Origin of the sequence: Herbaspirillum huttiense (assembly GCF_047300815.1) — a bacterium.
GTDB lineage: Bacteria > Pseudomonadota > Gammaproteobacteria > Burkholderiales > Burkholderiaceae_D > Herbaspirillum > Herbaspirillum huttiense_A.
In genome coordinates this window covers 5,228,880-5,283,857 of sequence record NZ_CP178608.1, presented here as the reverse complement: position 1 = coordinate 5,283,857, position 54,978 = coordinate 5,228,880, and the positions used below count along the sequence as shown (strand labels likewise).

General features: G+C 64.5%; 55 protein-coding genes (2 of these 55 running past the window's edge). 23 read left to right on the top strand and 32 right to left on the bottom strand.

What is annotated here, in order from left to right; all coding sequences use genetic code 11:
• The 4 genes from mrdA to ACLRDN_RS24235 all read right to left on the bottom strand — a co-directional run.
• On the bottom strand, positions 1-438 hold the 5' portion of the coding sequence (gene mrdA / locus ACLRDN_RS24250; RefSeq protein WP_413458357.1) for a penicillin-binding protein 2. The gene continues 1,536 nt to the left of window position 1, outside the view; the window shows 438 of its 1,974 coding nt (coding positions 1-438); the start codon lies at positions 436-438; the stop codon falls past the left edge of the window.
• Between the two features lie 19 nt (positions 439-457).
• A complete protein-coding gene (mreD, locus tag ACLRDN_RS24245; RefSeq protein ID WP_034340686.1) occupies positions 458-967 on the bottom strand; it encodes a rod shape-determining protein MreD in 510 nt (169 codons plus the stop codon).
• Positions 964-2,052, bottom strand: a complete 1,089-nt coding sequence (mreC, locus tag ACLRDN_RS24240) for a rod shape-determining protein MreC (protein ID WP_413458356.1) — start codon at positions 2,050-2,052, stop codon at positions 964-966. Before mreC ends, mreD begins: the two co-directional genes overlap by 4 nt.
• 327 nt (positions 2,053-2,379) lie before the next feature.
• A complete protein-coding gene (locus ACLRDN_RS24235) occupies positions 2,380-3,423 on the bottom strand; it encodes a rod shape-determining protein (protein WP_006465688.1) in 1,044 nt (347 codons plus the stop codon).
• 359 nt (positions 3,424-3,782) lie between these two features.
• On the opposite strand from ACLRDN_RS24235, the gene gatC reads away from it, so the two are divergent.
• The 3 genes from gatC to gatB all read left to right on the top strand — a co-directional run bounded on the left by gatC (position 3,783) and on the right by gatB (position 7,131).
• Positions 3,783-4,085 (top strand): Asp-tRNA(Asn)/Glu-tRNA(Gln) amidotransferase subunit GatC, encoded by a 303-nt coding sequence (gatC, locus tag ACLRDN_RS24230; protein ID WP_134223901.1) that lies wholly within the window; start codon positions 3,783-3,785, stop codon positions 4,083-4,085.
• A 73-nt stretch (positions 4,086-4,158) separates the two neighbouring features.
• A complete protein-coding gene (gatA, locus tag ACLRDN_RS24225) occupies positions 4,159-5,625 on the top strand; it encodes an Asp-tRNA(Asn)/Glu-tRNA(Gln) amidotransferase subunit GatA (protein WP_034340678.1) in 1,467 nt (488 codons plus the stop codon).
• Positions 5,626-5,670: 45 nt separating this feature from the next.
• On the top strand, positions 5,671-7,131 hold the full coding sequence (gatB, locus tag ACLRDN_RS24220; protein WP_413458355.1) for an Asp-tRNA(Asn)/Glu-tRNA(Gln) amidotransferase subunit GatB: 1,461 nt from the start codon (positions 5,671-5,673) through the stop codon (positions 7,129-7,131).
• A gap of 71 nt (positions 7,132-7,202) precedes the next feature.
• Here the strand turns inward: gatB and ACLRDN_RS24215 are convergent, their stop codons facing one another.
• On the bottom strand, positions 7,203-8,126 hold the full coding sequence (locus tag ACLRDN_RS24215; protein WP_413458354.1) for a cupin-like domain-containing protein: 924 nt from the start codon (positions 8,124-8,126) through the stop codon (positions 7,203-7,205).
• 155 nt (positions 8,127-8,281) lie between these two features.
• On the opposite strand from ACLRDN_RS24215, the gene ACLRDN_RS24210 reads away from it, so the two are divergent.
• Entirely contained in the window at positions 8,282-9,172 is an 891-nt protein-coding gene (locus tag ACLRDN_RS24210; protein ID WP_413458353.1) for a TauD/TfdA dioxygenase family protein, read from the top strand.
• A 4-nt stretch (positions 9,173-9,176) separates the two neighbouring features.
• On the opposite strand, the gene ACLRDN_RS24205 is transcribed toward ACLRDN_RS24210, so the two are convergent.
• The 11 genes from ACLRDN_RS24205 to ACLRDN_RS24155 all read right to left on the bottom strand — a co-directional run bounded on the left by ACLRDN_RS24205 (position 9,177) and on the right by ACLRDN_RS24155 (position 21,892).
• Entirely contained in the window at positions 9,177-10,751 is a 1,575-nt protein-coding gene (locus tag ACLRDN_RS24205; RefSeq protein ID WP_413458352.1) for a methyl-accepting chemotaxis protein, read from the bottom strand.
• Between the two features lie 219 nt (positions 10,752-10,970).
• A complete protein-coding gene (locus tag ACLRDN_RS24200; RefSeq protein ID WP_413458351.1) occupies positions 10,971-12,464 on the bottom strand; it encodes a M81 family metallopeptidase in 1,494 nt (497 codons plus the stop codon).
• 37 nt (positions 12,465-12,501) lie between these two features.
• Positions 12,502-13,761, bottom strand: a complete 1,260-nt coding sequence (locus ACLRDN_RS24195) for a Zn-dependent hydrolase (protein ID WP_413458350.1) — start codon at positions 13,759-13,761, stop codon at positions 12,502-12,504.
• 35 nt (positions 13,762-13,796) lie between these two features.
• Positions 13,797-14,501 (bottom strand): ABC transporter ATP-binding protein, encoded by a 705-nt coding sequence (locus ACLRDN_RS24190; RefSeq protein ID WP_252696726.1) that lies wholly within the window; start codon positions 14,499-14,501, stop codon positions 13,797-13,799.
• On the bottom strand, positions 14,498-15,265 hold the full coding sequence (locus ACLRDN_RS24185; protein WP_286865211.1) for an ABC transporter ATP-binding protein: 768 nt from the start codon (positions 15,263-15,265) through the stop codon (positions 14,498-14,500). Before ACLRDN_RS24185 ends, ACLRDN_RS24190 begins: the two co-directional genes overlap by 4 nt.
• Complete coding sequence (locus ACLRDN_RS24180; protein WP_413458349.1) at positions 15,262-16,260, bottom strand: branched-chain amino acid ABC transporter permease; 999 nt, start codon at positions 16,258-16,260, stop codon at positions 15,262-15,264. Before ACLRDN_RS24180 ends, ACLRDN_RS24185 begins: the two co-directional genes overlap by 4 nt.
• 52 nt (positions 16,261-16,312) lie before the next feature.
• Positions 16,313-17,179: a branched-chain amino acid ABC transporter permease gene (locus tag ACLRDN_RS24175; RefSeq protein ID WP_034340650.1), complete on the bottom strand. Its 867-nt coding sequence runs from the start codon at positions 17,177-17,179 to the stop codon at positions 16,313-16,315.
• A gap of 80 nt (positions 17,180-17,259) precedes the next feature.
• A complete protein-coding gene (locus tag ACLRDN_RS24170) occupies positions 17,260-18,453 on the bottom strand; it encodes an ABC transporter substrate-binding protein (RefSeq protein ID WP_413458348.1) in 1,194 nt (397 codons plus the stop codon).
• A 392-nt stretch (positions 18,454-18,845) separates the two neighbouring features.
• Positions 18,846-19,037, bottom strand: a complete 192-nt coding sequence (locus tag ACLRDN_RS24165; protein ID WP_413458347.1) for a hypothetical protein — start codon at positions 19,035-19,037, stop codon at positions 18,846-18,848.
• Complete coding sequence (locus tag ACLRDN_RS24160) at positions 19,034-20,527, bottom strand: CoA-acylating methylmalonate-semialdehyde dehydrogenase (protein WP_121041228.1); 1,494 nt, start codon at positions 20,525-20,527, stop codon at positions 19,034-19,036. The genes ACLRDN_RS24165 and ACLRDN_RS24160 overlap by 4 nt, the downstream gene beginning before the upstream one ends.
• Positions 20,528-20,563: 36 nt before the next feature.
• Positions 20,564-21,892 carry an aspartate aminotransferase family protein gene (locus ACLRDN_RS24155; protein WP_413458346.1) on the bottom strand — a complete coding sequence of 443 codons (1,329 nt, stop codon included), beginning with the start codon at positions 21,890-21,892 and terminating at the stop codon, positions 20,564-20,566.
• 336 nt (positions 21,893-22,228) lie between these two features.
• On the opposite strand from ACLRDN_RS24155, the gene ACLRDN_RS24150 reads away from it, so the two are divergent.
• The gene (locus tag ACLRDN_RS24150; protein WP_413458345.1) at positions 22,229-23,647 is read left to right on the top strand and encodes a PLP-dependent aminotransferase family protein; all 1,419 of its coding nucleotides are present in this window, start codon (positions 22,229-22,231) and stop codon (positions 23,645-23,647) included.
• A 6-nt stretch (positions 23,648-23,653) separates the two neighbouring features.
• Here ACLRDN_RS24150 and ACLRDN_RS24145 read toward each other — a convergent pair whose 3' ends face one another.
• Positions 23,654-24,586 carry a DMT family transporter gene (locus tag ACLRDN_RS24145; RefSeq protein WP_413458344.1) on the bottom strand — a complete coding sequence of 311 codons (933 nt, stop codon included), beginning with the start codon at positions 24,584-24,586 and terminating at the stop codon, positions 23,654-23,656.
• Positions 24,587-24,679: 93 nt separating this feature from the next.
• On the opposite strand from ACLRDN_RS24145, the gene ACLRDN_RS24140 reads away from it, so the two are divergent.
• From ACLRDN_RS24140 to ACLRDN_RS24130, 3 genes are all read left to right on the top strand, one after another.
• Entirely contained in the window at positions 24,680-25,600 is a 921-nt protein-coding gene (locus ACLRDN_RS24140; protein ID WP_413458343.1) for a LysR family transcriptional regulator, read from the top strand.
• Between the two features lie 118 nt (positions 25,601-25,718).
• The gene (locus ACLRDN_RS24135; RefSeq protein WP_413458342.1) at positions 25,719-25,967 is read left to right on the top strand and encodes a hypothetical protein; all 249 of its coding nucleotides are present in this window, start codon (positions 25,719-25,721) and stop codon (positions 25,965-25,967) included.
• A gap of 18 nt (positions 25,968-25,985) precedes the next feature.
• Positions 25,986-26,627 (top strand): HAD family hydrolase, encoded by a 642-nt coding sequence (locus ACLRDN_RS24130; RefSeq protein WP_413458341.1) that lies wholly within the window; start codon positions 25,986-25,988, stop codon positions 26,625-26,627.
• 7 nt (positions 26,628-26,634) lie between these two features.
• Here ACLRDN_RS24130 and ACLRDN_RS24125 read toward each other — a convergent pair whose 3' ends face one another.
• The 3 genes from ACLRDN_RS24125 to ACLRDN_RS24115 all read right to left on the bottom strand — a co-directional run bounded on the left by ACLRDN_RS24125 (position 26,635) and on the right by ACLRDN_RS24115 (position 29,014).
• A complete protein-coding gene (locus ACLRDN_RS24125; protein ID WP_413458340.1) occupies positions 26,635-27,366 on the bottom strand; it encodes a DsbA family protein in 732 nt (243 codons plus the stop codon).
• A gap of 76 nt (positions 27,367-27,442) precedes the next feature.
• A complete protein-coding gene (locus tag ACLRDN_RS24120) occupies positions 27,443-28,054 on the bottom strand; it encodes an NAD(P)-dependent oxidoreductase (RefSeq protein ID WP_413458339.1) in 612 nt (203 codons plus the stop codon).
• 63 nt (positions 28,055-28,117) lie between these two features.
• Positions 28,118-29,014 carry an MBL fold metallo-hydrolase gene (locus ACLRDN_RS24115; RefSeq protein ID WP_413458338.1) on the bottom strand — a complete coding sequence of 299 codons (897 nt, stop codon included), beginning with the start codon at positions 29,012-29,014 and terminating at the stop codon, positions 28,118-28,120.
• A 125-nt stretch (positions 29,015-29,139) separates the two neighbouring features.
• Here ACLRDN_RS24115 and ACLRDN_RS24110 point away from each other — a divergent pair, with 125 nt between their 5' ends.
• Positions 29,140-30,084, top strand: a complete 945-nt coding sequence (locus tag ACLRDN_RS24110; protein WP_413458337.1) for a LysR family transcriptional regulator — start codon at positions 29,140-29,142, stop codon at positions 30,082-30,084.
• Between the two features lie 10 nt (positions 30,085-30,094).
• Here ACLRDN_RS24110 and ACLRDN_RS24105 read toward each other — a convergent pair whose 3' ends face one another.
• Entirely contained in the window at positions 30,095-30,655 is a 561-nt protein-coding gene (locus ACLRDN_RS24105; protein ID WP_034340603.1) for a PAS and helix-turn-helix domain-containing protein, read from the bottom strand.
• 269 nt (positions 30,656-30,924) lie between these two features.
• Here ACLRDN_RS24105 and ACLRDN_RS24100 point away from each other — a divergent pair, with 269 nt between their 5' ends.
• From ACLRDN_RS24100 to ACLRDN_RS24090, 3 genes are read left to right on the top strand one after another with little or no spacing between them, the layout of a single operon-like run.
• Positions 30,925-31,620, top strand: a complete 696-nt coding sequence (locus ACLRDN_RS24100) for a CoA transferase subunit A (RefSeq protein ID WP_013236556.1) — start codon at positions 30,925-30,927, stop codon at positions 31,618-31,620.
• Between the two features lie 13 nt (positions 31,621-31,633).
• A complete protein-coding gene (locus ACLRDN_RS24095) occupies positions 31,634-32,284 on the top strand; it encodes a 3-oxoacid CoA-transferase subunit B (RefSeq protein ID WP_034340601.1) in 651 nt (216 codons plus the stop codon).
• Positions 32,285-32,340: 56 nt separating this feature from the next.
• Positions 32,341-33,141 (top strand): hypothetical protein, encoded by an 801-nt coding sequence (locus tag ACLRDN_RS24090; RefSeq protein ID WP_413458336.1) that lies wholly within the window; start codon positions 32,341-32,343, stop codon positions 33,139-33,141.
• On the opposite strand, the gene ACLRDN_RS24085 is transcribed toward ACLRDN_RS24090, so the two are convergent.
• Complete coding sequence (locus ACLRDN_RS24085; protein WP_413458335.1) at positions 33,136-34,281, bottom strand: helix-turn-helix domain-containing protein; 1,146 nt, start codon at positions 34,279-34,281, stop codon at positions 33,136-33,138. The two genes, ACLRDN_RS24090 and ACLRDN_RS24085, sit on opposite strands and share 6 nt — an antisense overlap.
• Positions 34,282-34,398: 117 nt before the next feature.
• Positions 34,399-35,943 carry a diguanylate cyclase gene (locus ACLRDN_RS24080; protein ID WP_413460442.1) on the bottom strand — a complete coding sequence of 515 codons (1,545 nt, stop codon included), beginning with the start codon at positions 35,941-35,943 and terminating at the stop codon, positions 34,399-34,401.
• 99 nt (positions 35,944-36,042) lie between these two features.
• On the opposite strand from ACLRDN_RS24080, the gene ACLRDN_RS24075 reads away from it, so the two are divergent.
• Together ACLRDN_RS24075 and ACLRDN_RS24070 are read left to right on the top strand one after the other, a co-directional pair.
• Positions 36,043-37,500, top strand: coding sequence for a sensor histidine kinase (locus ACLRDN_RS24075; protein WP_413458334.1), 1,458 nt, complete (start codon positions 36,043-36,045; stop codon positions 37,498-37,500).
• A complete protein-coding gene (locus ACLRDN_RS24070; RefSeq protein ID WP_413458333.1) occupies positions 37,485-38,828 on the top strand; it encodes a sigma-54-dependent transcriptional regulator in 1,344 nt (447 codons plus the stop codon). Before ACLRDN_RS24075 ends, ACLRDN_RS24070 begins: the two co-directional genes overlap by 16 nt.
• A 22-nt stretch (positions 38,829-38,850) precedes the next feature.
• On the opposite strand, the gene ACLRDN_RS24065 is transcribed toward ACLRDN_RS24070, so the two are convergent.
• From ACLRDN_RS24065 to ACLRDN_RS24045, 5 genes are all read right to left on the bottom strand, one after another.
• Entirely contained in the window at positions 38,851-40,662 is a 1,812-nt protein-coding gene (locus ACLRDN_RS24065; RefSeq protein WP_413458332.1) for an EAL domain-containing protein, read from the bottom strand.
• On the bottom strand, positions 40,655-42,370 hold the full coding sequence (locus ACLRDN_RS24060; protein WP_413458331.1) for a methyl-accepting chemotaxis protein: 1,716 nt from the start codon (positions 42,368-42,370) through the stop codon (positions 40,655-40,657). The genes ACLRDN_RS24065 and ACLRDN_RS24060 overlap by 8 nt, the downstream gene beginning before the upstream one ends.
• A gap of 219 nt (positions 42,371-42,589) precedes the next feature.
• Positions 42,590-43,816, bottom strand: a complete 1,227-nt coding sequence (locus ACLRDN_RS24055) for an MFS transporter (RefSeq protein WP_413458330.1) — start codon at positions 43,814-43,816, stop codon at positions 42,590-42,592.
• Positions 43,817-43,869: 53 nt separating this feature from the next.
• The gene (locus ACLRDN_RS24050; RefSeq protein WP_413458329.1) at positions 43,870-44,628 is read right to left on the bottom strand and encodes an SDR family oxidoreductase; all 759 of its coding nucleotides are present in this window, start codon (positions 44,626-44,628) and stop codon (positions 43,870-43,872) included.
• A 116-nt stretch (positions 44,629-44,744) separates the two neighbouring features.
• Positions 44,745-45,575 (bottom strand): SDR family NAD(P)-dependent oxidoreductase, encoded by an 831-nt coding sequence (locus ACLRDN_RS24045; protein WP_413458328.1) that lies wholly within the window; start codon positions 45,573-45,575, stop codon positions 44,745-44,747.
• A 109-nt stretch (positions 45,576-45,684) separates the two neighbouring features.
• On the opposite strand from ACLRDN_RS24045, the gene ACLRDN_RS24040 reads away from it, so the two are divergent.
• The gene (locus ACLRDN_RS24040; protein ID WP_413458327.1) at positions 45,685-46,626 is read left to right on the top strand and encodes a GlxA family transcriptional regulator; all 942 of its coding nucleotides are present in this window, start codon (positions 45,685-45,687) and stop codon (positions 46,624-46,626) included.
• A gap of 17 nt (positions 46,627-46,643) precedes the next feature.
• Here the strand turns inward: ACLRDN_RS24040 and ACLRDN_RS24035 are convergent, their stop codons facing one another.
• Together ACLRDN_RS24035 and speG are read right to left on the bottom strand one after the other, a co-directional pair.
• Positions 46,644-46,976, bottom strand: coding sequence for a DMT family transporter (locus tag ACLRDN_RS24035; protein ID WP_121041199.1), 333 nt, complete (start codon positions 46,974-46,976; stop codon positions 46,644-46,646).
• A gap of 59 nt (positions 46,977-47,035) precedes the next feature.
• A complete protein-coding gene (gene speG, locus ACLRDN_RS24030) occupies positions 47,036-47,626 on the bottom strand; it encodes a spermidine N1-acetyltransferase (RefSeq protein ID WP_413458326.1) in 591 nt (196 codons plus the stop codon).
• Positions 47,627-47,715: 89 nt separating this feature from the next.
• Here speG and ACLRDN_RS24025 point away from each other — a divergent pair, with 89 nt between their 5' ends.
• The 4 genes from ACLRDN_RS24025 to ACLRDN_RS24010 all read left to right on the top strand — a co-directional run bounded on the left by ACLRDN_RS24025 (position 47,716) and on the right by ACLRDN_RS24010 (position 51,168).
• Entirely contained in the window at positions 47,716-48,615 is a 900-nt protein-coding gene (locus ACLRDN_RS24025; RefSeq protein ID WP_413458325.1) for a LysR family transcriptional regulator, read from the top strand.
• Between the two features lie 159 nt (positions 48,616-48,774).
• Positions 48,775-49,506 (top strand): hypothetical protein, encoded by a 732-nt coding sequence (locus tag ACLRDN_RS24020; RefSeq protein WP_413458324.1) that lies wholly within the window; start codon positions 48,775-48,777, stop codon positions 49,504-49,506.
• A gap of 79 nt (positions 49,507-49,585) precedes the next feature.
• Complete coding sequence (locus ACLRDN_RS24015; RefSeq protein ID WP_034335429.1) at positions 49,586-49,933, top strand: DMT family protein; 348 nt, start codon at positions 49,586-49,588, stop codon at positions 49,931-49,933.
• The gene (locus ACLRDN_RS24010; RefSeq protein WP_413458323.1) at positions 49,930-51,168 is read left to right on the top strand and encodes an MFS transporter; all 1,239 of its coding nucleotides are present in this window, start codon (positions 49,930-49,932) and stop codon (positions 51,166-51,168) included. Before ACLRDN_RS24015 ends, ACLRDN_RS24010 begins: the two co-directional genes overlap by 4 nt.
• Here ACLRDN_RS24010 and ACLRDN_RS24005 read toward each other — a convergent pair.
• The gene (locus ACLRDN_RS24005; protein WP_413458322.1) at positions 51,165-51,908 is read right to left on the bottom strand and encodes a helix-turn-helix domain-containing protein; all 744 of its coding nucleotides are present in this window, start codon (positions 51,906-51,908) and stop codon (positions 51,165-51,167) included. The two genes, ACLRDN_RS24010 and ACLRDN_RS24005, sit on opposite strands and share 4 nt — an antisense overlap.
• Positions 51,909-52,115: 207 nt before the next feature.
• Between ACLRDN_RS24005 and ACLRDN_RS24000 the strand changes: the two genes are divergently transcribed.
• The 3 genes from ACLRDN_RS24000 to ACLRDN_RS23990 are packed head-to-tail and all read left to right on the top strand — an operon-like array spanning position 52,116 to position 53,749.
• Positions 52,116-52,526: a hypothetical protein gene (locus ACLRDN_RS24000; protein ID WP_413458321.1), complete on the top strand. Its 411-nt coding sequence runs from the start codon at positions 52,116-52,118 to the stop codon at positions 52,524-52,526.
• A gap of 21 nt (positions 52,527-52,547) precedes the next feature.
• Positions 52,548-53,339 carry a DUF2145 domain-containing protein gene (locus ACLRDN_RS23995; protein WP_413458320.1) on the top strand — a complete coding sequence of 264 codons (792 nt, stop codon included), beginning with the start codon at positions 52,548-52,550 and terminating at the stop codon, positions 53,337-53,339.
• 32 nt (positions 53,340-53,371) lie between these two features.
• A complete protein-coding gene (locus ACLRDN_RS23990; RefSeq protein WP_413458319.1) occupies positions 53,372-53,749 on the top strand; it encodes a c-type cytochrome in 378 nt (125 codons plus the stop codon).
• Between the two features lie 35 nt (positions 53,750-53,784).
• Here ACLRDN_RS23990 and ACLRDN_RS23985 read toward each other — a convergent pair whose 3' ends face one another.
• Positions 53,785-54,534 carry an SDR family NAD(P)-dependent oxidoreductase gene (locus ACLRDN_RS23985; RefSeq protein ID WP_413458318.1) on the bottom strand — a complete coding sequence of 250 codons (750 nt, stop codon included), beginning with the start codon at positions 54,532-54,534 and terminating at the stop codon, positions 53,785-53,787.
• A gap of 306 nt (positions 54,535-54,840) precedes the next feature.
• On the opposite strand from ACLRDN_RS23985, the gene ACLRDN_RS23980 reads away from it, so the two are divergent.
• Positions 54,841-54,978: the start of a MarR family winged helix-turn-helix transcriptional regulator gene (locus ACLRDN_RS23980; RefSeq protein ID WP_413458317.1), read on the top strand. The gene runs 291 nt beyond the window's last position; the window shows 138 of its 429 coding nt (coding positions 1-138); it begins with the start codon at positions 54,841-54,843; its stop codon lies off the right edge, out of view.

Genomic DNA, 54,978 nt, shown 5'->3' with positions numbered 1-54,978 from the left:
CGCGGTGAACTTGGCCACTTCCTCATCGGTGAGGCGGGTACGGATGGGTACGCTTTCGAAGTTCTTGGATTCTTCCTGCAGGCGGCGGAAGCGGCGGCGGTCGCGCTGCTGGATTTCCACGATGGTGCCAAGCTCATCGATGAGGTCATCGATGTTGGTCTTGATCTTGGAGGGCGTGATTTCCAGCGTGTAGGCCGAATAGTTGCGCGCCAGCACTACGCCGTTGCGGTCCAGGATCAGGCCGCGGTTGGGCACGATGGGCACCACCGAGATGCGGTTTTCCTCGGCCTGGGCGGCGTAGGCGTCGTGGCGCACCACTTGCAGCCACAAAAAACGGGCCAGCAGCAGGCTGAAGCACACCAGTACCAGGACGCTCGCGGCCAGCAGGCGCATCCGGAACAGCCTCAGCTCATGCGCGGTATTCTTGAATTCGGTCATGCTGCTTGCACCTGGCCCCTCAGATGGGGCGGTTCTCGTCGCGGTCCACCGCGCGGCGCTGCGGGGCCAGCAGCAGGACGCTCACCACCGGCCACAGCAGGGCCGAGACCAGGCTCTCGCTGAAATAGAACCAGTCCGGCGACTTGCCCGTCACCAGCAGCTGGATCACCAGTTGCACCGCCTGTGCCAGCAGCATCAGCGGCAGCACGTGCAGCGCCTGGGTGCGCAGCGGGAACCACAGCACGCGGCGGTGGATCATGATGGCGAAGTACGACAGCAGGGTGTAGGCCAGCGCGTTCTCGCCCAGGAGCGTGGCTTCGTTCACATCCATCAGCAGGCCCATCATGAAGGCCACGCTGATGCCGACCTTGCGCGGCTGGTGGATGTTCCAGAACACCAGCGCCAGCGCCACGAAATCGGGCACGCCGACCATCTGCCCCCAGGGCATCAGGTTCAGCACGAACGCCACGATGAGGCTGAAGGCGATGAACAGCGGGCTGGCCGGCAGGAGGATGTATTGATTGTTCATCGTGCGGATTCCTTGGCGGCCGGTTTGGCGGTGGCTGCTGCTGCAGCCGGCGCGGCCGGGGTAGCCGAAGCGGCCGCTGCCGCAGGCTTGGCCGGCGGTGTCACGTTGGCGGCGCCCTTGCGGTCTTCGGCGGGCTTGTCTTTGGGCGTGGCGTTGGCATCCTCGGCGCTGTTGTCGCGGGTGCTGTCACGCAGGCGGCGCTTGAAGAGCTTGGCCGATTTTTCATCGATCACGTCCGGCTCCGGACGCGGCGCCAGGTTCGGTTCCACCAGCAGGATCAGCAGCTGGCGATGGCGGTCGATGCCGGCCAGCGGACGGCACACGATGCGGGCGAAGGAGTCCGCCGAACGGGTTTCCACCAGCGCCACGCTGGCCACCGACAAGCCCGGCGGATAAACACCGTCGATGCCCGAGGTCACCAGCACGTCACCCTTCTGGATATCGGCGTTGGCCGGCATGAAGCGCAGGTCCAGCGCGCCGGTCTGGCCGCGGCCGTAGGCCACGCTGCGCAGGCCGTTGCGCAGTACCTGCACCGGAATGGCCTGGTCCTTGTCGGTCAGCAGCGTCACTTCGGAGGAGAACGGGAATACCCGCGTCACCTGGCCCACGATGCCGACCTCGTCGATCACCGGCTGGCCGGCCGTGACGCCCTGCTGCGAGCCGCGATTGAGGATGATCTTGCGGGTGAAGGGATCGCGCGCATCGTAGAGGATCTCGCCGACGATGGACTTGACCGGCACCTTCTGCTGCATGTCCAGGAGCTTGCGCAGCTGCACGTTCTCGGCCGCCAGCAGGCGTTCCTGCTGCATCAGCTGGGCGTTGACGATCTGCTGCTGGCGCAGCTCGCGGTTTTCCTTCTGCAGCGAGGCCAGCGAAGAGAAGTATTCGGACGAATTGGTGAAGGCGTCGCGCGGCACCATGGCCACCGTCTGGAACGGATAGAGGGCCGTGCCCAGCGCCTGGCGCAGCGTGCCCAGCACGTGCATGCGGGCGTCGACCACCAGCATCACGACCGAGATCAATGCAAAGACGGTCACGCGCACCCGGGCCGAAGCGCCCTGCTTGAAGAGTGGTGGGATTTCCATGGCGTCAGGCCGACTGCAGGGTCACATCAGGTGACCGGCTGCAGGCGGATAACTCACTTCCTGCGTCGAAAACGGTAACAAAAAGGGGAGCCGAGGCGCTCTGGCGACCCCGCACCCGCCGACACTGCATCGAATGCGCACGCGGGGTGCGCATCCTGTGGCTGGTAGGTGTGAACGGCGTCATATCGAACGGTTCGGTTCCCCACTCATCCGGCAGTACATCGCCGCCGGTTCATGCTTTGCTGCCCGGGCCTGCTGTCCGGCAGGCCCATGTACGTTGATGCTGCTGTACTTTCTGCTGTGGCTGTTCTGCGACTTCCGGCCGGCTTATTCGGCCGAGAAGATCGAACCCAGCTTGTCCATGCGGTCCAGCGCCATGCCGGAGCCACGCACCACGCAGGTCAGCGGATCTTCGGCCACGATCACCGGCAGGCCCGTTTCTTCCATCAGCAGGCGGTCCAGGTCGCGCAGCAGGGCGCCGCCACCGGTGAGCATCATGCCCTTTTCGGCGATGTCGGCACCCAGTTCCGGCGGGGTCTGTTCCAGCGCGTTCTTGACGGCCGAGACAATGTTGTTCAGCGGATCGGTCAGGGCTTCCAGGATTTCATTGCTGGAGATGGTGAAGGAACGCGGGATGCCTTCGGACAGGTTGCGGCCCTTGACTTCCATTTCCTTGACTTCCGAGCCGGGGAAGGCCGAGCCGATTTCCTTCTTGATCGCTTCGGCGGTCTGTTCGCCGATGAGCATGCCGTAGTTGCGGCGGATGTAGTTGACGATGGCTTCGTCGAACTTGTCGCCGCCCACGCGTACCGAACCCTTGTAGACCATGCCGCCCAGCGAGATGATGCCCACTTCGGTGGTGCCGCCGCCGATGTCGACCACCATCGAGCCGGTGGCGTCGGAAACCGGCAGGCCCGAGCCGATGGCGGCGGCCATCGGTTCCTCGATCAGGTAGACCTGGGATGCGCCCGCGCCCAGTGCGGATTCGCGGATGGCGCGGCGTTCCACCTGGGTCGAACCGCAGGGGACGCAAATGATGATGCGCGGCGAGGGGCGGAACAGCTTGGAGTCATGCACCATGCGGATGAATTGCTTCAACATCTGCTCGGTGACGGTGAAATCGGCGATCACGCCGTCCTTCATCGGGCGGATCGCCTCAATGTTGCCGGGCACCTTGCCCAGCATCTGCTTTGCTTCCTTGCCGACCGCCTGGATGGTCTTCTTGCCGTTGGGGCCGCCTTGCTGGCGGATCGCCACCACCGACGGCTCGTCCAGCACGATGCCATGGCCGCGCGCGTAAATCAGCGTGTTCGCGGTGCCGAGGTCGATCGCCAGATCGTTGGAGAAGTAACTGCGGAGAAATCCAAACATGAGTTGTCCTGATGCGCCCGCGAGGGGGCGCCTAGCTTTTTGATAGGGGGAGGTGTCCGTTCATGCTGCGGCGACGCGAAAATCAGGCGCCTGCAAGGCATTAATCCGACATTCTACCTTATAATTCTCGAGAAACCAGCAAGCCGGTTTGCCAAAAACGTCCGCTTTACGGGAGCTTCCGGCCGCCATCTGGCGCGGGTTTGCCGTTTTTCAAGCGATTCACGCCATGACCCGGTCGACCCGCCGCGCAAGCGAACTTGCCAAGGGCGCCAAGGCTGCAGAAAACGCCTTGCGGCCACAGCGGCTACGGGTCTTCCAATTTCAACATCACGCGGCGCGCCCGGCGCGTCCTTTCGACCATGTCTCTAGCCCTTTCCGACGTCAAACGCATCGCCAACCTGTCCCGACTGGAGCTCACCGAGGCCCAGGCCGGCGCCACCCTGGACAAGCTCAATGGCATCTTTGCCCTGGTGGAGCAGATGAAGGCCATCGATACTTCCGGCGTGGAACCGCTGTCGCACCCCATCGCCGCCATCGAACCCGCGCTGGCACTGCGCCTGCGCGAAGATGCCGTGACCGAATCCAATCGCCGCGAGGACTACCAGCAACCGGCCCCGGCCACCCAGGATGGCCTGTATCTGGTGCCCAAGGTCATCGAATGAACCCGGCGCTTCGCGCCAGCCACCGTCCGCTTCCGGCCCAGCCGGCCCGCAAGACCGCAGCGTAACCGACTCCATGCACAAGCTCACCCTCAAAGAACTGTCCGCGCAACTGCAAGCGCGCAAGATTTCCGCCACTGAACTGGCGACCCTGTTCCTGGACCGCATCGCGGCCAGCGACCTCAATGCCTTCCTGCATGTGGACCGCGACCTCACCCTGGCGCAGGCCAAGGCCGCCGATGTGCGCCTGGCAGGCAATGATGCCGGTCCTTTGACCGGCGTGCCCATTGCACATAAGGACATCTTCGTCACCCGCAACTGGCGCACCACAGCGGGTTCGCGCATGTTGCAGGATTATGTGAGCCCCTTCGATGCCACCGTGGTGGAGCAGTTCAACGCGGCCGGTACCGTCACCCTGGGCAAGCTCAACTGTGACGAATTCGCCATGGGCTCCAGCAACGAGAACTCGTTCTACGGTGCGGTCAAGAACCCCTGGGACAAGACCGCCATCCCCGGCGGCTCCTCCGGCGGCTCGGCCGCTGCCGTGGCCGCGCGCCTGGCACCGGCCGCTACCGCCACCGACACCGGCGGCTCGATCCGCCAGCCGGCCTCGCTGTGCGGCGTGACCGGCATCAAGCCGACCTATGGCAGCGTGTCGCGCTACGGCATGATCGCCTTCGCCTCCTCGCTGGACCAGGGCGGCCCGATCGCCAAGACGGCCGAAGACTGTGGCCTGCTGTTGAACGCCATGACCGGCTTCGATGAACGCGATTCCACCAGCCTGCAACGTCCCAAGGAAGATTTCACCCGCTCGCTGAACCAGAGCCTGCAAGGCCTGCGCATCGGCGTGCCCAAGGAATTCTTCGGTGCCGGCCTGGCCGCTGACGTGGAAGCGGCCGTGCGCGCTGCCCTGGCCGAGTTCGAGAAGCTCGGTGCGACCCTGGTCGAGATCTCGCTGCCCAAGACCGAGCTGTCGATCCCCGTGTATTACGTGATCGCCCCGGCCGAAGCCTCGTCGAACCTGTCGCGCTTCGATGGCGTGCGCTACGGCCACCGTGCGGCGGACTACAAGGACCTGGCCGACATGTACAAGAAGTCGCGCGCCGAAGGCTTTGGCGACGAGGTCAAGCGCCGCATCCTGGTGGGTTCCTACGTGCTCTCGCACGGCTACTACGACGCCTACTACCTGCAGGCCCAGAAGATCCGCCGCCTGATCGCCGAGGACTTCCAGCGTGCCCTGGCCGGTGAGAACCGCCAGTGCGACGTCATCATGGGCCCGGTCTCGCCCACCGTCGCCTGGGACCTGGGTGACAAGACCGACGACCCGGTCGCCAACTACCTGGCCGACATCTTCACGCTCTCCACCAGCCTGGCCGGTTTGCCGGGCATGTCCATTCCTTGCGGATTCGGACAGGGCGAGAAGAACGGCAAGCGTCCGGTCGGCCTGCAGATCATCGGCAATTATTTCGACGAGGCGCGCCTCTTGAACGTGGCGCACCAGTTCCAGCAGGCCACCGACTGGCACCTGCGCGAACCGGCCTGATCGCGGGCTCTCGTCACCAACAACAGCATTCGCAAGGACAACATCATGCAGTGGGAAGTCGTCATCGGCCTCGAAACGCACACGCAGCTTTCGACCCAATCCAAGATCTTCAGCGGCAGCTCGACCCGCTTCGGCGCCGAGCCCAACACCCAGGCCAGCCCGGTGGACCTGGCCTTGCCGGGCGTGCTGCCGGTCCTGAACAAGGGCGCGGTGGAACGTGCGATCCAGTTCGGCCTGGCCATCGGTGCCACCATCGCACCGCGCTCGGTGTTCGCGCGCAAGAATTACTTCTATCCTGACCTGCCCAAGGGCTACCAGATCAGCCAGTTCGAGATCCCCGTGGTGCAAGGCGGCACCATGTCCTTCGCCGTGGAAAAGGACGGCAAGACCGAGATCAAGACCATCAACCTGACCCGTGCCCACCTCGAAGAAGACGCCGGCAAGTCCCTGCACGAGGACTACCAGGGCATGACCGGCATCGACCTCAACCGCGCCGGTACGCCCTTGCTGGAAATCGTCACCGAACCCGAGATGCGCAGCGCCGCCGAAGCCGTCGGCTATGCCAAGGCCCTGCATTCGCTGGTGGTGTGGCTGGGCATCTGCGACGGCAACATGCAGGAAGGTTCCTTCCGCTGCGACGCCAACGTCTCGGTGCGGCCGGTCGGCCAGGAGAAATTCGGCACCCGTTGCGAGATCAAGAACCTGAACTCCTTCCGCTTCCTGGAAGAGGCCATCAACTACGAAGTGCGCCGCCAGATCGAGCTGATCGAGGACGGTGGCACCGTGGTCCAGGAAACCCGCCTCTACGATCCGGACAAGAAGGAAACCCGTTCCATGCGCAGCAAGGAAGACGCGCAAGATTACCGTTACTTCCCCGACCCCGACCTGCCGCCGCTGGCCATCTCGCAGGAGTGGATCGAGCGCGTCAAGGCCACCATGCCCGAGCTGCCTGGCGCGATGCGCGAGCGTTTCGTGGCCGAGTATGCGCTGCCGGAATACGATGCCATGGTGCTCACGCAATCCAAGGGCATGGCCTCCTACTTCGAAGCCGTGGTGGCTGCAGCGGGCAAGGACCAGGCCAAGCCGGCCGCCAACTGGCTCATGGGTGACGTGGCCTCCACGCTCAACCGCGAAGACACCGACATCGCCGATGCGCCCGTGAAGGCCGCGCAGCTGGCGCTGCTGTTGAAGCGCATCGGCGATGGCACCATCTCCAACAAGATCGCCAAGGAAGTCTTTGCGGGCATGTGGGAAGCCAGGTCCGACAAGGATTCGCTGGCCGATGACATCATCGAAGCCAAGGGCCTGAAGCAGATCTCGGACAGCGGTGCGCTGGAAGCCATCGTGGACCAGGTGCTGGCCGCCAATGAAAAGTCGGTGGCGGAATTCCGCGCCGGCAAGGAACAGGCCATCAACGCCCTGATCGGCCAGGCCATGAAGGCCACGCGCGGCAAGGCCAACCCGGCGCAATTGACGGAACTGCTGCGCAAGAAGCTGGCGGGCTGATACAAGGCCCTTACCTGATAAAGCAGCAACGCAATGAACCCTGCGTCCCGCAACGGACGCGGGGTTTTTTCTTATGCAGCCAATACCAATGGCCGCCCCCGCGCCCAGCGATTGCTCGACAGCGAGAAGGTCAATGAGCTGACCTGGTGATACCACCCGGCCGGGATGTAAAGCATCTCTCCCGGCTGCACTTCGCAGCACACCAGTGCCGCCTGGCGCGCCAGCGGAAAGCGCTCCAGGTCCGGATGATCCGGGTCGAAGGGGGACCCGAACAGGATGGCGTTGGCCTCCTTCGGATAGAGATACTGGTCATGATGGGGCGGGGCCAGCCAGACGCGCTTGCTGCCCCATACCTGCGCGAAGACATTGTCGTCATAGTCGCAATGCAGCGGCGTGATGCAACCGGCAGGCCCGATCCAGAAACGCGGCGGTCCCATCTTCTCGAAGAAGTTGGGCCAGTGGCACAGGCGATTCAATTCCCGCAATTCCAGATTGCCCAGATAGGGCGGCAGCCCGCTCTCATCGGCCAGCGCCTGTTCCAGGTAATCGACCAGCGTCATGTCCTGCATGGCGCGGTCCGGCGCGAAGGCGGTGTTGATGTAGTCGCCCACGCGGGCCCGCACCGGCAGCTGGCCGAAGTGTTCCCGCAGTGCTTGCACCGACATCGCCGAGAGCGGCCAGCGGCCGGCCATGCCCGTCATGATGAAGGGCAATCCCGCCCGTGCCCGCTCACGGAAGGCCGCGGTCTTCTGCGGCCCGATGCGCGCGATCTCATGCACCACAGGCAACACCGCACTGGCCGCACGGATGGCTTCACGCATCTCGGCTACCGAACTCACGCCACGCACCTGAGCATCGCGCTGGTCGCGCGCCGCCTTGCGTGCAGCGGCTTCCTCCGCGCTCAGGCCGCTGACGTCGGGGCGTGGCGGCAGGGACCGTGCCGCAGGATGGGCGGTTCCGGGGTGAAGTGAAGGAGAAGGCTCGGACGGTTTCATCCTCGCCATTTTAATGGGGTTGCGGCAGGCCCTATCTCGTTTGCCGCATAAGGATATGAATTCTTCTTCCTTGTTCCGGGGTAGTCGGGGGAGTGTAATAGGCGCTTGGCCAGCCGGACATGCGCCGGGCTGGCATCGCCTACACAGGAGCCCTCATGTCGGTCGCCACACTGGAACGCACGCAGCAGTCGCAACAATACGTCGAGATCCGTCCTTTCGACGCCCCGCTGGGCGCGGAAATCGTCGGCCTGGACCTGAACCTGCCGGTCTCGGCCGAAGAGCTGGCGCGCATCCGCGGCGCCCTGGTCGAGCATGGGGTGGTGGTGTTCCGCGAGCAGCGCATCACGCCGCAGCAGCACATCGATTTCAGCCGCCGCTTTGGTCCGCTGCAGGTGCACGTGCTCAACCGCTTCCACCTGGCCGGGCATCCGGAGATCCTGATCGTCTCCAACGTGGTCGAGAACGGCAAGCCCATCGGCCTGGTCGATGCCGGCGCGGACTGGCATTCGGACCTGTCCTACATGCCCAAGCCCAGCCTGGGCGCGCTGCTGCATTCACAGGAATTGCCCGCTGAACGCGGCGATACGCTTTACGCCAATACCGCCGCCGCCTGGGACAGCCTGCCCGCTGCGCTCAAGACCCAGCTCGAAGGCAAGCGCGCCGTGCACTCTTACGTCTACCGCTACGAGCGCCTGCGCAAGCTCTCGCCGTGGCGCCAGCCGCTGACCCAGCAGCAGATCGATGAAGTACCGCCGGTGGAGCATCCGGTGGTGATCACCCATCCGGAAAGCGGTCGCAAGATCTTGTTCGTGAGCGAAGGGTTTACCTCGCACATCATCGGCATCCCGCGTGACGAAAGCGATGCGCTCTTGAAGGAACTGCACGCCCACATCACGCGCCCGGAGAATGTCTATACGCACCACTGGCAGGCGCATGACATGGTGTTCTGGGATAACCGCAGCACCCAGCACTACGCCGCGATTACCCCGCAACACCTGCGCCGCACGCTCTATCGCACCACTGTCGAAGGCGACGTGCCGCGCTGAGCGATCACTGAGGGCGCATTGGCGCGTCCGCTACCAACGCGGTATCAAGACGAAACACGCTGACCGCTTCGGTCAGCGAGGCCGCCTGATCCTGCATGGAGCGCGCCGCCGCCGCCGCTTCTTCCACCAGCGCCGCATTCTGCTGCGTGGCTTCATCGATGTGGGTGATGGCCAGGTTGACCTGTTCGATGCCGTCACTCTGTTCCTGGCTGGCCAGCGTGATCTCGCGCACGATCTCGGTCACGCGCGCCACGCTCTGCACCACTTCCTGCATGGTATCACCGGCCTGGGCCACCAGGCGGCTGCCATCGCCGACCTTTTCCACCGAGTCCCCGATCAGCTGCTTGATCTCCTTGGCCGCCGACGCTGAACGTTGCGCCAGCGAGCGCACTTCGGAGGCCACCACCGCAAAGCCGCGTCCCTGTTCCCCCGCGCGGGCCGCTTCCACGGCGGCGTTCAGGGCCAGGATGTTGGTCTGGAAGGCGATGCCATCGATCACGCCGATGATGTCGGCGATCTTCTGCGAGGAAGCGTGGATCTCGCCCATGGTCGCCACCACCTGCTCCACCACGGCACCGCCCTGGCTGGCCACCTGCGAAGCTGATGCGGCCAATGCGTTGGCCTGGCGCGCATTGTCGGCATTCTGCTTGACGGTGGAGGTGAGCTGTTCCATGGCCGATGCGGTTTCTTCGAGCGAGCCGGCCTGTTGCTCCGTGCGCGCCGACAGGTCGAGGTTGCCGGTGGCAATCTCGCGCGAGGCGACGTTGATGGTGTCGGTGCCGGAACGCACGCGCCCCACGATGTCCTGCAGGTTGCCATTCATGGACTTGAGTGCGGCCAGCAACTTCCCGGTCTCATCGCGGCTGTCGGCGTGGATGCGCGAGGTGAGGTCACCGGCCGCCACGGTCTCGGCAATCGTGACCGCCTGGTTCAGCGGACGCGTGATGCTGCGCGTGAGCAACCAGGCCAGGGCCGCACCGAGCACGATTTCCAGCGCACCCAGCAAGAGCAGCATGCTGCGCCCGGAGCGGTAATTGCCGTTGATCTCGGCAGCGGCCTCGTCGATCACCTTCTTCTGGTAATCGGCGTAGCGCAGCACGCTGTCGGCGTAGTCATCCATCATCTTGACCAGCGTGGTATCGGTCATCTCGCGGGCGCGGGCATCGTCGCCGGCGGTCTTGACGTCGAAGATCTTCTGGCGGGTATCGCGATAGAGCGCGCGCAGCCTGCCGACTTCGTCGAACAGGTGCTTTTCTTCGGGATCGTTGATGGCCGCCTCGACGCGCTTCTGCAAGCGGTTGATTTCGGCAGACTGGGCGTCGATCTGTTTCTGGAAATAGACCTGGAAGGTATCGTCATCATTTTTCATGACGGCGAAGGTCCGCACTCCGTTTTCCTTGATGGCCGCATGCCACTGCACGGCGTCGCGTTCCTTCTTGAGCGCGATCTGGGTCATCTCGTCGGTGGCGTCGCCGATGCTGCCCAGGCGCCACACACCCAGGCCCACCATCACCGCCATCAACATCAGCAAGGCAATGAAGCCGATGGCCAGGCGTACGCCGATCTTGAGGTTTTTCATTCCGTCTCCCCTGATTGAGTGAGGCGACCGGCGGCTGGTGTGCTGTTTTTCTGTTGTGATCGTGAGCCGGGCGCAAGCAGCAAGGAAGGGCGGCCCATCCTTGCTGTCTTTGCAGGCTAACACAGGCCTTCGCCGCCACGGCACAACTCGGGAATATCCCGATGCCGGGTGTTGTATTACGGCAAAGCCCATCGGCCCGCAGCGCAGGCCCGGTGCATGTTACCAGTCCATGGCCGGATCCAGCGGATAGATCGGCCGGCGCACCTTCTTGATCGGGAACAGCCGGAAATTGGCGCTGGTCGGGCCGCCGCTGTCGGAATCGCACTCCACCAACGCGCGGCTGATGGGCACGAAGACCGGACGGCAATACATGCGCGATTTCAGGATCAGGAAGGTCTGCCGCGCCGGGTCCAGGCCCAGGCTGGTGAAGACCCCGAGGTCATACGGTTCGACCCGCTCTTCAGTGACGACGATGCGCGCCGCACCGATGTCCAGCAGCACGCTGCGCCCCATCTGCAAGGTCGAACCGGTATAGATCGGCCCGGTGACGGTGAAACGGCCATCGCTGATGGCCGATACCTTTCCGGTATAAACCGGCGGCGTCTTGGTGATGCCCTGCGCAGCCAGGTCCACCTTGTTGCCCACGGCCAGCGTGACGGTCGCCCCCACCCCGGCCTGCACCAGCTGCGCCACCGCTTCCGGGTCGCTCACCGGGCCCACGGCAATGCCCGTGAGACCGGCCTGCAGAGCGGCTTCCAGCACGTCCATGGTGTTGCAGGTGCCGCCCGACATGACGTTGTCGCTGTGATCCAGCAGCAGCACCGGCCCCTGCCCCGGACCTTCGCTCAAGGCCCGCGCCTGCGCCAGCGATTCGGCCAGCGGCAGGCTGTCATAGACGAAGTCGTCACGCTCACTCCAGATCTGGCGCGCGATGCGTTCGGCCACGGCATCGGCCAGTGCCGCATCGTTCTCGGTCACCACTACCACCGACATCCCCGCATCGCGGAAATCCGACAGGGGGAAGCCCGCCAGCACCGACACCGCCAGCACGCCCGCTTCCTGCTCGGCCGCTTTGGCCGCTTCCACGGCGCGCTGCATGGCCGAGGCCGAGGTATTGCTGGTGAGCGTGGCCGAGAGCACCGGTACCTGGCGCCAGGCCATCGCTGGCTGGGACTTGCCCTGCAGCCGCGCCAGCAGCAGGCGGCCGGCGTGCTCGCCGGTCTCGAACATGTCGATGTGCGGATAGGTCTTGAAGCTGACGATCACATCGGCGTGCGCGACCATCTTCTGTGTGACGTTGCCATGCAGGTCCAGCGCTACTGCCATGGGCGTATCGGGTGCGATGCGGCGGATGCGTTCGAGCAGCGTGCCTTCGCCATCCTCGGCGTTCTCGGCCACCATGGCGCCGTGCAGGTCCAGCAGGATGGCATCGCAGCCACCTTCGATGGCGCGCACGATGGCCTCGCACATCACCGTGTAGGCATCGGCCGCCACCGCTGCGCTGGGGTTGGCCCAGGCAGCCAGGGGCGTGACGATCTCGGCACCGGTCTGTTCGGCCAGTTCCAGGAAGGCCCCCATGGCGGTACGCGCTCCCTTCTGGTCGCCATAGGCATCGGCGTCCCATTGCGGGGCGAAGGCTTCAAGGGGGGTGGGAATCGGCGAGAAGGTATTGGTCTCGTGATTCATGCGTGCAATGACGATTTTCGGCTTCATGTTCAGTTTTTTGCATCAATCCGTTTTCATGCACCGGTCACGCGGCGACCACGCCGGCGCTGGCCAGCATGGCCTGCAACAGCACGTTGCAGCCGGCTTCCAGGTGTTCGGGGCGGGCATCTTCGATCTCGTTGTGGGAGACCCCATCCTTGCAGGGCACGAAGATCATGCCTGCGGGGGCCAGGCGTGCGGCATAGATGGCGTCGTGCCCTGCACCGGAGACCACGTCCATGGTCTTGTAGCCCAGCGCGGCCGAGGCCGCGCGCACGTTGTCCACGCAATCCGGATGGAAGGGGCAGGGCGGGAAGTACGAGACCCGCTCCAGTTCGATGGACAGCCCGGTCTTCTTGCGCATCGCTTCCAGGTAGGCCAGCAGGTCTTCATGCATGCGCGTGAGCGACTCCTCGCTGACATTGCGCAGGTCGATGGAGAATTTCACCTGCCCCGGAATCACGTTGCGGCTGTTGGGCATCACCTGCACCTGGCCCACCGTGCCGCGTCCATAGGGCGGATAGCGATTGGCGATGGCGACTACCTCCTGCATGATGTAAGTCGACACCTGCAGCGCATCCTTGCGGATCTCCATCGGGGTTGGCCCGGCGTGCGATTCAAAACCGGTCACCGTGCAGTCGTACCACGACAGCCCCAGCACCGCCGGCACCACACCGATGACGGTCTCGGCGTTTTCCAGCACCGGTCCCTGTTCGATGTGCGCCTCGTAATACGCCCCGATGGGATGATCACCGCAGACCTGCTCGCCGATATAGCCGATGCGTTCCAGTTCGTCGCGCACCTTTTTGCCGTCGACGTCGGTGGCGTTGTAGGCATGCTCCAGCGTGAAGGCCCCGCAGAACACGCCCGAGCCCATCATCACCGGCACGAAGCGCGAACCTTCTTCATTGGTCCATACCGCCACTTCGATGGGGGCCTCGGTCTGGATGTTGTGCTGGTTCAGGGTGCGGATCACCTCGATGCCGGAGAGCACGCCGTAGTTGCCGTCGAACTTGCCGCCGGTGGGCTGGGTATCGATGTGCGAGCCCGTCATCACCGGCGGCAGCGCATTGTTGCGGCCGGGGCGGCGCATGAAGATGTTGCCGATCTGGTCCACCACCACGCTCATGCCTTCAGCGCGCGCCCAGGACGTGACCAGGTCGCGGCCCTGCTTGTCGAGGTCGGTCAGGGCCAGGCGGCAGACGCCGCCCTTGGCGGTGCCGCCGATGCGGGCCAGTTCCATCAGAGAATTCCACAGGCGCGTGCCGTCGATGCGCAGGGTGGAGGCTTGGGTTTTCATGTCCATATCGAGTCCTTGTTCGGGTTGGCGGGTGGTAGCCATCAGGCCGCCAGGTTCACGCCCAGATAACGGTCCTTCACGCCATCATCGGCCAGGAAGGCGGCATTGCTGCCGCTGTAGACGATGCGTCCCTGTTCGACGATGTAATGCCGGTCCGCCAGTTGCGTACACACTTCCAGATTCTGTTCCACCAGGATGATGGACATCCCGGTCGCCTTGATTTGCCGCAGCTGCGCCACGATCTCGTCCACGATCACCGGGGCCAGGCCTTCGACCGGTTCGTCCAGCATCAGCACGCGCGGATGCGTCATCAGCGCGCGCGCAATGGCCAGCATCTGCTGTTCGCCGCCGGAGAGCTGGCCGCCGCCATTCCTGCGGCGTTCCTTCAGGCGCGGGAAGATGGTGTAGACCTCGTCCAGCCCCCAAGCGGATTCCTTGCGCGCGGCCATGGTCAGGTTCTCTTCCACGGTCAGCAGCTTGAAGATGCCGCGATGCTCCGGCACCAGGCACACGCCGCGTGCGGCGATCCTGTAGGAGGGCAGGCCGCTGATGACCTGGCCTTCAAACAGCACGCGTCCCTGCGCCGGCGGCACCACGCCGACGATACTCTTCAAGGTCGTGGTCTTGCCCGCGCCATTGCGTCCCAGCAGGGTCACCACTTCGCCGGCATCGACCTGCAGCGACACGCCCTGCAGGATGTGGCTCTTGCCATAGTAGCCGTGAACGTCTTCCACTTGCAGGATCATGCTTTGCCTCCCGTGATCATGCTGCCGAGGTAGGCCCGGCGCACGCGTTCATCGCTGCGGATCTCGGCCGGCTTGCCCTGCGCCAGGATCTGGCCCAGCTGCATCACCGTGATGCGGTCCGAGATATCCATCACGATATCCATGTTGTGTTCGATCAGCACTACCGTATAGTCACGACGCAGTCCGTGGATGAGCTGTTTCATCTCGGCGATGTCGTCGATGCCCATGCCCGAGGTGGGCTCATCCAGGAAGATCACCTTGGGCCGTCCGGCCATGGCCATGCCCACCTCCAGCCTGCGTTGCTGGCCATGTGAAAGTTCTGCGCAGGCCCGCTCCGCCACCGCCTGCAGGGACAGGCGCGCCACCAGCTCATCGGCCAGCGCGCAGGCGGAACTGAACTGTTCGGCACGTTTCCAGGGATTCAATGCGGCCAGCGGGGAGCGGCCCTGCGCGGCCAGCCGCAGGTTCTCGCGCACGCTCAGGTTGGGGAACAGGCTGGTCACCTGGAAGGAGCGCGCCAATCCCTTCTGCACCCGGCGATTGCCTGGCAGGTGCGCCACTTCCTCGCCCTCGACCAGGATGCTGCCCTCGGTGATGGGCGTGGTGCCGGTCAGCGTGTGGAACAGCGTGGTCTTGCCCGCGCCATTGGGACCGATCACCGAATGCACGGTGCCGGCCTCGATGTCGAGCGTGATGCCGTTGACGGCGGTGAACTTGCCGTAGCGCTTGGTGACGTTGACCGCTTGCAGGATGGGGCGGCTCATGAGTGCTTCTCCTTGGTGACGGTCACGGCTGGTGCCGCGTCATCCTTGTGGCCGCGCACGGCATCGATCAACTTCATCGCCAGGCCGAACAGTCCCTTCTGCATGTAGAGGCTGACCGCAATCAACAGCAGCCCCAGCAGCATCAGCCAGCGCGGCCACAGCGTGGAGAGCCAGTTGCCCACCAGCACATAGAAGCTCGCGCCCAGCACTGAGGCAAACAGGTTGCCGGTGCCGCCGATGACGGTCATCACCAGGATCGCTTCGCTGGTGTGGTATTCGATGTTGGACAGCGGTGCCACGCCGGTCATCATCGCGTGCAGTCCACCGGCCAGACCGGTGACCGCGCCCGAGATGACGAAAGCCGCCAGCTTCAGCAGCCGCACGTCATAGCCCAGCGCCGAGGCGCGCGCTTCATTCTCGCGTACCGCCAGCAGGGTCTTGCCCAGTACCGAATCCACGACCCGCTGCAGCAGCCAGAACACCAGCACGAACAGGATGGCCACCACCGTGTAGTACTGCCACGAGGAAGTGGTCGGCAACAGCGTGATCCCGAACAGCGAGAGCGGCGGACGCGGGATGTCCAGCAGGCCGTTGTCGCCGCCGGTGACATCCTTGAGGGTATAGGCCAGGAAATAAAACATCTGGGCGAAGGCCAGCGTGAGCATCACGAAGTAGGTGCCGCGCTGGCGGATCGAGAACCAGCCCACCAGCAGCGCTACCAGCGCGCCGCCGAGGGCCGCCAGGGCCAGCGCGGGCAGCAGCGCGAGCTTCAATTGCAGCAGCACCACGCCGGTGGTATAGCTGCCCACGCCAAAGAAGATGCCCTGGCCAAAGGACATCAGGCCGGTATAGCCCAGCAGCAGGTTGCAGCCCAGCGCGGCCAGGGCGAACACCAGCACTTCGGTGGCCAGCGTGCCGGAGGGCAGCAGCAGCGGCAGCAACAGCACCACGGCGGCGGCCAGCAGGGTGTAACGGAAATGCGCAATCTGTTTCATGAAAGCCTCTGTGCAGAAAACGTCAGGTGGCGTCAGGTGACGTAATGCGGCCTCAGGCCGCGCCGGGCCGGCCCAGCAAGCCATTCGGACGCAGCAGCATCACGGCGGCCATGGCCACGTAGATCATCAGGTGTGCGCCTTCGGACCAGACCGTGCTCATCACGCTCTGCACGATGCCGACCAGGATGCCGCCGATGAGCGCGCCCCAGAAGCTGCCCAGCCCGCCGACCACCACCACCACGAAGGCGATGCCCAGCGCCTCGACCCCCATGAAGGGATCGGCCCCGCGTATCGGCGCGGCCAGCGCCCCGGCCAGCCCGGCCGTGGCGGCACCCAAGGCGAAGACCAGGCTGAAGATGCGCTGGATGTTCAGGCCCAGGAGGCTGACCATTTCGGTCGATTCCGACCCCGCCCGCACGATCGAGCCCAGGCGCGTGCCTTCCAGCACCCACCACAAGAGCAGCGCCATGACGGCGGTCAGGCCGATGACGAAGAGGCGGTACTTGGGATAGACGAAGCCGCCCCACATCACCACGCCCTGCAGCAGATCCGGCGGCGACACATTGTTGCCCAGCGGTCCCCAGACCGAGATCACTGCTTCCTGGATCACCAGTGCCATGCCGACCGTGAAGAGAATGTGGAAGTGATGCGGCAGGGCATACACGTGGCGCAATACAAAGCGCTCCACCACCCAGGCGAACAGGCCCACGGCGGCGGGGGCAATGAAGAGCGACCACCAGAAATCCAGGCCGCGGCTGGTGGCCTCGTAACAGAGATAAGCGCCCAGCAGGAAGAAGGCGCCATGCGAGAAATTGACGAAGCGCAGCAGGCCGAAGACGATCGACAAGCCCACTGCCAGCAGGAAGTAGAGCATGCCGATGCCCACGCCATTGGCGATCTGCAGCAGATAGATGTTCATGGAACCTCGTGACGATGATGCAGCAAATGCGGCCTGTCCCCGCAAGCGGAGGACAGGCCCTGAACCTCAAGCCAGGCACATCACAGCTTGCACTGCGTCTTCTCCAGCGCCAGGAAGGACTTGCCGGAGGAAACGATGTCGGCATAGTCATTCTTGTTGGCCATCTTCGCCTTGGCCTTGCCCTTGAGCAGGTAGTAGTTCTTGATGACCTGGTGGTCGCCCTTGCGGATTTCCTCGGTGCCGGTCAGGCCCTCGTACTTCATGCCTTCCATGGCCGCGATCACCGCCTTGGGATCGGTGCTGTTGGCCTTGATGATGGCGTCCAGGATGATCTTGGTACAGATGTAGGAACCGGCCAGGCTGTAGTTGGGATCGATCTTGAGGCTATCGTTGACCAGTTTGACGAACTCCTTGTTGAAGGGCGAATCGATGGCGTGCCAGTACTGCGCGCCGAAGTAGACGCCATCGCAGATATCGGCCCCGAGGGTTTCGAACTGTTCCAGTCCCGAGGCCCAGGCCATGAGGATGGTGCAGTTGTTCTTCATGCCGAAGCTGACCGCCTGGCGCAGCGTGTCCGAGGATTGCGAACCGAAGTTCAACAGCAGCAGCACGTCCGGCTTGGCCGCCATGGCATTGGTGAGATAGCCGGAGAATTCCTTTTCGGTCAGCGAGTGGTAGCTGTTGCCCACGTGCTCGATGCCCTTTTCCTTGAAGATGTTCTTGGCCGCCGACAGCAGGCCTTCGCCGAACACGTATTGCGGGGTGATGGTGTACCAGCGCTTGGCATTGGGCAGCTTCTCCAAGAGCGGACGCACAGTCTGTTCGATGGCCCCGAAGGTCGGCACCGACCAGCGGAAGGTGGCGCGGTTGCAATCGCTGCCGGTGATCTCGTCGGCCCCGGCGGTGGTGATGAAAACTGCGCCGGCCTTTTCGGCTTCCTTGCCCATGGCCAGCGCTTCGCCGGAGAGGATGCCGCCGGCGAAGAAGCGCGTGCCCTTCTCGATGGTTTCCTGCATCTTGCGCACCGCCGTGGCGGGCTTGCCTTCGGTGTCCAGGGTCACGTAGCTGGTGCTCTTGCCCAGCACCTTGCCGTATTTCTGCAGGGCCAGCTTCATGCCCATGTCGGCGAACTTGCCGTTGGCGGCGAAGGGGCCGGACATCGGCACCGGACAGCCGAAGGCAATGCTCTCGGCCTGGGCAAACACATCGTGGTAGCTCAATGCGCCGGGTGCGGCCAGTGCGGACAGTTTCAGGAAATTGCGACGGCTGATCATGCTTGTTTCTCCCTCGAAGCTTACGATTGACAGATGACATCCATGGAATTGCGCAATGCTGCAGTACTGCCCGTCAACGCAAGTTCCATGCCCGTGCTTTCCGGAAAACTTAGGAAAGCAGCGCAGGGATGATTTGCATGGACGTGTGAAATCCTCCGCCACGAACGGACGGAAAAGGGTGGGTCAACAGGGTCGCACCGTCTTGCGCAGCCGCTGCAAGACAGGACGTGACAAGCCGTAAAACGCTTTGGCAGCGCGCCTTTTCGCCGCGTGGCGTGAGCCGTCATGGGGGCTCCTCCTGCCGCTCTTGCGAGCGTGTCTCCGAATGTTTGTTTGCCGTTCTCCCGTGCTGCCGGTGTGTCTCCACCGGTCGTCCACGACGGTCTGGTTTTCTAAGTTATTCTGCTTTTGGTGCAAGCCCTCAATTGACTTCTTGCGGGCTGGGGACGGCTTATCTTTTCTGCACCTTGCCTGACGTTTTCTGCACCAACAAGACCGATGCCGATCTGTCGGGCAGGTGCTTCATCATACGCACCCGCCAAAGAAAAACGGCATGAAAATTTCATGCCGTTGATCTTGTTCATTTCATCTGCGGGAACGCGAATTCCGCACCGGCACTGGCCGTATTGGGCCAGCGCTGCATCACTGCCTTGGCCCGGGTGTAGAAGCGTACGCCTTCCGGTCCGTACATGTGATGGTCGCCGAAGAGACTGCGCTTCCAGCCGCCGAAGCTGCTGAAGGCCATCGGTACCGGCAGCGGCACGTTGACCCCCACCATGCCCACTTCGATCTGGCGCACGAATTCGCGCGCCACGCCGCCGTCACGGGTATAGACCGCCACGCCGTTGCCGTACTCGTGCGCATTGATCAGTTCGACTGCGCTGGCGATGTCCGGGCAGCGCAGCACGCACAGCACCGGCCCGAAGATCTCTTCCTTGTACACCGTCATCTCCGGCGTCACGTGATCGAGCAGGGTGCCACCGACGAAGAAGCCCTTCTCGAAACCCGGCACCTGATAGCCACGGCCATCCACCACCAGGGTTGCGCCTTCTTCCACACCACGGCCGATGAGGCCTTCGATGCGTTCCTTGGCAGCGGCTGTCACCACCGGGCCCATCTCGGCACCGGCGGCCATGCCTTCGTTGATCTTCAGATTGCGTGCGCGTTCGGCCAGGGCTGCCACCAGTTCATCACCGGCGCTGCCCACGGCTACTGCCACCGAGATCGCCATGCAGCGCTCGCCGGCCGAGCCGTAAGCCGCGCCCATCAGGGCGTCCACGGCCAGTTGCATGTCGGCGTCGGGCATGACCACCATGTGGTTCTTGGCACCGCCCAGGGCTTGCACGCGCTTGCCCTTGGCCGAGCCACGGGCATAGATGTATTCGGCAATCGGGGTCGAGCCGACGAAGCTGATGGCCTTGACCTGCGGATGATCGAGCAGGGCATCGACGGTCACCTTGTCGCCCTGGATGACGTTGAAGACGCCATCGGGCAGGCCGGCTTCCTGCAGCAGGTCGGCGATCAGGAGCGCCGCCGACGGGTCGCGCTCGGAGGGTTTCAACACGAAGCAGTTGCCACAGGCAATGGCGATGGGGAACATCCACATCGGTACCATCGCCGGGAAGTTGAACGGCGTGATGCCGGCCACCACGCCCAGCGCCTGGCGCATCGACCAGGCATCGATGCCACGGGCGATCTGGTCGGTGTATTCCCCCTTGAGCATCTGCGGGATGCCGGCGGCGAACTCGACGATCTCGATGCCGCGCGCCACTTCACCCTGGGCATCCGAGAAGGTCTTGCCGTGCTCGCGCACGATGATGCGGGCGAAGTCATCGGCGCGCTGCTGGATCAGGTGCAGGAAACGGAACAGCACGCGGGCGCGGGTCAGCGGCGGGGTGTTGGACCAGGCCGGGAAGGCGGCCACACCGGCCTTCACCGCCGCATCGACCTCGTCGGCCGTGCCCAGCGCAACCTGCGCCACCGGCACGCCCTGGGCCGGGTTGAAGACATCGGCGTAGCGCCCGCTTTGGGTATCGACGCGCTTGCCGCCGATGTAGTGTGCAATCTTTTCCATGAATCTTTCTTGCGTCATTGCTTGGGTGAAGGGGGATCAGGCCAGGGTCTTGAGGATGGCCGCCAGCTTGCCGAACAGTTCGTCGATCTGCTGCTTGTTGATGATCAGCGGCGGCGACAGGGCGATGATGTCGCCGGTGACGCGGATGAGGATGCCGTCATTGAAGGCGCGCACGAAGGCGTCATAGGCGCGGGCACCGACGCGGCCGGGAATGGAGGACAGCTCGATGCCGGCGATGAGGCCAATGGTGCGCACGTCGATCACGTGCGGCAGGCCGCGCAGGGCGTGCGCCGCTTCCTGGAAATAGTCCGACACGGCTTGCGCATTCTCCAGCACGCCTTCGGTCTGGAACACCTCCAGCGAGGCCAGGCCGGCGGCGCAGGCCAGAGGGTGGCCGGAGTAGGTGTAGCCGTGGAAGAGTTCGATGCCGTCCGGGCCGTTCATGAAGGCGTCGTGGATCTCCTTCTTCACGAACACCGCGCCCATCGGCACCACGCCATTGGTGAGGCCCTTGGCGGTGGTGAAGATATCCGGTTCCACATCGAAGTAGTCGGACGCAAAGGGCGTTCCCAGGCGGCCGAAGCCGGTGATGACTTCATCGAAGATCAACAGGATGCCGTGCTTGGTGCAGATCTCGCGCAGGCGCTTCAGGTAGCCCTTGGGCGGGATCAGCACGCCCGTGGAGCCGGCCACCGGTTCCACGATCACGGCGGCGATGTTGGTGGCGTCGTGCAGGGTGACCAGGCGTTCGAGCTCATCGGCCAGGTGCGCGCCGTATTCCGGCTCGCCCTTGGTGAAGGCGTTCTTTTCCAGGTTGTGGGTGTGCGGCAGGTGGTCCACGCCCGGCAGCAGCGCGGTGCTGAAGGTCTTGCGGTTGCCGCCGATGCCGCCCACCGACATGCCGCCGAAGCCCACGCCGTGATAGCCGCGCTCGCGGCCGATCAGGCGGGTGCGGGTAGCGTTGCCTTTGGCGCGGTGATAGGCCAGGGCGATTTTCAGCGCCGTATCGACCGCTTCCGAGCCGGAGCCGGTGTAGAACACGTTGGCGAAGCGATTGCCGGTATAGGCCTTGAGGCGCTCGGCCAGTTCGAAGGCGCTCGGGTGGCCGAGCTGGAAGGAAGGCGCGTAGTCCAGCGTGGCTACGGACTTCTGCACGGCCGACACGATCTTGGGATGGGCATGGCCCAGCGGCACGCACCACAGGCCTGCGGTGCCGTCCAGGATGGCGTTGCCGGCATCGTCGCGATAGTGCATGCCTTCGGCGGACACCAGCATGCGCGGCGCGGTCTTGAAGTTGCGGTTGGCAGTGAAGGGCATCCAGTAGGCCGACAGGCTGGACGGATGCGTTTGGTCTTGGCTGGACATGGCGGGCACCGTGAAAAAGGGAAATGTCTGGAAAAAATCGGGAGTGCTTGATTATTGCCAGACAGCGCCCGTATTGTTAGCTACACTTTTGATTTTCGCTGGAAACTGTATTGGTCTGTGGGGCGAACTGTATTGCTCCGTCCGGTGAGAAGCGTGTGCTTCGGTCATGACGCCTGGTTCTTGATTTTCCCTTTATCTATAGGGGATTCGGCCTGATCAGGCTGGTTCGGAGTCAGCATTGCAGTGACCAATACAGTTCAGGATTTCAGCTTACACTTTGGCCGATGGGAGCAATGAAGTCTCCCGTCGGCCCGATACACTCTCGGAAAGAACGACATGGCCAAGCCCGCCAGCGCGCCGCTGCAACTGGATTTGAAACGCAAGACAGCCGCCCGCCTGGTGGAGCAGGTGACCGATGGCCTGGCCGGCCTGATCGAGTCGGGCGAATTGCGCTCCGGCGAGCGCCTGCCTTCGGTGCGCCAGTTCGCGCAGCATCACGACATCGGCTCTTCCACCGTGGTGGAGGCTTATGAGCAGCTGGTGGCGCGCGGCATGCTGCAGGCCCGGCGCGGGGCGGGTTTCTTCGTGGCCGCGCGGGGCGGGCAATCCGGGGCGCGAGCGGTGTTCGTGCCGCCGGAGCCGGTGATTGATTCGGCCTGGCTGCTCTCGGAAATGTTTGCCGATGAGCGCGTGCCCATCAAGGCCGGCTGCGGCTGGCTGCCCGGCAAGTGGCTCAACGACGAAGGCCTGCACCAGGCCGAGCGCCGCATCATCCGCTCGCCCGGTGCGCAGCAGGTCGGCTATGGCCATCCCTATGGCTACGCCCCGCTGCGCCAGCTCATCACGCAGTTCCTCGGCCACTGGGCGCTGGAGCTGGGCATCGAGCAGGTGCTGACCACGCATGGCGCCACGCAGGCGCTGGACCTGATCATCCGCACCATGACCCAGCCGGGCGATACGGTGTTGATTGACGATCCCGGCTACTGCAACCTGATCGCCATGCTGCGCCTGGCGGGCTTGAACGTGATCGGCGTGCCGCGTACGCCCGGCGGGGTGGACACGGACATGCTGGAGACGCTGGCGCGGCTGCATCATCCCAAGATGTTCTTCACCACCAGCGTGCTGCAGAACCCGACGGGGACCTCCTACACGCCGGCCTGCGCCATGCGTGTGCTGCAGACGGCCGAGCGCTATGGTTTCTGGGTGGTGGAGGACGATATCTTCCGCGAACTGGGGCAGGCCACCGATCCCATGCTGGCTGCCCTGGATGGACTGCAGCGCGTGATCTACGTGGGCAGTTATTCCAAGACCATCGCGCCTTCGCTGCGGGTGGGCTACATCGCCTGCCAGCGCGAACTGGCACGGCAGATCGTGCATACCAAGATGGTCCTGACGCTGACCAATTCGGAGATCAACGAGCGGCTGGTGCACAACGTGCTCACCGAAGGGCATCACCGGCGCCATGTGCAGACGCTCAATGCGACGCTGCTCAATGCCCAGTCCACCCTGAATGCCAAGCTCACCGAGGTGGGCCTGACGCCCTTCACGGCAGCGCGCGGCGGCATGTTCAGCTGGGCCACCATCGAGGGCTGCGAACTGTCAGCGCGCGAGATCGCGGACCGGGCGCGGCAGAAGGGAATCTGGCTGGCACCGGGGGATTTCTTCCACCTGTCGGCACCGCACAAGACCAGCTTCCGCTTCAATGTGGGGTATGCCGATGTGCCGGAGTTGTTTGATTTTTTGCGGGGGTTGTAAGCCGGGCTAGGTGGAAGGGAAACGTGGACGCAGCACCCACCCCGTGGCCCCCACGATCAACAAGCCGCCCATCCAGCCCTGCAGGGACATGTGTTCCTTCATCCACACCACCGCAATGAGCGCCCCCCACAGCGGCTCGCTGCCCATCAGCAGGGCCACGCGTGACGCACTGGTGCGTGCGGCCGCATGGTTCTGTACGAAGAAGGCCACGATGGTACACAGCAAGACCAGGAACGCCATCGCCCACCAGAAAGAGGCGCTGGCCGGAAGGGGCAGCCAGCGCTGCCCCGGCAGCACCGCCATGAGCACCAGCGATCCCGCCGTCATGACACCCATCTGCACCGCCGTCAGCGTGAGTGCCGGCAAGCTGAACCGCGGGCCCTGGCGACGTGTCAGGCACACCATCACACCGCGCAGGAGCGCGGCCAGTACCATCAGTGCATCGCCCCAGCTCAGGTGCGAGAGCGTGATGCCCTCCTGGAATGCCAGCAAGGCGGCCCCCACAAACGACAACGCGCACGCAATCAGCGCCGAACGCTCGGGACGCTGGCCCAGCAGCAGCCACTCGCACCATGGCGTGAAGACCACGCACAGGCTGATCAGGAAGGCGGCATTGGAGGCCGTGGTCAGCGAGACGCCGACGGTTTCGCAAATGAAAATGGCCAGCAGCACCACCCCCAACAGGAGTGCTCCCGCCAATGATTTTTTCCACGCAGGGACGGAAGTGACGCTGCGCAAGGCGGGTGCCAGCAGGAGAAAAGTCAGGCCAAACCGCAGCACCAGGAATTGCAGCACCGGCAATTGCTGCGTGGCGATTTTCGCGGCGCTGTAGCTGCCGCCCCAGATCACGGCGACCAGCAGCAGCATCCATTCAACAGGATTGAGTCGCAGCACGGTTGTTGGCCGGGCGGGCGCGTGCAGCAGGGATGACTTGTTCATGAGGTTTCATCGTGGCGGTGGGCGGAGCTGGTGTATTGTCTTGGGACCGATGAGACCTGACTAGCCGGGAACGAAGAACAGGAGTTGTGCCGCATGAGAACAAATGAGTTGGCCGAGGTACTGCATGAGCTGGTCACGTTCGTGCAGGTGGTGGACGCCGGCAGTTTTTCGGCAGCGGCGCGTCAGCAGGGCATGACGCCCTCGGCCGTGAGCCGCCAGGTGGCCCGCCTGGAAAAGATGATGGGTGTGGCGCTGTTCCAGCGCACCACCCGGCAGCTGCGCCTGACCGAAGCCGGACTGGACGTACTGGAGCACGGACGCAAGATGGTGGCCGCCGCACGCGCCACCGTGCTGGCGGCCGAAGGCCATGCCGGCGCGCCCAAGGGACTGGTCCGGATGAGCGCCCCCAAGGCCGTCTCCCGCCATCTGCTGCAGCCGGTGCTGCTGGAGTTCCTTGCCCGCTATCCGGACGTGGATGTGCACCTGATGGTGGTGGACCGGCTGGTCGATCCGCTGCGTGAAGGCGTCGACCTGGTCATCCGCCTGACCGATACGCCGCCGCCAGGGATGGTGGCGCGGCCATTGCTGCCGGTGAGCCAGTGCTTGCTGGCGAGCCCGGATTATCTTGCAAGCCGTGGCGCGATCCATCATCCGGAAGACCTGATGAGCCATAGTTGCCTCACGCTAGGCGAGGAGGAACGCGATAATCGCTGGCGTTTCCTTTCCGGCACCCAGGCGGCAGAGATCATCGTGACTGGACGATGTGCGGTCAATCACAGCGAGATGCGGCTGGCGGCCATTGAAGCCGGCCTGGGCGTGGGGTGTGTGCCGGATTTCGTGGCCAGGGAGTCCTTGGCGGCCGGGCGTGTCGTCCGACTTCTGCCGGAGTGGACTGTCGATAGCAACTATCAGGGCGTGGCCTATTTGCTCTTTCCGGCGTCGCGCCATATCGCGCCGAAGATGCGGGTGCTCATCGATTATCTGGTCGGCGCATTGCATTCACCACCACCTTGATGGTGAATGCATCACAATCTTGTCGGTGTTGGCACGCCGGATGGGCGTCACTGGCCGGGGCGGATGCTCCGGCAGCCAGCACGTAGCAAGCCGATGAACATGCATGAACGGAGAACAGATGATGGATCAAGAATCGAAACATAGTCCCGAGACCAGGATGGCTGCGATGAACTACATCATGATGATGCTGCTCCAGCGCCTGGACAGCGCTGGCCACATCAGTCTCACGGAGATGATTGCCGGCGTGGAGGGTGATCAGGCGGCGGCCACGGATGTCTCCTCGCCTGTTCAGGCTACGTTCGGTGCGGCGCTGGAACTGTTGCATCTTGCAGATGGATACAGGAGTAATCGTCGCTCCCCCTCGTAATATTCCAAGGATTGAACCATGACGTTTTCTGCACCAAGCCCCATCCGCGCCGTCGTTTTCGATTTCGGCGGCGTGCTCTTCGATTGGAGCCCGCATTACCTGTACGAGCAACTGATTGCCGACGAGCAGGAGCGCCATCACTTCCTCACCCATATCTGTTCGCCCGAATGGAACGTGCAGCAGGATGGCGGCCGCACTTTGGCCGAGGCCACTGCGCATCTGGTTGAGCAACATCCCGAACATGATGCGCTGATTCGCGCCTTTTATGATCGCTGGACCGAGATGCTGCGTGGTCCGTTGCCGGAGGGCGTGGCACTGCTGCGAGAATTGCATGCGCAGCAGGTACCGGTGTTCGGTCTCACCAACTGGTCGGCCGAAACCTATCCGCATGCGCGCGATCACCACGATTTCATGCAGCTGTTCCGCGATATCGTGGTCTCAGGCCATGAACGCTGCATCAAGCCCGAGCCGCGCATCTACCAGATCGCGCTGGAGCGCTATGCACGGCACCTGCCGGGCTTGAAGCCGGAAGAGCTGGTCTTCATCGATGATGTGCAAAAAAATATCGATGGGTGCCGGGCGCTGGGATGGCAGGGTATTCATCACGTCGATGCGGACAAAACCCGCGCGCAATTGCGCGCACTGGGCTTGCCGGTTTGATGGCGTTTCAGTCGCACTGGCCGGTCTGCAGATCGCATTGCGCTGCGGTGCTCTCCGATGCGGCAGCCGGTGCAGAACTCGCGGCCGCTTCTTCACGCAGATAACTCGCCCACTGCTCCGGCTGCCCCAGCCAGCGCCCGGTATCAAGCACCTCCAGGGTATCGCCCCGCTGCAGCACGAAGGTCGGGAAGCCGCGTCCGCCTACATAGGTGAGCAATTCACGGCTGGCCTCGATGTGATTGGCCAGCTCTTCCTGTTCGACCCGCTGTATTTCGGCGGCAAAGGCAGCGGGCTCGATACCCAGCGCCTGCGCCAATTCAGTCAGCGTCGCCACTTCGGAGATGCGCCGCCCTTGCTGGTAATGCGCACGCTGGATCGCTGCCAGCATGTCCAGTCCGGCGGCCTCGTCCTTGAGCGCCTGTACCGCCAGTACGGCAGCAATCGGCGGGGCCGAGTCGAAGACCGCTTCGGTATCGCGCAGCAAGCCGTTGAAGTAGGGCTCGCCAAACGCTTGTCCGGTCATTTGCGCGATGCGGTGATCGTGCGGCATCACGTAATCGCGCAGTTGCGCATCCACGCGTCGACGGTTGCGGCCGGCCATCATGCCGCCTCCATGCGCCTGCACCGGCAACACTGTACGAGCCGCCGCCACCAGGGGCGCGGCGCCATAGCACCAGCCGCACAGCGGATCGTGGATGTAGTGAAGCACGGTCTCGTGCGGGGCGGCGGGGGTGGTCATGATGCGATTTCCTCTTGAATGAATCGGCACAGGGCCTGACGTTTTCTGCACCGTCAGGCCCGGCACGCTCGGTGGATCAGTAGCCTACCGTGAAACGGGCACGCACGTGCTTCGGCTGTTCCAGCTCGTCCAGCAGGGCCACGGCATAGTCCTCGTAAGAGATCCAGCTCTTGCCATCGGCACCGACCAGCAGTGCATCCTGGCCCAGACGGAACTGGCCGGTGCGCTCGCCTGCGGTGAACAGCGCCGAGGGCGACAGGAAGGTCCATTCCAGTTCGCTCTCTTCACGCAGGGCATTGAGGAAGTCGCGGCCACCGGATGCCTCGGCCAGGTACTCGGCCGGAAATTCCGGGGTGTCGATGAGCGCCTTGCCCGGTGCGATTTCCAGGCTGCCGGCACCGCCCACCACCGCCAGGCGCTTGACGCCCGCCGCCTTCACGGCCGGCAGCAGGTCGTCCGCACCGAAGGCCGTGAAGCGGCCGCTGGAGATGACCACGTCAGCGCCCTTGATGGCAGCGGCCAGCGCAGTGGCGTCCTTGACGTCAGCCGCGACGGCGGTCACGCCGGTACGCTGGGCGATCTTGCCGGCGTCGCGGGCAATGGCGATGAGGTTGTGGCCGCGGCGCAGGGCTTCGTCCACGATGCGGGTGCCGACGTTGCCGGAGGCGCCGATGAGTGCGATTTTCATGATGTTTCCTTTCGGGTGGGGAGGGAAGACAAGCAGCTTCGTATCAATGCCGTGCAGTTCAGGTCAGGGCCACTTCATTTCGCCCTTGATGACCTTGGCCGACAGCTCCAGCGAGCTGGTATCGCCCAGGTCAGGGTAGCGCTGCTTCATGGCAGCAATCAGGGCATTGCCATCGGCGGCCTTGGCGGCTTCCTGGTCGAAGGCCTTCAGGTAGTCGCGGGTGAAGCGCACCGAGGCCAACTCCAAGGGCGCACCGGCGGCATAGTGGCCGGGCACGACGATGGCCGGCTTGAGCTTCTCGATGCGACCCAGGGTGCCGAGCCAGTCCAGGCGCGACTTCATGCTTTGCGTATCGGCCACCCATACGTGGATGTTGCCAGCCACCACCACGCCGCCAACCACGGCCTTGAGCGAAGGAATCCAGACGAAGCTGCGATCCGGCTGCGGACCATCCAGGCCGACGATTTCCAGCTTGCGGCCTTCCAGCGTCAGCGTCTTGCCCTTGAGCACTTCCGGCATGATGGTGGCGCGGGGAGCATTCTCACCCAGCTTGGGACCCCAGTAGGCCAGCTTGCCGGCAGCCGTTTCCTTGATGTGCTGCACGGTCGGTGCGGAGGCCACGATCTTGGCGTCCGGGTAGGCCGCGTGCAGGGCTTCCAGGCCGAAGTAGTAATCCGGATCGCCATGGCTGATGTAGATGGTGGTCAGCTTCTTGCCGCTGGCGCGGATCTTGTCCACGACCTGCTGCGCTTCACGCTGGCCGAATTGCGCATCGACCAAGATCGCTTCGCGCTCGCCGGTGACCAGCACCGAGCTGACGGGGAAGATGGCTTCCTTGCCAGGATTGTAAATATCGAGCTTGAGCGGCGCGGCGGCCTGGACGGCTGCGCCCGAGAAGGCCAGCAGGCCGGTGGCAGCGATGGCCAGCAGGGGACGCAGCAGGCGATGGGTGGAAAACATGGCGACTCCGGAAAGAAGTGGATGGGTGTCAGGAGCCGCCATCATAGGATCGCTTTTGATTTCGAAAAACAGCATAATCGATCACAGTTTGTTTCTGAAATCGTTCAAATCAAAAAGGGGCCCCAATGGATCGCCTGATGGCCATGCAGGTCTTCGTGACGGTGGTGGATGGTGGCAGCCTGTCGGCGGCGGCCGAGCAGCTGGACTTGTCGCGGCCGGTGGTGTCGCGCTACGTGGCCGAGCTGGAAGACTGGGTCGGTGCACGCCTGCTGCACCGGACCACGCGGCGGCTCTCGCTCACGCCCGCCGGCAATGAATTGCTGCCGCGCTGCCGCCAGATGCTGGAGTATTCGGAGGACATGCGCCATGTTCTCGATGCACCCGATGAACCGCCGCGCGGGCTCCTGCGCATCACGACCAGTACCTCCTTTGCGCAGACCCAGCTGATCCAGGCCGTGGTCGAGTACGGCCGCCGCTATCCGGCGGTGGCGGTGGACCTGCTGGCGCTGGACCGCACCGTGAACCTGGTGGAAGAACGCATCGACCTGGCCATTCGCATGACCAACCGGCTGGAACCCAACCTGATTGCGCGTCCGCTGGGGGTCTGCCACTCGGTCATCTGCGCCACGCCGGATTACCTTGCGCGCCATGGCATGCCGCGCAAGGTCGAAGACCTGGCCTTGCACAATTGCCTGACCCATTCCTATGTGGGGCGCAGTCTGTGGCAGTTCGAGCCGAAGAAGAAAAAAGCCAGGGCCGGCAAGGGCGCTGCCGCCGCGAAGACGCAGACGAAGAAGCAGACGCAAAGCGTGGCGGTAGGCGGCACCATCAGCGCCAACGAGGTGACGGTGTTGCTGCAGGCGGTGCTGGCCGGTGTGGGCATCGGCCACATGCCGGCCTATACGGTGGCCCCGCTGGTGGCCAGCGGCCAGCTGGTGCAATTGCTGCCCGAGTACGAACCCTTGCAGCTGGGCATCTATGGCGTCTATGCCTCGCGCAAGCACATGCCGGCGACCCTGCGCACGATGCTCGATTTCCTGGCGCAGCGTTTTGCGGGCCTGCCGTTCTGATCAAGGGTGATCAGGGCGTGATGCTCAGCAGCTTGTGCACCAGTTCGGAGGAGGTGGAAGCGGCGAACTTGCGCATCAGGCGGGCGCGATGCATTTCCACCGTGCGCGGGCTCAGTTCGACCTGGCGGGCGATGAGCTTGCTGGTCTTGCCTTCCACCAGCAGTGCGGCGATCTCGCGTTCGCGCGGGGTCAGGCCGGGTGCGATGGGGCGTTTTGCGCTGACATCCTCGAAGGTCCAGATGCCGGCCGCGTGCGGGTTGTCGCGGTTCAGTGCATGGCCGGTGACGTGGCACCAGAACATTTCATCGTTGGAGCGCTTCATGATGCGCTCGTCCGAATAAAAGCCCTTTTCGTTGAGGATGGGCACCAGGCGCAGGCCGGTGCGCTCGAATTCGTCGGCGGTGGGGTAGATTTCCTGGAAGGAGGTCTGGCGCAGTGCGTCGACCTCGTAGCCGAACATGTCGGCCATGGCCAGGTTGGCTTGCTGGATCACGCGATTGTGCGAGACGCACATGCCGATGGGCGCGTGCATGAAAACCTGTTCGAAATCGATGGGAAGTGGCTGGGTCATGAGTTGCTGCAATGGTTGGCTTGTCCCTCGCAACTGGCGGGACCGTCTGGCTGACGGTACCATGCTGCATTGCGCCAGGTATTTTTACCGTATTGTATGGCCTATTTCAGCTGCCCTATGATAATTGGCGCTATTTGGAGCCGAACGGGGCCCGGCGACGTCTGCGGACGTTGCGCAAGAGAAGCCCCTCTGCCCATCCCTGTTGAAGCCGGCATGTCCGCCGGCCCGCTTGCAACCCTGCTCGCAAGACAAGAGCCGAAAGGAGACTCGTGAACAAAGTGTATCCAGACGCGGCCACCGCGTTGAAAGACATCGTCAAGGACGGCCAGACCATTGCGGTCGGCGGCTTTGGCCTGTGTGGCATCCCCGAGGCGTTGATCGCCGCCCTGCGTGATTCGGGCGTGCAGAACCTGACCGCCATTTCCAACAACGCCGGTGTCGATGGTTTCGGCCTGGGCCAGTTGCTGACCACCCGCCAGATCAAGAAGATGATCGCCTCCTACGTGGGCGAGAACAAGGAATTCGAGCGCCAGTACCTGGCCGGCGAACTGGAACTGGAATTCACCCCGCAAGGGACCCTGGCCGAGAAGCTGCGCGCTGGTGGCGCCGGCATCCCCGCGTTCTTCACCAAGACCGGTGTGGGCACGCTGGTGGCCGAAGGCAAGGAAGTGCGCGAGTTCGACGGCGAGCGCTACGTGATGGAACGCTCGCTGGTGGCCGACGTGTCGCTGGTGAAGGCGCACAAGGCCGACAAGGCCGGCAACCTGGTCTTCAACAAGACCGCGCGCAACTTTAACCCCAACGTCGCCATGGCCGGCAAGGTCACCGTGGTGGAAGTGGAAGAACTGGTGGAAGTGGGCCAGCTCGACCCGGACCAGATCCACACCCCCGGCATCTTCGTGCATCGCATCGTGGTCAATGCCACGCCCGAGAAGCGCATCGAACAACGCACCGTGCGCGCATAAGGAGACACAGAAAATGGCATGGACCAGAGATGAAATGGCTGCGCGCGCAGCCAAGGAACTGCAGGACGGCTTCTACGTGAACCTGGGCATCGGCTTGCCGACCCTGGTGGCCAACCACGTTCCGAACGATATCGAAGTGTGGCTGCAATCCGAGAACGGCTTGCTGGGCATCGGCCCCTTCCCCACCGAAGACCAGGTCGACCCGGACCTGATCAACGCCGGCAAGCAGACCGTGACGACCATTCCCGGTTCGTCCTTCTTCAGCTCGGCGGACTCCTTCGGCATGATCCGCGGCGGCAAGATCAACATCGCCATCCTGGGCGCGATGCAGGTCTCGGCCAAGGGTGACCTGGCCAACTGGATGATCCCCGGCAAGATGGTCAAGGGCATGGGCGGCGCGATGGACCTGGTGGCCGGCGTGGGCCGCGTGGTGGTGCTGATGGAACATGTGGCCAAGGCCAAGGACGGCAGCACCTCCAAGAAGATCCTCAACGACTGCAACCTGCCGCTGACCGGCGTGGGCGTGGTCAACCGCATCATCACCGACCTGGGCGTGATCGACGTGACCCCGGGCGGCCTGAAGCTGATCGAACTGGCTTCCGGCGTGACCAAGGAAGAAGTGATCGAAAAGACCGAAGCGCCGCTGGATGTGAGCGAGGTCTGATCGTTTGAAAGACCGTAGGCGGCAGTCACTGCCGCACCGGATGAACGAAGGGCACCATGGAAGTGGTGCCCTTCGTCGTTTTCAGCGCCGAAAGGGAAGACGACCGGAGCCATTCATCCACATTCATCGGTTTTTGCTCGATGAAGCGGGTAGAGCAGCCGGGGACAGCAGCATGGCTGGCTATACTTTTTGACTTCTCTTCCCGTCAGTCTGCCTGCTCTCTCATGCCGAAAGCGCCGAGTCCCCGCATCATCCTGCTCGATACCAATTGCTTCCTGCGTCTCTATTGCTCGCCGGTCCTTCCGCTGTTGGGACAGGTGGTAGGCGGCTATCGGCTGCTGACACTGGCATCTCTCATTGATGAATTCAAGGCCAATTCCCGGCTCGGGCAGATCTTCTCGCAGGTCGGTATTGCCCCGCGCTCGGTGGACCTGGAGCAGGGTGCGTTGCGCCTGACACAGCCCAAGAAGCGTCTGGTCGAAGCGCAGCGCGGACCGCTTGCGGTCTATGCGAGGCTGTTCGTCCAGCATCGAAACACGCGCGGTGCCAGGCTCACGCCGCTGTCGCGCGAGGATACGGAGCTGCTGGCCACAGGCATCGTGCTGCGCGGCGTGATCGCAACTGACGAGAAAGCGCTGACAGAATTGATCAGGGACCTCATTGCGGCGGGTGAGGAGGCGCCTCAGGCATGTATCGATTCCCTGACCCTGCTGCATTTGCTGGAGCAGCACGGGCGTTTGAGCTCGCAACAGCGGCGCGACACGGTCTCGACCTGGGTGCGCATGGAAACCTTGCTTCCTGCTGGTTGGCGCAGGCGATATCTGGAGCTGTTCGGCGAATCAGCCGAGGCGCTATGACGCGAGCATGCCGCTTGCCGGGGAGAGGGCAAACGAGATTTCTACTGCTTGGCCGATATCAACATTGAGTGCGCTGGCCACGAAGGCTGGCGAGCCGCCGCCTTGCCGGCGTTGCCAGCACGCCAGCGCCTCGAATACAGGGGTACGGAAGAAGTCAGAGGTGGTGCGGATATAGTGCTCCGCGGGCAACTGTTGCGCGCCGAACAGCACCGTGCTGACGGAAAGCGTTTCCTGTCTTCCCTCTCCATGCACGTCGCAGCCTCGCAGCTTGCGCTTGAACCCGCTGACCTTGCGGCCTTGTTGCGCGAGCCAGAGATCGACCCGGGCTACGATGGTGGGCATGGGTACCTCGTATTTGCCCGCGTACCATGCCAGCAGACGCAAGGCCTCATCGCCCGAGACCGTGGCCAGTTCCGCTGCGGCCCGTGCAGCCGCTGCCGGCGGAAACAGCAGCGCCTGGGCGAAGCGTTCCGCGAAGAGTTCACCCTCTTCGGCGGACAGCCGGTGCAGGGTGTAGCAGTGTCCCAATTCATGGGCAAGCCAGGCATTGAAGCTGCCGATGGAGGCATGCAGATTGACGAAGACCCAGGTGGTCTTGCTGCGCGGCAGGTAGATGCTCAAGGCGTTTTCATGTCCGTGCCGTTGCCGGTTCCAGTACACCGGCACCATGATGGCGCCGAAATCGCGCACCAGGGATAGCAGCTCCGCGCGCTGCACGGGCGCATCATCGGCCAGGCCCAGCCGGTCCCGTACTTGGCGGGTGGCTTCCAGCAGATAAGCCTCTTCCAGCGAGGGAGAGTCCAGAACCGCAGGGGAAAACAGCCGGGGATGCGGCAAGTGCGGCAGCAATTCCTGCAAATGTTCTGCCGCCGTCACCGCAGCTTCCCTGGCAGCATCACTGGCGTGCTGGCCCCCCGTAGTACGAAAGGCGATGACGGGTTCATCATCGGGGGCCATCAGTTGCGTCACTTCGATATGAAGAATCTCTGCCAGCCGCAGCAGTTTGCGCGGCCGGGGCAGAGATTGCCCGGAAAGCCAGTTCGACACGGCTTCCTTGCTGACTTCGCAGGCAGTCGCCAACGCGGTTCTGGTCAGGCCACGTTGTTGCATCGATTGCTGGATCAGGGGGATATTGAGCATGATGGTCTGATGGTAGGCAGACCATCGCACCGCGTCAAGTTATGTCAAGTTGCATGCAAGCCGCAGCTTGCAAGATGGCGCGCAATATCGTTGCATGACGAGCTCACCGCCCCTGCGTCACGCTACCCCGCTGACCCGCACCGCATTGCGCCCATCCCGCTTGGCGCGGTACAGGGCGGCATCGGCCGCATTGAGCACGTCTTCCACGCGGCGATGGTGTTCGCGCTGCAGGGTAGCCACGCCCACGCTGATGGTGACCACGCGCAGCGGGCTGGTGGCGTGCACGATCAGGCGGCTGTAGACCGCGTCGCACAGGCGCTGGGCCATCAGGCGGGCGCCTTGTTCGTCGGTCAGTTCCAGCAGCACCACGAACTCTTCGCCGCCGTAGCGGCCTGCACAGTCGGTATTGCGTGGCAGGTTTTCGGCGATGGCTTGCGCCACTTCGCGCAGCACTTCATCGCCCAGCTTGTGGCCATAGCTGTCGTTGTAGAGCTTGAAGTAGTCCACGTCGATGAACAGCACCGAGAAGGTCGAATTGAAATTGCGCCGGCAGCGTTCCCAGGTGGCCTGCAGGGCCTCGTCCAGGGCGCGGCGATTGAGCAGGCCGGTCAGCCCGTCGGTCAGCGCCAGTTCTTCCAGGCGCTTTTCCATGGCCACGCGGCGGCGCAGTTCCTGGCGCACGTGCGAGAGCAGGTAGGCCGACAGCAAAGCAAAGATGAACAGTGAAATGATGACCGCATACAAGGTCTTGCGCCAGCTCTTGAAGATCGCTTCCTGCGCATAGCCCACGAAGACGATCAGCGGAGAATCGGGAATGCGGCGGAAGGTGTAGAGCCGCTCCACGCCATCACTGTTGGCGCGCGCGAAGAAGCTGCCTTCCTCGTGCTGCAAGGCGCTCTGGATGCGCTGGAAATTGGCGCTGCCGGAGAGGTCGCGGCCGATCACGTCCTCGCGGTAAGGCACCCGCATGTAGGCCACGCCATCATCGGAATACAGCGAGATGACGCCATTGGCCCCCAGCGCCAGCCCTTCGAACAGTTCGCGGAAATAAGCCAGGTCCAGCGCCATGACGACGATGCCGCCAAAGCTGCCATCCTCATTGAACAGGCGCTTGGACAGCACCACCACCCGCACTTCATTGCCCAGGTTGGCCATGATCGGCCGCGACACGTAGAGGCCGACATTGGCCGAATCGCGGTGCGCGGTGAAATAGGCGCGGTCGCCATAGTTGGGCGCGGGTTCGCCCGCACGCCGGCGCGAACTGGCCAGCACTTCACCCTTGGGGCCGAGCACGGCCATCACGGAGATGTGGCTGACGCTGGCCGCGCTGCCGAACAGATAGGCATAGCGCTGCGCATCATCCAGCCGGCGTCCGCTGATCTGGTGCTGATAACGATAGGCCAGCGTATCCAGCGACAGCGACAGCACTTCCAGGTTGCGCGAAATGGCGCGCTGGGAGATCAGGGTCACGTTGCCGGCATTGGCCACCGCCGAAAGACGCGTCTGGCGATAGCTTTGATAGAGCGTGCTGGCACACATGGCCACCACCATCAGCATGGCGATGCCCAACACCACCACCAGGTATTTCTTCAACTGCTTGATTTTTGTTCCCCCCGCAAATCCCCAGGCGCAATTAACGCATAAAGCAAAACCGCCTTCCATCTTGATCGCCGGCAACGTGATTGTCTTGCAACAAAAGCCTGAACCTGCCGGTGCGCATTCCTGTCAGATGATGCAACAGCGGCCGCGCTTCGTGATTAAATGCGAGCGCCATGCCAGCGGCCGCAAGCCTGCCACGGCACCCGAAACACCCAGACCCGCGCCCAGCCCGGAGGCCCCCTGAAGATCAAGAACACCATCCAGCGCGACCTGGCCATCCTGTGGGCCTTCATCGCCCTGATCGCGCTCGTGCTCGCGTTCCTGCTGCTTCAGTTGAGCCGCCAGGGCGCGTCCTCGCAGATCAGCCAGGCCACCGCCCAGGCGGCGGTCAGCTGCGCCACCATGAGCGCCGGCCTGGCCCATGCCTTGCGCACCAACAGCGGTACGGCCCGCAGCACGGCCGATGGCGATGGCCTGCCGGGCAGCTCCCTCATGCAGGCCGTGATCGACCTGTCCCTGCGCGACCAGGCCGGGGTGGAGGGCGGCTTCTGGCATCCGCAGCGCGATGTGGTGGCCTATGCCTTCCCGACCTATGACGGCAGCGGTGTCAAGCGCGATGCGCCGGGCGCGGAAATGGAACGTATCGTCTCGACTGCGCAGCGCGCCCTCGATGGCGGCGCCACCGTCACCGATGTGCGTCCCGGCCTGCGCGAGGCCGTGGTGTTTGCCGCCTGCCCGGTGCCACCGGGCAAGGTGGCGCTGGCGGCATGGACGCTCAAGCGGGTACCGGTGATGAGTGCGGCCGTGCTCAACCAGTTGCTGGTGGCCAGCGCCTTGCTGCTGGCTTTCGTCATCCTCAGTGGTGTGTGGCTGGGGGCCACGCTCACGCGCTGGCGCCGCCAGTCCGAGCGCCTGGCCAGCCAGCTGGCGCATGCGGAGCGGCTGGCCACGCTGGGCCGGGTGGCGGCCGGCCTGGCCCACGAGATCCGCAATCCCATCGGCGCCATGCGCATGAAGGCCGAAAATGCCCTGGCCGCCCCTGCCCAGGTGCGCGAGACGCGCGTGACCGGCGCGCTGGAAATGGTGGTCAGCCAGAGCGAACGGCTCGATGCGCTGGTGGCCAGCTTGCTGGCACTGGCACAACCGTTCCAGGTGCAGCGCGAGTGCGTCGACCTGGCCAGCTGGATCCAGGCCCGCTGCCAGGCCCATGCCGAACTGGCCGAGCGCCGGCAGGTACGCTTGGTCGCGGCCATCGATAGTGCCAGCTTTGGCGACAGTCTCACCACCAGCGCGCTGGACCCGGTGCAGCTGGCGCGCGCCGTGGACAACCTGCTGCTCAATGCACTGGCCCATTGCACCGCGGGCGGCCACATCGCATTGGGAGCGCGGCGGCGCGAGGACGGGCAGCTGCTGCTGTGGGTGGCCGATGATGGTCCGGGCGTGCCGGCCGAATTGCGTGATAGCCTCTTTGATCCTTTCGTCAGCCAGCGCAGCGGCGGCACCGGCCTGGGCCTGGTGCTGGTACGCGAGATCGTGCATGCGCATGGCGGCGTCATCCACCTGGCCGCCAGTGAACGCGGCGCCCGTTTTGAGATGGAGTTGCCATGGCGCGCATCCTGATCGTCGATGACGATGCTGCCTTTCGCGGCAGCCTGGCCGAGACCGTCGGCGACCTCGGCCACGAGGTGCTGGAAGCCGGCAGCACCGCCGCCGGCCTGACCCTGCTGGGGGCCCATGCGGTGGATGCGGCCATCGTCGACCTGCGCATGCCCGACGAAGACGGCCTGGTCTTCCTGCAGCGCGCCCCGGCCATCGCCACCATCCCCTGCATCATGCTGACCGCCTACGCCAGCGGCGACAACACCATCGAGGCCATCCGCCTGGGGGCCTTCGATCACCTCACCAAGCCGGTACCGCGTGCGGCCCTGGTGGACACGCTGGAGCGCGCGCTGCGCCAGAGCGCGCTTGGGGAGGAACACGCTGACGCCACGCAGCGCGCGGCCGGCGATGAACGCAATGCCTTGGTGGGCGACAGCGAAGCCATGCGCCAGGTCTTCAAGCAGATCGGGCGCGCGGCCACCAGTGACGCCACCGTGCTGATCCTGGGCGAGACCGGTACCGGCAAGGAGCTGGTGGCGCGCGCCCTGCATCGCAATGGTCTGCGGGCAGCACGTCCCTTCGTGGCCATCAATTGCGCGGCCATTCCGGCTGACCTCATCGAGAGCGAATTGTTCGGCCACGTCAAGGGCGCCTTCAGCGGCGCCACCGCACCGCGCCTGGGCCGTTTCCAGCAAGCGCACGGCGGCACGCTGTTCCTGGACGAGATCGGCGACATGGCCTTGCCGACCCAGGCCAAGATCCTGCGCGTGCTGCAGGAACGCGAACTGACGCCGGTCGGTGGCCAGCAGGCCGTCAAGGTGGATGTACGCGTGATCGCCGCCACCCACCGCGACCTGCCGCAGGAAATCAGCGAGGGACGTTTCCGCGAGGATCTCTGGTATCGCCTGCAGGTGCTGCCGATCAAGGTGCCTGCGCTGCGCGAGCGTCCTGGCGATATCCTGGCCATTGCCGAACACTTCCTGCGCCAGCAGGGTGGTGATACCCCCAAACGCATCAGCCCCGCGGCCGCGCGTCGGCTCTTGCAGCACACCTGGCCAGGCAATGTGCGCGAACTGCGCAACACCATGGAACGCGCAGCCGTGATGAGCCACGGCACCTGCATCGAAGCGGAAGATATCGCGCTGGCCGACCGCAACCTCACGGACAACGCCGGCGAGCTGTCCATCGATTGGGATGGCGAGCTGGCCGTGGCCGTGGCGCAGGTCGAACGCGTGATGCTGCAGCGGGCGCTGGCGGCGGCCAACGGCAATCGTGCCGAAGCCGCGCGCCGGCTGGGCATCTCGCGCCAGCAGCTTTACCGCAAGCTGGAGGAAACGGGCAACGGCTGACGCCGCCCCGCGCCCTCACGCATCAGGCCGCGCGCAGGTGTGCGGCGAAGGCCTCCGGGCTCAGCGGGCGGGCCATGTAGTAACCCTGCGCTTCATCCACGCCCCATTCGCGCAGCAGCGACAGCGTCTGCGCCGTCTCCACGCCTTCGGCCACGATGTGGTACTCCAGCTCCTTGGCCAGGGCGATCAGCGACTGCACGATGCGGCGGTCGCGCGGGCTGGTGTCGAGATGGCGCACCAGTGACTGGTCGATCTTGACCACCGAGGCCGGCACCTGTTGCAGGTAGGCGAAATTGCTGTAGCCGGTGCCGAAGTCATCCAGCGCCAGGCCCATGCCCAGCGCGCGGATCTCGTGCAGCAGCTTGAGCACCGCCGGGCTGTGCATCCACAGGCCTTCGGTACATTCGATCTCGATCATGGACGGGTCGATCCCGGTGTCGCGGCAAGCCGCTTCAAGCCGCTTGATCAGGTCGGCCTCCTCGAAATTGGGCGCGGCCAGGTTGATGGCCAGCTTGACCGGCATGCCTTCGCTTTGCCACGCAGCCATCTGCTGCAGGGCCGCCGTGATGACCCAGGCCGACACGGGCCGGATCAGGGCGGTGCGCTCCACCAGCGGGATGAATTCCGCCGGCGAGATCGGGCCCAGTTCGTGGTGCTGCCAGCGCAGCAGCGCTTCGCCGCCGTGATAGCGATTGCTGCGCAAGTCCAGCTTGGGCTGGTAGGCCAGCGTCAGTCCGCGCCCCTCCACTTGATTGGGCAGGAGCGCATCCGGGATGTCATTGAGCAGGCGGAAACGCCGCTGGTGGAGCTCATCGGCATCGGCATCATAGTCGGACCAGCGCTGGCGCCGTGCCAGCGCCTCGTGCAGCGCGGCCACCGCCTTGCGCGGCGCGTCGCGCAGGCTCTCGCGGGTCTGCTCCACGCGCACGATGCCGCCATAGCTGGGCAGGTTCAGGGGAACGGCCATGCTGTCGACCGGCTCTTCCAGTGCCGCGGTCATGCTGTGCAGGTGCGGCCCGAGCGTATCGGCCTTGCCCGCGTGGGAGAGCAGCGCGAAGCGCCCGTCACTGATGTGATACACGTCAGCCTGGCCCTTGACCAGGGTCTGCAGCCGCTGCCCGACATTGCGGATGAGTTCGTCATGGATGCGCGAGCCCAGGACGCTGGCGATCTCGAAGGAGGTATGGGCATCGGGCATGTCGATGTAGGCCAGCGCGCGATGGCCCGCAGGCGTCTCCTGGCCCGGCGCATCGACCGGTGCCAGCGAGACAAGGTCCTCGCGCAGCTGGTACTTGTTGGGCATGGCGGTGAGCGGATCGACCCGGCCGATGGCACGCCGCAGCAGCATCTGCGACATGGCCAGGGCAGCCAGTTGCCGCAGTTGCTGGCGCTGGGCGGCATCAAAGCTGCGCGGCCGGGTATCGGTCACGCACAGCGCGCCGATGGCGTGGCCTTCCGGCGTGAGCAGCGGCGCCCCGGCGTAGAAGCGGATGTAGGGCGGACCCGAGACCAGCGGGTTGTCGGCAAAGCGTGCATCGGCGGCGGCATCCTCGACCACCATCAGCGCGCGCTGGCTGACGGTATGGTCGCAGAAGGACAGCTCGCGCGAGGGCGCGCACATGTCCGGACCGCTTTGTGACTTGACCCATTGCCGCTGGGCATCGATGAGCGAGACATACGCGCCGCTGGCACCGAAGAGCGTATGGCAGAGCCGGGTGATGTTGTCCAGGTCTTCGGAGGCGCCGGTGTCGAGCAGGTGCAGGGCGTGCAGCGCGGCCAGGCGCTGCAGTTCATCGTTGGGCCGGGGCGCCAGGGCGATGCTGTCCTCAGCCATGGGCGCGCTCCCTGACATCGGCCAGGCGCGGTGCAGCCGGGTGGACCAGGGCGAGGACGGGCGCGGCGGGCACTTCCTGCACGGCCGCCGGGGCGGCAGCCAAGGGCGAGGGCGGGGCCAGGTGGAACACGCCAACGGCCTGGGTCAGGTGCAGCGCCTGGTCCTGCAGGCTGCCCACGGCGGCACCGGCCTGTTCCACCAGGGCGGCGTTCTGTTGCGTGACCTGGTCCATCAGGGCGATGGCCTTGTGCACTTCTTCAATGCCCAGGCTCTGTTCATGGCTGGCCGAGGAAATTTCTCCCATCACGTCCGTGACCTGCTGCACGCTGGCCACGATCTGCTCCATGGTTTCGCCGGCGCGTTCGACCAGGCGCGTGCCGTTCTCGACGTTGTTGACCGAGGCATCGATGAGCTGCTTGATTTCCTTGGCGGCGGCGGCGCTGCGCTGGGCCAGGTTGCGCACTTCGGTGGCCACCACGGCGAAGCCGCGTCCCTGCTCGCCGGCACGGGCCGCTTCCACGGCCGCGTTCAGGGCCAGGATGTTGGTCTGGAAGGCGATGCCGTCGATCACGCCGATGATGTCGACGATCTTGCGCGAGGAGGTGTTGATGGCCGCCATGGTATCGACCACTTCGTCCACGATGGCGCCGCCTTGCTTGGCGATGTCGGAGGCATTGCGCGCCAGCTGGTTGGCTTCGCGGGCGTGGCCGTCGTTCTGCTTGACGGTGGCGGTCAACTGCTCCATGGCCGATGCGGTTTCCTCCAGCGAGGCCGCCTGGTCTTCGGTGCGGGCCGACAGGTCGCCGTTGGCCGCGGCGATCTGGGCGCTGATGCTGGCTACGCCGGCCGCGGCATCGCGCACTTCGCTGACGGTGCTGCGCAGGTTGCCGCTCATCTCGGCGAGCGCGCCCATGATGCTCTGGCGCCGGCCGGATTCGGCGCGCCGCAGGGCCACCGTGTGGTACAGCTCGCCGCGATCCACGGCCAGGGCCAGCTGCTTGACTTCATCCGGCTCGGCGCCCAGGGCGCGGCCGATGCTGCGGGTGATCAGCATGGCCAGGAGTGCGCCGGCCACCATGGCCGCGGCCAGCAGCACCAGCATGAAGGCCTGGAAGCCGCGTGCGGTCGAACGTGCCTTGGCCGACTCCGCCTGGCTCATGCTTTCCTGCAGATCGATGAAGGCATTCACCGCTGCCAGCCAGTCGATGAAGGCCGGCTTGGCCTCGGCCAGCATGAGCCGGCGCGCGCCATCGGTATCACCGCTGGTGCGCAGGGCGATGATGCGCGCCGCCAGCGGCATGGTGCGGGCTTCGACCGCCTTGATCCTGGCCAGGGCCGCGCGCTCGTTGGCATTGGGGGCATGCGGGCCCTGCGTGGAGAAGATCGCATCGAGGGGCTTGGCCGACTGCTGGTAGTCGGCATCGAGGCGATTGATCAGCGCCACCACATCCTTGAGTTCGCTGTCGGTCACCAGGGTCAGGTCGCGCAGGGCGATGGCGCGGTCGTGGACGCTGCCGCGAAAGTTGATGGCATAGCGTTGCTTGACGTTGTTGTCTTCGCTCACCGTGGTGAGGCTGCCTTCAATGGAATTGACCTTGGTGATGCTCACTACCGTGAGCACCAGCATCATCGCCAATACCAGGGCAAAGCTCAGTCCCAGCCGTGCGGCGACGCTGAGCGTTTTTTGTTTCTCGTGTGCACTGTTCATCATGTTCCCCTGTTGTATAAATTGTCCGGACGGCGGCCGCCCCGCCGGGATGGCCCCCGCCATCCTGTCCGGAACGTGCTTTGCTTTGAGTAGAGATGAGGCATTGACCGGCCGCTGCTGCTGGCGGCCGTATTGAAGCTCTGCATGGCCCGAGCCTTGCATGTTGTCGTGGCATTGTATTGGATAATCCGATACAGCGTAGCCGGTGCCTTGCGCGGCTCAAGGCGAGACGCTTCTGCCTCTTTCCAGCAGCAGGCCAGCCAGTGCGCAGCAGCCCGCGAAGAGGCCGATGCCCGCGATCCATCCGCCTGCCAGGATGCCGGCGCCGGCAGCACTGCCCAGCGAAAATCCCAGGTACATGGTCGACGTATTGAGCGACAGCGCCACCGGTGCCTGCGCCGGCGGACCGGCTGCGATCAGCCGCGCCATCTGCGCCGGGAAGAAGGCCCATACCGCAAAGCCCCACACCGCCACGGCCAACAGCACCGGCACCAGCGCAGTGTACGGCGCCAGCAGCGTGGCTGCACCCAAGGTCCAGAACGCCAGCGTGAGCAGCAGCAGCGACAGCCGCACCACGCGGCGTGAGCCGAAGCGGTCGTTGAGGTGGCCGCCGACCGTCACGCCGGCGGCGGCGGCAGCGCCCCACAGGCTGACGGTGAGGCCAATGCCGCGTTCGGCGAATGTCAGCGTATGGGCCAGGTAAGGCGCGATGTAGGGATAGGCCGCATACGCACCTACCGACCAGAACAGCGTGATGCCCAGCAGGCGCCGGATCTGCGTCTGCCCGACCACGCCCAGCCGCTCGCGCAGGCCGGCTACATGGAGATGGCCTCCGGCTTGGCGGTTCACCCCGATCCAGATACCGGCTACGGCCACCGCGCCCATCACGGCCACGGCACCAAAGGTGGCGCGCCAGCCGAAGGCATGCCCGACCACCGAGCCCAGCGGCAAGCCCAGCGCAATGGCGATGGTCATGCCGCCACTGACGATGGCCAGTGCCCGGCCGCGTTGTTCGGGTTTGACGATGGCGCCGGCCAGCGCGCTGGCATTGGGCGTATAAAGTCCGGCGGCCACGGCCATGAGCAGGCGCGAGGCCAGCAGGCTGCCAAAGCCGGTGGAGAACGCCGCCAGCACATTGGCGGCAGTGAAGATGCCCATGGCGCCGATGAGTACCTGGCGCCGGTTGAGGTGGGCCGAGAGCACCGTGGTGATGGGCGAACTGATGGCCAGCACCAGCGTGAAGACGATCACCAGACTGGCCACGGTAGAGACGCTCATGCCGAAATCAGCGGCCATGCGCGGCAGCAGCGGCGCGATCATGAAGCCTTCGGTGCCGATGGCGAAGGTGCCCAGGGCCAAAAAGCCCGCTGTCAGCAGCGAGCCCGATGGGGAAGGCGTTGCAGAGGGCGCGGGGGCCGGAGCAGGCCCCAGGGGAGTGGATGTCATGCTGTCCTCGACGATAGGTACGCTGCGCTGCAGGGCAGCGCAGCGCAAGACGGTCAGACCGGAATGGGATTGGCGATCAGCGCCGCATTGAAGCCGTTGACCAGCGCGTGTTCATTGGCGCCGGGGTTGTCGCGCAGCGGCTTGACGGACTCGACGATGATCTCTTCATCATCGCTGGCCAGCTTGGCCATGGTCTCGGCGATGAAGGCATCCAGCGGCATGGCACGCGGGTCGCCGCTCTTCTTGATCAGGTCGGTATCGACCCAGGGCGGCGCGATTTCCTGCACCCGGACCGAGCTCTCGCGCAGCATGAAGCGCTGCGACATCGCATACGAATGCAGCGCCGCCTTGCTGGCCGAATAGACCGCGGTCACGGCCAGCGGAACATAGGCCAGCACCGAGGTATTGTGGATGATGGTGGCGCTCGGCTGGGCCTTGAGCAGGTCGATCAGGGCCGAGCTCAGGCGGATCGGGCCGAGCAGGTTGGTGTCGAGGATGCTGCGGCTGACCTGGTCGTCGATGGTGCCGCCAGCGTCGTCGAAGGGCATGATGCCGGCATTGTTGATGAGCACGTTGAGCTTGGGATAGCGCGCCTTGATCGTGGCAGCGGCAGCGTCGATGCTGGCCAGGCTGGAGACGTCGAACTCGATGGCCTCCATGCCGGGATTGGCGGCGGTCACTTCATCGAGCAGGGCCTTGCGGCGGCCGCCGATGATGACCTGGTTGCCCAGCTTGTGGAAGGCTTCGGCCAGGGCGCGGCCAATGCCGGAGGTGCCGCCGGTGATGAAGATGGTGTTGTCGGTCAGTTTCATGGTATTTCCTTCACTAGGTCAGTAGAGTGGGGCCGCACACGCCCGCCCGCTGGGGGCCGAGGCGGCAAGTTTCATATCAGGACAAAAAGAACAGGATCCGGGGTCTTGCCTGCCGCTCAGTGCAGGTCGGTACGCACGTAGCGCGGCGCCGGGGTGTTGGCCGAGAGCTGGGTCGCCATCTGCTGGCGCGCGCCTTCGAACCGGGTCCAGGCCGCTTCGTCATGCAGCGAGGGGATGGTGACCAGTTCGCCGCGCTGGAAGCCGACCAGGGCTGCATCGACCATCTGCTCGGCCGACATCACGATGGCCGGGTCCAGGTGTTCCACCGGCAGGCCGCCGATGGCCCAGAAATCGGTGGCGGTGGCACCCGGCAGCACGGCCTGCACCTGCACGCCCTGGGCGCCCAGTTCATGGTGCAGCGATTGCGAGAAGGCCAGCACGAAGGCCTTGCTGCCGCCATAGACGCCGTTGAGCACTTCCGGCGCCACGGCCACGATGGAGGAGATGTTGATCACCGCGCCCCGGCCACGGGCCACGAAACCAGGCACGGCGGCATAGGTCAGGCGGGTCGGTGCGGTGACGTTGAGGGCGATCATGTCGGTCATGTGCTCGACCTTGCTTTGCAGTAACGGCGTGTGGGTGCCGATGCCGGCGTTGTTGACCAGCAGCGTGATGCTGGCATCGCTGCGCAGTTTTTCTTCCACCTGGGCCAGCGATGCGGCCTGGCCGAGATCGGCTTCCAGCACTTCGACGTTGCGGGCGGTCTCGTTGGTGATGCGCGCGGCCAGGGTGTTGAGGCGCTCGCGGTTGCGGGCCACCAGGATCAGGTCGTAGCCCAGGCGGGCCAGGCGGTCGGCGTAGATGGCGCCGATGCCGGACGAGGCGCCGGTGACGAGGGCCGTGCCACGATGGATTTGGGACTGGACTTGGGTTTGCGGCTGGTTCATGATGTTCTCCTTCGGTGTGGGTTGTCGATGGAGTGAATCTTAGGCCGCTTGCGGACTTCCGGAATGACGTATATGGTAGTGTTTTGAGACATCGTTACGGAGTCCGGACATGCACCACATCGGCTACCTGCTCACTGAAGGTTTCCAGATCATGGGCCTGGCTACCCAGTCCGTCTTTGAATACGCCAACCAGGTCGTGGGCCACGAGTTCTACCGCATGCACAACCATTCGGTCGCTGGCGGCGAGGTCACGTCGTCCCTGGGCATGCGCGTGAACACCACCAAGGCGGCCGCCACGGCCACCATCGATACCTGGATCGTGTGCGGCGTGGGCAATCCGCTGGAGTCGCCGGCGAGCCAGGAAGAGCGCGCCTTCCTGCAACGGGCGGCGAAGAAGGCCAGGCGCATCGCCGGCATCTGTACCGGTGGCTTCGTGCTGGCCGAGTCCGGTCTGCTGGCACGCCGTCGGGCCACCACGCATTGGGCGTATGCCACGGCCATGCGTGCGCGCTTTCCTGACATCCAGATCGAAGACGACCGGATTTACATCGTGGACGGCCCGATGTGGACCTCGGCCGGCATGACCGCCGGGCTGGACCTGGCGCTGGCCATGGTCGGCAAGGACCTGGGCGAGGAAGCGGCGCGCAGCGTGGCGCACAAGCTGGTGATGCACCAGCATCGCGCCGGCGGCCAGTCGCAGCATTCGGAAATGCTGGCACTGGCCCCCAAGACGGATCGGATCCAGGATGCGCTGAACTATGCGCGCCGCCATCTCAAGCGCGCGCTGACGGTGGAAGAACTGGCCGAGCAGGCCAACCTGAGTGCGCGCCAGTTCACCCGCGTGTTCACGGCCGAGACCGGGCAATCCCCGGCCAAGGCCATCGAGGGACTGCGGCTGGAAGCGGCACGGCTGATGATCGAGCAAAGCCGCCATCCGCTGGAAGTGGTGGCGCGCGAGACCGGTTTCCGGGATCGCCGCCACATGCGTGAAGTCTTCCTGCGCGGCTTTGGCGTGGCACCGCAATCGATGCGGCGCGAAGTGCGCGCCTGATGGGCGCTTGATGCGCGCTAGTGCGCCGCGCTGGACGAGAACAGGTTGATCACCATCACGCCGGCGACGATGAGCGCGATGCCGGCCACGGCCGGCCAGTCCAGCCGTTGCTGATGGATCAGCCAGGCGGCCAGCGTGATGAGCACCAGCCCCACGCCCGACCAGATGGCATAGGCCACGCTGGTCGGCATGGTGCGCAGGGTCAGCGACAGGCAATAGAAGGACACTCCATAGCCCAGCACCACGATGATGCCCGGCAACAGTCGTGTGAATCCCTGTGAGGATTTGAGGGCGGTGGTGGCAATCACCTCGGCCACGATGGCCACCGCCAGGGTCAGGTAAGCGGACATGCTGGATTCTCCTGTGGATAAATCAATTCCACGCACTCATTGGGTTCAGTGCGCGCGGTTCAATGCACCGCCGTCTCTACGGTGGCGGGTGCGGCGTGTTGCTGTGCCGGTTCGGCCTGCATGCGGGCCAGGTGATCGCGCTGGAAGATGCCCATGCGGATCACGTCGCGGTACTGGCCATTCATGAAGAATTCCTCCTTCAGCACACCCTCCGGCCGGAAGCCCGCCTTGGCGTAGACATGCACGGCCTTCTCGTTTTCGCGGTCGACGATCAGGTAGATCTTGTGCAGGTTCAGCACCGAGAAGCCATAGTCCAGCGCCAGCCGCGTGGCCTCTACCGCCAGCCCGCGCCCTTGGCAGGCCGGCGCGATGATGATCTGGAATTCGGCACTGCGGTGGACGGTGTTGATTTCCACCAGTTCCACCAGGCCGCTGCTGTCGCCATCGGCATCGACGATGAAGCGGCGCTCGTTCTGCTCGTGGATGTGGGCCTCGAACAGGGCTGAGAGTTCGGCGAAGGTTTCGTAAGGTTCTTCGAACCAGTAGCGCATCACCGTCGCATTGTTGTTCAGGTGATGGACGAAGCGCAGGTCTTCGCGCTCCAGCGGACGCAGGCGCACGGTCCGGGTGAGGTCATGTGATTTCTGCATGGAATCTCCTTGTGGGAAAACCAGTATGATCCACCGTCAGGACAGATCGACCAAGATAAGGTCTATCGATAATTCAGATGGAGTGCCGCATGCAATGGAATCTCGATCAACTGCGCCAGTTCGTCGCTGCAGCCGAACACGGCTCCATCAGCGCCGCCGCACGCCACCTGGGCCGGGCCCAATCGGCGGTCAGCACGGCCATCGCGCTGCTGGAAGTCGATCTCGGCGTCACGCTCTTTGACCGCTCGGCCCACAAGGCCGGCCTCAGCGAGGTCGGCGCGGCCATGCTGCAGGAGGCACGCGAAGTGCTGCGCCAGGCCGATGCGCTGGAAGAACGCGCCCGGTCCTTTGCGCTGGGCGATCAAGCCAGCCTGACCATGGTGCTGGACGAAGCCCTCCCCTATGCGGCCCTGCGCGTGCTGCTGCGGGAATTGTCGGCGCGTGCGCCGGCGCTGGAACTGACCCTGCTCGATGGCACCCCGGCCGAAGTGGTGGCGGCCGTGCAGCAGCGCCGCGCCGACATCGGTTTTCACTTCGACCGGGGACGCGTGGCCAGCGGCTTCGACCAGCGCCACATCGGCTCGGTGGCGCAAGGCATCTTCGTCTCGCCGCGCCATCCGTTGGCCGCGCGCGAACGCCTGCGCAAGACCGACCTGGCGCAATACCGGCAACTGATCCTGCAGGCCGATGGCGTCGAAGAACCGGTCTACAGTCCCAAGCTGTGGCGCTCTGACAATCACTACAGCATTGCCGAGATGGTGGCCGACAACCTGGGCTGGGCCATCCTGCCGGTCAACGTCGCCGAATATTTCGATCACGCCAAGGCGCTGGTGCCGCTGCGCTGTCCGGCGCTGGCCCTGCCGCTCTTGTCGGTGCAGATGCTGTGGCTGCCCGGTCGCCCGCTGGGGAGCACCGCGCAATGGATAGGCGAGCGGTTCGGCCAGTTGTTGAGCAGCCAGGGACAGGCGGTGCTGGGGGAAGACATGTGACGGCGCGGCGGACAGTGTCCGGCAGCGGACGCCAAGGTGTCACGGGAACGGACACATGGCCCTACGGTAAAATCTGCAAGTCATTGATTTAAAACGGATTCATGGCAGGCACGGGCTTTGCAAAGGAGAGGTGGCCCCTCTCACCTCAAAGGAGTTGTCATGAACCGTTCCACCTTCCTCCCCCGTTCGCTGGCTGGGCTCTTGGCCCTGGCCCTGCTGGGATCGATGATCGCCACCCAAGCCCAGGCCTTGCCGCCGGCCCCGCCGCCGGGTGTTGCGCCGACCGCCGGCCCGATGGCGCCCCCGGTCCCGCCCGCCACTTACGATGCCGCCCTGACCGCCCAGGCCCCCATCACCGAAGGCCGCGTGAGCCGCTTGCTGATCAATCCCTATGGCGAAGTTGATGGCCTGATGGTGGGCGAGCGCACCGTGGTCAAGTTCCCGCCGCACCTGTCGCAGACGCTGCAGAACGCGGTCAGGCCGGGCCAGTCGGTGCGCATCTTCGGCCAGGCTGAAGCGGCCGGCGTGATCAAGGCCGATGCCATCGTCAATCTGGCCAACGGCCAGACCGTGATCGACCGCCCGCCCGCCTTCGATGCCAACCCGCCGCTGCCGCCCCACCTGCGTGCTGCGCAATTGCGCCAGCTCTCGGTGCGCGGCAAAATCGCCATGGTCCTGACCGGCCCGCGTGGCCAAGCCGATGGCGTCATCCTGGATGATGGCAGCATCGTGCGCTTCGCCCCGGACAGCCTGCGTACGCCCCTGGAACCTGGCGCGCCGTTTGCTGCCAATGGCTTGGGGACCCGCAACAGTGTCGGTACCGCCATCGAGGCCATCGATGCCGGTGCCAGCGCGGATTCCCTGCAACCGCTGTACAGCCGCGTCCGATAAGGGTTTTGCGGCAGGGCAGGCCCCCGGTCTGCCCGATTCCCTGCGTGTCATTTCATCCACCTGATAAAGAAAAAGAACCATGTCGCCGAAAATCCTTCCCATCGTCTTCCTGATCATCTCCAACGTTTTCATGACCTTTGCCTGGTACGGCCACCTCAAGTTCGAGAACCGGCCGCTGTACCTGGTGATCCTGGTCAGCTGGGGCATCGCCCTGGCCGAATACTGTTTCGCGGTGCCCGCCAACCGCATCGGCCACTCCGTCTACAACGCCGCCGAACTGAAGACCATGCAGGAGGTCATCACGCTGGTGGTGTTCTCGATCTTCTCGGTGCTGTACCTGGGCGAACAATTCACCATCAATCACCTGGTCGGCTTCGGCTGCATCTGCCTGGGCGCCTTCTTCATCTTCAAGGGGCCCATCGGATGAACGCCAAAGCGGGCTCGATCGCCTGGCTCTCCAGGCTGAACTTCTTCCTGGCCGACGTGCGCGACGGGCTCGGTCCTTTCCTCGGTGTGTTCCTGATGGGCCACGGCTGGGCCGCGGACGACATCGGCTACGTGATGACGCTGGGCGGCATTGCCGGCATGCTGGCCACCACGCCCGCCGGGGCGCTGACCGATGCGGTGCGCGCCAAGCGGCTGGTGGTCGGGATCGGTTCGGTGCTGGTGGTGGCGGGCTCGCTGCTGTTGCTGGTCTCGCCCAGCTTCACGATCACGGCGGTGTCGCAGGTCGGCACCGGCATCGTCGGGGCCATCATTGGACCGGCCATCGCCGGCCTCACGCTGGGCATCGTCGGCCAGCAGGGCCTGCCTTCCCAGCTGGGAAACAATGAGGCCTGGAACCACGGCGGCAACGTCTTCTCGGCCGCACTGGCCGGTGCGCTCGGCTACTTCTGGGGTTTGCCGGCGGTGTTCGTGCTCATGGCGGTGATGGCGGTGGCCTCGCTGGTGTGCCTCTCGCGCATCCGTCCCGAGGACATCGACCACGATGTCGCCCGTGGCCTCGATCCCGAACGCGCCGCCGACCAGCCGCAGGTGTCCACCTGGCGCGTGCTGGCCGGGTCGCGTCCGCTGATGCTGCTGGCGCTGGCGATGATGCTGTTCCACCTGGGCAATGCGGCCATGCTGCCCTTGCTGAGCCAATCGGTGGTCTCGCGCGGCCATGCCGATCCGGCGCTCTATACGGCGCTGACCGTGATCGTGGCGCAATTGGTGATGATTCCCACGGCGCTCTTTGCGGGCCGCTTCGCCGACCGCAAGGGCTACTGGCTGTTGATCACCGTGGCACTGCTGGCGTTGCCGGTACGCGGCCTGGTGGCCGGGGTCTGGGATTCGGCCTGGGCGCTGTTGCCGGTGCAGATGCTCGATGGCATCGGCGCAGGTTTGCTGGGGGTGGCCTTGCCGGGTTCGGTGGCGCGCATCCTGCAGGGCAGCGGCCACATCAACATCGGCCTGGGTGCGGTGACGACCATCCAGTCCATCGGTGCAGCCATGAGCCCGGCACTGGCCGGCGTGGTGGCCAAGCATTACGGTTATGGCGCGGCCTTTGCGGTCCTGACCGGGATCGCCTTGCTGGCGCTGGGGGTGTGGAGTGTGCTGGCCGAGCGGGGCGAGCATGCGCCTGGCGGCCGGCCGGTGGCGGTGGCGAAGTCAGCGTCTTAGTTGTCTTCTGCCCGGCGCAGGTCGCGGAATTGCGCCGGACTCCACGGCCGCAGGGCCACGATCAGCGCCGTGCCATGACGCCGTTCCAGCGGCAGCGACAGATCCTGCTGATGCGCGCTGAGGAAGTCGGAGGACAGCCGGTTCATGGCGCGTTGCACGCTGGCATTGCTTTCTTCTGAGAGCGTGCCGCTGACCATGATCATCTTCTCGCCCGGCTTGTCGAAATGGGAGTTGAAGAAATCATTGCGCAACTGCGCGCGGAAATACTGCTGGATCGGCCCGCCCGGCAACCACGTGAAATCCGGTGCAACCCGCACGCGGATGCGGTTGTTGGGCAGCAGGTCGAGGATGCCCAGCTTGTCCAGCCGCGCCAGCAGGCGGATGCATTCGGCCTTGCTCATGGCGAAGCTGGCGAGGATGTCTTCCAGCGTCCACTGGTGCAGGGCATGCACGGCCACCAGCAGCAGCTTGGGATCGGCCACCAGTTTCTTTTCCTGTTCTTCGGTCAGGCGCGAGGGCACCGGCTGCTCGGCCACCACCATGCGCGCCAGGTCGCTGATCTGGATGGCCAGCAAGGCGCAGACCTGATCCAGCCGTTCCAGGGTGAAGCTGCGCTCGGCGAAGATGCGCTTGACGCTGGCCTCGCTCAGGCCCAGTCCCTTGGCCAGTTGCGCATAGGTGATGCCGCGCGCCTTGAGCAGGTTCTTCAATGCATTGACCAGCGATTCGGCCTGGGCCATGTCCATCCTCCTTGTGATGCGCAGTGCGCGTGGTGTGTGGCCGGTATTGTATTTCGATACCGGACGCGACAGGAATTGCGCTTTCTGATGAGGTGATCCACCTTCTGCAGCGGCATTGCTACAGTGCGTCCCGCTGGCCCGCCAAGGCGGACCGGCAAGCAAAAATCACATCCCATCTCTCATCAGTCAAAGAACAAGGAGTCCATCATGAACAGCCCGCTGCTGCATCGCCTCACTCTTTCCTGCGCCCTGGTCGCCGCCCTCCTGAGCGCTCCCGTACATGCCCAGTCGCGCAACAGCGATGCGTCCACCGTCTCGGTGGTGGTCTCAGTGATGCCGCCTGCCGCCTTCATTTCAGAAGGCGGACGCTACGTGGTCAAGGGCGTGGAAGCCTCCGCCGATGGTACGGTCTATGTGCTGGAGAAAGTGGGCGAGGGCCTCCGTGGTTCGGTCACGGTCGGTGCCAATGTCAGCGGTGCGGCCTCGGTCGGTGTCGGTGAATCGGTAACATTCGTGACCTCTGCTTCGGGCACGCTGCTGGTGGCCTCCGGCAAGGTGCTGGCGATCATTCCCAATGCGCTGGGCCGGGCGCTGCTCAAGAGCGAGAAACTGTCCTGACCGGCACAAGGGGAGAGCGCCATGGCTTTGTTTCAACTTCGTATCAAATGCCTGTTTGCCAGCCTGGTCCTGGCCATCGCTGCGCCCCTGGCGGCGCACGCCGGCCAGTCCTGCGAACAGGCCATTCCTGACGCCACCGCCGTACAAGCCCAGCTGGACATGGCCGTGCGCACCGTCGAGCGGCTCAATGCCAGCGGTGCCGACGTGGTCATCATCGGCCGTGTCGGGCAGGACCTGAGCAAGTACCGGCAACGCTATTCGCACCTGGCGTTTGCCTATCGCGATGGCCAGCAGTGGGTTGTGGTCCACAAGCTCAACGAATGCGGAACGGCCGTGAGCAATCTCTATGAACAAGGGCTGGGGCAGTTCTTCATGGACTCTCCCTTCCTGCTGGAGGCCTACGTGGCCGTGCCGCAGCCGGAAGTGCAACAGCGCCTGCGTGCGGTGCTTGCACGCCCGCAGGTCACCCGCCTGCACGAAGCGCAGTACAACATGCTGGCTTATCCCTGGGCGACGCGCTACCAGCAATCCAACCAATGGGTCAATGAAACGCTCGCCATGGCGCTGGAGCCACAGATCAGTACCCGCGAGCAGGCGCAGGCTTGGTTGAAGTTCAAGGGCTACGTGCCCGATACCCTGAACCTGGGGCCGATGACGCGCCTGGGTGGACGGATGTTCAAGGCCAACATCGCTTTTGATGATCATCCCAACGCCTTGCGCTTCAGCGATAGAATCGAGACCACTACGGCGGATTCCCTGCTGGCTTTCCTGCAGAAAGCCAGTCTCGAAGCCAGCCATTTCGTGATCCAGTAATTTCCTGAAACCGGCGTTGGCCGGAACGACCCATGCGCCCGAATCATTGCCTGGCATTCGCCCTCGTCATTGCCCTTGCTCCCCTGTCCGCCCTGGCGGCGGGGGATGTCGCGGCGGGCCGCGCCGCCTTCGCCAAATGCGCCAGCTGTCACGCGGTAGGCCCCTCGGCGCGCGCCGGTTTCGGTCCGCAGCTGACCAACGTGATCGGCCGCAAGGCCGGTTCCACCGGCGACTTCAAGTATTCCCCGGCGATGGCCTCGGCCGGCTTCATCTGGACCGAAGACAAATTGCGTGCCTTCCTCAAGGCGCCCAGCGATGTCGTCCCCGGCAACAAGATGCGCTTCTGGGGCATCGGCAGTGACAAGCAGATCGACGACATCCTGGCCTATCTGCGCAGCGTCAGTCCATAAACACCCTGGCCGGCAGCCTCGCCGGGGTTTCCTCTTCAGACCTGCTTTTCTCCTCCATCCACCTGGAAATCGGCACCGTTGACGAAACTGGACGCGTCCGAGGCCAGGAATGCCACGGCCGCTGCGATCTCTTCGGGCTGGCCCATGCGTCCCAGCGGAATGCGGCTGCTCAAGGCCGCGTAGAGGCCCGCCACGTTCTCCGGGGCGCCCGCCAGTCCGGCCAGTCCGGGGGTCTCGGTCGAACCGGGACTGATCGCATTGACGCGGATCTTGCGATCCTTCAGGTCCAATGCCCAGCAGCGCGCGAAGCTTCTGATGGCGGCCTTGGTGGCCGAATAGACGCTCAGCGCCGGATCGGCACTGAAGGCCGAGACCGACGAGGTCAGGATGATCGAGGCGCCATCCCTGAGCAGCGGCAGCGCCTTCTGCACCGTAAACAGCATGCCCTTCACGTTGATGCCGAAATGGCGGTCGAAATGATCTTCCGTGATCTGGCCCAGGGGCGCGCCTTCGGCGATGGCGGCATTGGCAAAGACGATATCGAGCTTGCGGTTCTGCTGCGCAATGACCGCCATGACGCGCTCAAGATCCTCCAGCCGCGATACGTCGGCCGGGATGCCCACGGCGGCCTCACCCAACAGGGCGACCGCCTCTTGCAGCTGCTTCTCGCGCCGCCCGACCAGGAAGACGGTGGCGCCTTCCTCGACGAATTTTCTTGCAGTCGCCAAACCGATCCCGGTAGCCGCGCCGGTAATGAGGGCTGTCTTGCCTTGTAGTGTCTTCACGTTGTGCTTTCAAAAAATGGTTGATCAGGAAATGTCCCTGGGGCCGAAGGTGTGGAAAGGGCCCGGACTGAAAATATAATGTGTAATTACACATTATGGAATACGTCCATGGCCCCATCCTGAGTGGCCGGGCACTCGCTCGGACAGAGCAGTCATCCCGTGAAATAGCCGAAAACGCCACTGGGAGCGGCCTGGCGGGCGATACCGGCGGTGGCCGTAGACAAGGTCATTCATCCAAAACACAACAAACATGACCGAAACTGAAAAGAACTTCCAAAAGTGCTATTGCACAGATATACTCGCAACATGGCCACCACCCACACCCTCGAATCCTGTCACTGCTTTGCCTCCCGCCGGGGAGCCAGGCAGGTTTCGCGTCTTTATGATCGTTATCTGTCCAAGGCCGACATCAAGTCCTCGCAGTTCGTCCTGCTCATGGCCGTG

Bases quoted from the DNA above. Each gene is read 5' to 3' on its own strand.
- mreD (WP_034340686.1), bottom strand. From the start codon at position 967: ATGAACAATCAATACATCCTCCTGCCGGCCAGCCCGCTGTTCATCGCC.
- mreC (WP_413458356.1), bottom strand. From the start codon at position 2,052: ATGGAAATCCCACCACTCTTCAAGCAGGGCGCTTCGGCCCGGGTGCGC.
- ACLRDN_RS24235 (WP_006465688.1), bottom strand. From the start codon at position 3,423: ATGTTTGGATTTCTCCGCAGTTACTTCTCCAACGATCTGGCGATCGAC.
- gatC (WP_134223901.1), top strand. From the start codon at position 3,783: ATGTCTCTAGCCCTTTCCGACGTCAAACGCATCGCCAACCTGTCCCGA.
- gatA (WP_034340678.1), top strand. From the start codon at position 4,159: ATGCACAAGCTCACCCTCAAAGAACTGTCCGCGCAACTGCAAGCGCGC.
- gatB (WP_413458355.1), top strand. From the start codon at position 5,671: ATGCAGTGGGAAGTCGTCATCGGCCTCGAAACGCACACGCAGCTTTCG.
- ACLRDN_RS24215 (WP_413458354.1), bottom strand. From the start codon at position 8,126: ATGAAACCGTCCGAGCCTTCTCCTTCACTTCACCCCGGAACCGCCCAT.
- ACLRDN_RS24210 (WP_413458353.1), top strand. From the start codon at position 8,282: ATGTCGGTCGCCACACTGGAACGCACGCAGCAGTCGCAACAATACGTC.
- ACLRDN_RS24205 (WP_413458352.1), bottom strand. From the start codon at position 10,751: ATGAAAAACCTCAAGATCGGCGTACGCCTGGCCATCGGCTTCATTGCC.
- ACLRDN_RS24200 (WP_413458351.1), bottom strand. From the start codon at position 12,464: ATGAAGCCGAAAATCGTCATTGCACGCATGAATCACGAGACCAATACC.
- ACLRDN_RS24195 (WP_413458350.1), bottom strand. From the start codon at position 13,761: ATGGACATGAAAACCCAAGCCTCCACCCTGCGCATCGACGGCACGCGC.
- ACLRDN_RS24190 (WP_252696726.1), bottom strand. From the start codon at position 14,501: ATGATCCTGCAAGTGGAAGACGTTCACGGCTACTATGGCAAGAGCCAC.
- ACLRDN_RS24185 (WP_286865211.1), bottom strand. From the start codon at position 15,265: ATGAGCCGCCCCATCCTGCAAGCGGTCAACGTCACCAAGCGCTACGGC.
- ACLRDN_RS24180 (WP_413458349.1), bottom strand. From the start codon at position 16,260: ATGAAACAGATTGCGCATTTCCGTTACACCCTGCTGGCCGCCGCCGTG.
- ACLRDN_RS24175 (WP_034340650.1), bottom strand. From the start codon at position 17,179: ATGAACATCTATCTGCTGCAGATCGCCAATGGCGTGGGCATCGGCATG.
- ACLRDN_RS24170 (WP_413458348.1), bottom strand. From the start codon at position 18,453: ATGATCAGCCGTCGCAATTTCCTGAAACTGTCCGCACTGGCCGCACCC.
- ACLRDN_RS24165 (WP_413458347.1), bottom strand. From the start codon at position 19,037: ATGAACAAGATCAACGGCATGAAATTTTCATGCCGTTTTTCTTTGGCG.
- ACLRDN_RS24160 (WP_121041228.1), bottom strand. From the start codon at position 20,527: ATGGAAAAGATTGCACACTACATCGGCGGCAAGCGCGTCGATACCCAA.
- ACLRDN_RS24155 (WP_413458346.1), bottom strand. From the start codon at position 21,892: ATGTCCAGCCAAGACCAAACGCATCCGTCCAGCCTGTCGGCCTACTGG.
- ACLRDN_RS24150 (WP_413458345.1), top strand. From the start codon at position 22,229: ATGGCCAAGCCCGCCAGCGCGCCGCTGCAACTGGATTTGAAACGCAAG.
- ACLRDN_RS24145 (WP_413458344.1), bottom strand. From the start codon at position 24,586: ATGAACAAGTCATCCCTGCTGCACGCGCCCGCCCGGCCAACAACCGTG.
- ACLRDN_RS24140 (WP_413458343.1), top strand. From the start codon at position 24,680: ATGAGAACAAATGAGTTGGCCGAGGTACTGCATGAGCTGGTCACGTTC.
- ACLRDN_RS24135 (WP_413458342.1), top strand. From the start codon at position 25,719: ATGATGGATCAAGAATCGAAACATAGTCCCGAGACCAGGATGGCTGCG.
- ACLRDN_RS24130 (WP_413458341.1), top strand. From the start codon at position 25,986: ATGACGTTTTCTGCACCAAGCCCCATCCGCGCCGTCGTTTTCGATTTC.
- ACLRDN_RS24125 (WP_413458340.1), bottom strand. From the start codon at position 27,366: ATGACCACCCCCGCCGCCCCGCACGAGACCGTGCTTCACTACATCCAC.
- ACLRDN_RS24120 (WP_413458339.1), bottom strand. From the start codon at position 28,054: ATGAAAATCGCACTCATCGGCGCCTCCGGCAACGTCGGCACCCGCATC.
- ACLRDN_RS24115 (WP_413458338.1), bottom strand. From the start codon at position 29,014: ATGTTTTCCACCCATCGCCTGCTGCGTCCCCTGCTGGCCATCGCTGCC.
- ACLRDN_RS24110 (WP_413458337.1), top strand. From the start codon at position 29,140: ATGGATCGCCTGATGGCCATGCAGGTCTTCGTGACGGTGGTGGATGGT.
- ACLRDN_RS24105 (WP_034340603.1), bottom strand. From the start codon at position 30,655: ATGACCCAGCCACTTCCCATCGATTTCGAACAGGTTTTCATGCACGCG.
- ACLRDN_RS24095 (WP_034340601.1), top strand. From the start codon at position 31,634: ATGGCATGGACCAGAGATGAAATGGCTGCGCGCGCAGCCAAGGAACTG.
- ACLRDN_RS24090 (WP_413458336.1), top strand. From the start codon at position 32,341: ATGGAAGTGGTGCCCTTCGTCGTTTTCAGCGCCGAAAGGGAAGACGAC.
- ACLRDN_RS24085 (WP_413458335.1), bottom strand. From the start codon at position 34,281: ATGCTCAATATCCCCCTGATCCAGCAATCGATGCAACAACGTGGCCTG.
- ACLRDN_RS24080 (WP_413460442.1), bottom strand. From the start codon at position 35,943: ATGGAAGGCGGTTTTGCTTTATGCGTTAATTGCGCCTGGGGATTTGCG.
- ACLRDN_RS24075 (WP_413458334.1), top strand. From the start codon at position 36,043: ATGCGAGCGCCATGCCAGCGGCCGCAAGCCTGCCACGGCACCCGAAAC.
- ACLRDN_RS24070 (WP_413458333.1), top strand. From the start codon at position 37,485: ATGGCGCGCATCCTGATCGTCGATGACGATGCTGCCTTTCGCGGCAGC.
- ACLRDN_RS24065 (WP_413458332.1), bottom strand. From the start codon at position 40,662: ATGGCTGAGGACAGCATCGCCCTGGCGCCCCGGCCCAACGATGAACTG.
- ACLRDN_RS24060 (WP_413458331.1), bottom strand. From the start codon at position 42,370: ATGAACAGTGCACACGAGAAACAAAAAACGCTCAGCGTCGCCGCACGG.
- ACLRDN_RS24055 (WP_413458330.1), bottom strand. From the start codon at position 43,816: ATGACATCCACTCCCCTGGGGCCTGCTCCGGCCCCCGCGCCCTCTGCA.
- ACLRDN_RS24050 (WP_413458329.1), bottom strand. From the start codon at position 44,628: ATGAAACTGACCGACAACACCATCTTCATCACCGGCGGCACCTCCGGC.
- ACLRDN_RS24045 (WP_413458328.1), bottom strand. From the start codon at position 45,575: ATGAACCAGCCGCAAACCCAAGTCCAGTCCCAAATCCATCGTGGCACG.
- ACLRDN_RS24040 (WP_413458327.1), top strand. From the start codon at position 45,685: ATGCACCACATCGGCTACCTGCTCACTGAAGGTTTCCAGATCATGGGC.
- ACLRDN_RS24035 (WP_121041199.1), bottom strand. From the start codon at position 46,976: ATGTCCGCTTACCTGACCCTGGCGGTGGCCATCGTGGCCGAGGTGATT.
- speG (WP_413458326.1), bottom strand. From the start codon at position 47,626: ATGCAGAAATCACATGACCTCACCCGGACCGTGCGCCTGCGTCCGCTG.
- ACLRDN_RS24025 (WP_413458325.1), top strand. From the start codon at position 47,716: ATGCAATGGAATCTCGATCAACTGCGCCAGTTCGTCGCTGCAGCCGAA.
- ACLRDN_RS24020 (WP_413458324.1), top strand. From the start codon at position 48,775: ATGAACCGTTCCACCTTCCTCCCCCGTTCGCTGGCTGGGCTCTTGGCC.
- ACLRDN_RS24015 (WP_034335429.1), top strand. From the start codon at position 49,586: ATGTCGCCGAAAATCCTTCCCATCGTCTTCCTGATCATCTCCAACGTT.
- ACLRDN_RS24010 (WP_413458323.1), top strand. From the start codon at position 49,930: ATGAACGCCAAAGCGGGCTCGATCGCCTGGCTCTCCAGGCTGAACTTC.
- ACLRDN_RS24005 (WP_413458322.1), bottom strand. From the start codon at position 51,908: ATGGCCCAGGCCGAATCGCTGGTCAATGCATTGAAGAACCTGCTCAAG.
- ACLRDN_RS24000 (WP_413458321.1), top strand. From the start codon at position 52,116: ATGAACAGCCCGCTGCTGCATCGCCTCACTCTTTCCTGCGCCCTGGTC.
- ACLRDN_RS23995 (WP_413458320.1), top strand. From the start codon at position 52,548: ATGGCTTTGTTTCAACTTCGTATCAAATGCCTGTTTGCCAGCCTGGTC.
- ACLRDN_RS23990 (WP_413458319.1), top strand. From the start codon at position 53,372: ATGCGCCCGAATCATTGCCTGGCATTCGCCCTCGTCATTGCCCTTGCT.